The organism is Spirosoma aerophilum (assembly GCF_054782495.1).
Genome location: NZ_BAAGSJ010000009.1, coordinates 294,880 through 352,550, shown reverse-complemented (window position 1 = coordinate 352,550; position 57,671 = coordinate 294,880). Strand labels below are relative to the sequence as shown.

The following is a 57,671-nucleotide window of genomic DNA, read 5'->3' as shown; positions in this document are numbered from 1 at the left end:
CCTTTGTCGAGTACGACAACATCCCACCCCTGAGCACTCAATTCGCGGGCCGCGGTCAGACCGGCCATACCCGCGCCAATAATAAGAGAAGACGGCATTTGCTTAACGCTAATTTTCAGGATGCGATTTACGATTTAAACGGTTCAGTTTGGTGAAGTACCGGTTAACAAATCAGTTAGTAAGAGAAACCAGCTTTCGCATATATTACCTGATCAGGATTGGTAGAGTGGGTTCGACGGCACTCGCTTCGCATAATAAATTTCACGGGTAAGTTTATAGCCACTAATTACTTTGGTGCTAAGGAAAGAATTCATCCGAAGAGAGACGTCGTGAATCGGTTTGCAAGCACTATATTTCTGTTTTTTACAATGTTCTGTTTGTATTAAGTTTACATTTGCGTTTAATAGTTATACTTTCGCCAACCCCACCACCCACGTTATGTCCTTCAAGATCCCATTCATAGAAGACGAAATAATTGACCAGTATCTCTACGACGATAATCCGCGTCCCTGGATTATTGGCTTTAGCGGAGGTAAGGACTCAACCATGCTATTGCAGGTGGTTTGGCGGGCATTAGTTAAAATTCCAGATGGTACTCGTAATCGGCCAATTCATGTTGTTTGTAATGATACTTTAGTAGAGAATCCGAAGATTGTCAGCTTCATTAACAGAACGCTCGACCGCGTACAGAAAGCAGCCGCTGAACAGGGGATGCCTATTACCGTTCACCGCACTACGCCCCGACTTGAAGATACATTTTGGGTGAACTTGCTTGGTCGTGGCTATCCAGCTCCTAATAATAGCTTTCGTTGGTGTACTGAACGGTTGAAGATTAACCCAACAACGCGGTTTATTCAGGAGAAAATTAGTGAGAAAGGGGAAGCTATTATTCTGCTCGGTACGCGTTCGGATGAGAGCCAAACTCGTGCCCGATCTATGAAACGCCACTCTATAAAAAATCAGCGGCTTCGTAAGCACCTTTTACCCAATGCGTTTGTGTATGCTCCCTTGCAGGATATTACAACCAATGAAGTTTGGCAGTATTTGATGCAAGTTGACGCGCCTTGGGGTGGGAAGCATAAGGAACTTCAAACGTTGTATCGGAATGCGAATACAGATGGTGACTGCCCACTGGTGATTGACGAGACCACGCCCTCCTGTGGTCAAAGCCGGTTTGGGTGCTGGGTTTGTACGGTTGTGGCACGAGACAAATCCATGGAAGGGCTTGTGCTTAATGGCGACGACTGGATGGAACCGCTTATGGAGTTTCGGGATGTGCTTATTGCTACGCGCAACGACCGTACTTACCGTGAAATGCGCCGACGGACTGATAGCCCATTTAAAGAGGAGGACCCAACAACTTGGGGACCATATACGCCAACGGCCCGTGCTGAATTTCTGACTATGTTGCTACGGGCACAACGCGACATACAATTATCTCAGGGAGAAGACATGCAACTCATCTCGCATCAGGAGCTGGTTGCCATTCAGCTAACGTGGTATCGGGATGGTATTTTTAATGTTAAAGTAGCCGACATATACAATCAGATCAATGAACAGAAGATAGTCATTTCAGATAAGTATACAGATAAATATAGGCATGAAGAGCAATTGCTACGTGAAGTGTGCGCCGACCATCCCGAAGATTTTGATTTTATTCAAGAATGTTTGGTTCTACAACGAAACAAGTCGCTAATGATGCGTAAACGGGGGTTGAAAGATGAACTGGAATTGCACTTGGAGAGATATATCATGAAGCAACGTATAAAGGATAGCGTTCGTGGGCAATAAAATACTTGATTACTATATTTACGCTTTCTCTCACTTAAATCCGGGTGGAGGAAAAATAAAGGAAAAAGCTCCCCATAAACCCATCTTACTGCTCTCCATTATTCAGGCTTACGAGAGTAAACTGCTTACTACCAATCAAATACCTATATCTCCTGAACTTACCGGAATCTTTAAAACAAATTGGAATCTATTTGTAACGACAGATCATACCTTGGGATTTGCACTTCCCTTTTTCCATCTTAAAAACGAGAAAGGAGATTGGTGGGAGTTAGTGGCAAATCCGGGCTGTGAGACGTGGGTGCAGTACGGTAAATTAACGAGTTTTGGTAATCTAAGTGCCGCCGTTGCCTATGCTCAAATTGACACTAACTTAGCTGAATTACTAAAGGTTGAGCAAACACGTACTGTTCTTCGCCAAACATTACTAACGACCTACTTTCCAAATCAGACAATTATTGTTCCTGTTAGTCTAGATGCGCATCTTGATGATTTAACCCGCGAAATGCTTGAAGAAAGCCCGGTTGAGTACTGTGCTAAACTGAAAGCATTAAAGACGAAACTTGACCCAGAAACTTATCAGATTGAAGTATACGCCCGTGACACATTGTTTAGGCGTGAGATTGTTCGGCTCTACGACGATACGTGTTGTATCACAGGTATTCGGGTGTCGGCACCTTATACGTTTTCAATGGTCGATGCCTGTCATATTATACCCTTTTACAAGACGTTCAATAATCATCCAACAAACGGAATCGCACTTTGTCCAAACCTTCACCGGGCATTCGATAAAGGGGTTATTTCAATTGATGACGATTACAGAGTTATAGTTTCTCCTACGTTCGTGGAAAATGATGCCAGCATTTATTCGTTGAAAGCGTTAGCTGGAAAGCAAATTGAATTACCTAGAAGTAAGGTGCATTTTCCTGATTTAGAAGGACTTGAGTGGCATCGAAAGAATACGTTTAAGCCCTAAATTATATTAATCATTAATTCCTTCATTATGCTATCGGCACAGGAAATATATACTATCACAGAAGGATATATTGGAGTAGAAAACGGCTACTTGGGCAGTTTTACCTATAAAACACATACTGATTTCTATCCACAGTTCTGCGATTTAGAAATTAATCCTAATATTTATGAAGGAACCACAAGGGTTCGATTTATAAAAATTTTAAAAGAGTCAGATGGCCTGACTCAAGGGAAGATCTTAAAAGGAATTTTAAAAAAATTTCCGGTAAGCTATTTTGGGGTAGAACAAAAAGAATTCAAATCAAAAATAGCAAATCGTATAACTGAAATTATACAACGTTTAGAAAGCGGACAATCGATCGTTGCCGAGCAATTAGCTATCACTAATCAAACTGTTGAACGAGCTATTCAAGATGCAAAAGTTTTAATTGAGAATAACGGTGCAACAAGTGGTGTAGATAGAATACATACGGCGTTACATGGGTATTTGAAACAGGTATGTGTTCAATCTAGTATACCAATCAGTGAGGATGATTCATTAACGCAGTTATTTTCAAAATTACGAGTTACGCACCCTCTTCTGCAAAATCTTGGTGTAAGGGAGAATGAGATTGATAAAATAATCAAGGCATTCAGTAATGTTCTTGATAAACTTAATCCTATTCGTAATAAGTCCAGTTTATCCCATCCAAACGAGCAACTGCTTGAGGAAGATGAAGCAATGTTTGTAATAAATGCGGCCCAAACGGTCTTCAATTATCTTAATCGAAAATTTAAATAAACTATCCCCTTTTAACACTTTCCTTAAGATTTTATAATAGCACCTTTACGCGGTTTAGTGGAAGAGTTGCAGATTGAATTGTTGAGTTCCCGCTATTCATCGACTCGCCGATGGAGAACACGCCGAAAATATTATTAAATTCTTTTACCCAAACTTAGGTGTTTATGTGGTATTTAAATTGATTATTTTTGACTGTAAAAATCTGTTTATTCATTAAAGATTAAACTTTTCTAAGGTATACTTATCCATCTGTTGGTACTTTTCAAATAAATTAGGATATATAAATAGTTACAAATTATTAACTTGAGTAATCAGCATTTCTTAATACACCGCCAGAGCTACACACCCCTGATGCAACTGCGCCACAGGGAAAATTAAATCCTGTCACGGCTCCAAACGATGTTGCCCCGTTCGATCATCATGTACACGAAATGTACACGACATCTGTATCATGTACAAAAAAAGCGTATTATTGTACATGATAGATTTCCTGCCTGAGCAGCCATATAATCAGTTGCCTTTGTTGCCGCCTTTGCGCGAGCAGATAGAGAGTGTACTCATTCTTCGGCAGGAAAGCCGTGCCATGCGGGCGTTGGCTGAGTTGAAAGGAATGACCCGGCTTTTGCCAAACCCCGCCATATTGGTCGATGCGCTGGTGCTCAAGGAAGCGAAAGCCAGTTCTGAAATTGAAAATATTATTACAACCAGTGATCGACTCTATCAGGCTTTAGCCGCGAAAGAGCTGACTACAGACAATGCCACAAAAGAAGTCCTTCGGTATCGTCAGGCTTTATATACGGGCTATCGATTTATCCGGAGTCGCGGCTTTTTGAGTACAAACGGGATCGTTTCTATTCAACAGGAACTCGAAGCCAATCAGGCGGGTATCCGGCGGCTGCCGGGAACAGCTTTACGGAACGACCGAACGCAGGAAACTATTTATACCCCGCCCGACGACCCGGATACGCTTCAGGCATTGATGCACAATCTGGAACTCTATTTGAATACAAACACGGAGGATGACGTTTCGCCCCTGATCAAGTTGGCTGTTCAGCATTATCAGTTTGAAAGTATTCATCCCTTTTATGACGGTAATGGTCGAACAGGCCGAATTATCAATGTGTTGTATTTGATCTTACAGGAGTTGCTCACCGAGCCGGTTCTTTACCTGAGTGGATACATTATTCAAAATAAGGCTGACTATTATCGCTTATTACAGGAGGTTCGAACGCGGCAGAATTGGGCAGACTGGATTTTATTCATACTGAAGGCGGTTGAAGAAACAGCCCGGCAAACCATTGGACAAATTCTTCAGATTCAAACTCTTTTTGAGCAGACGGCAGAGCATATTCGGCGGGAAGCACCCAATGTGTACAGTAAGGAGTTGGTAGAAGTTTTGTTTCTTTATCCGTACAGTAAGATCGAATACGTTGTTGATCGGCTGGCCGTTGACCGACGAACCGCATCCAAATACTTACGCACGATTGAAAAACTAGGCTTGCTACGCTCTGAGCAGAAGTGGAAGGAAACCCTGTTTATCAATACACGTTTGTTTGACTTGTTGAAGGAATAGAAGTTGATGCCAGATTCTCAGGCTATGTTGTGGACAGGATGCGGTTTTGAAGAAGCCATCAATACACCGCTGGCCCCACATACCCCTGATGCAACTGCGCAACGGGGAAAATTAAATCCCAGTCACGGCCCCAAACGACGTTGCCCCGTTCTATCTTAAATCGTTTGAAATTTGCCAGTTTACGGTACTTATCATGCTGCGGGTCTGGGTGTGTCAAGAGAAAAGGACCAAAGTCAATAACTTGTGAGGTTGCGTCTGAAAACGTTACTCTCAACCGGTATTGATCTATATACTCTGCTTGGGTAACTGCGAGTGTTCTCATAGTCTCTTCGTAATCTTGCGAATTTTTGATTTTTTCTTCAAAACAAAGAAGTCAAACCATTTCCGGGCAATCGCATCAGCATACAACTCGACTACTTTGATCGCTTCTTTTTGATCTTTGGCTGGTAGCATTTCTACACCATCTGCCTTTCATAACTGAACATCGGTCAGCTTACCATCTTCAAAGAATAATTCAAAAATAGTCTCGTACTCAACATGGCTAACGTGTACATGAATGGGGAGATATTCATTACTACAGAAATAAAAAAGAAATAAAAAATCAGTCCAAAATATTCAATCAGCTTAGGCATACAAGTCCGGTTTTTGTTCAATTATACCGGCATTTTTCACTCATACCAGCGCTCGCAACTCTTCCACAACGCCTTTTATCGCGGTAACCGTCGCAGTCACATCGGCTTCGGTGTTGAATCGCCCCAAGCTGAAGCGCAGGCAGGAAAAGGCTTCGGTTTCGGTCAGACCCATTGCTAATAGCACGTGCGAGGGGTCGATGGAGGCCGCTGTACAGGCTGACCCGTTGGAAACGGCGATGCCTTCCAGACCCATAATGAGCGCGTCGCTGTCGCAGTTTTCGAAATAGATGTTTGTAGTGTTGTGTAATCGATGTTCCCGGTTCCCATTAACCCGCGTTCCCGGAATGGTTAATAGTGCTGTTTCGAGTTCCCCACGTAGAGACGTAATACGTTGCGTCTCAGATGCGTCAGCCCCTTGTTTAATCTCCAGCCGGGATAGTTCAGCGGCTTTACCAATGCCCACAATACCCGGCACATTGAGCGTACCACTGCGTAAGCCACGTTCATGGCCACCACCATGCAGGAGGGCTTCCAGCTTTACTTTATTCGGTCTACGCTGCCGCACAAATAGGCCACCAACGCCTTTAGGGCCGTAAAACTTGTGGCCCGAGAAGGCAAGCAAATCTATACCGGACTTATCCACATCCAGCGGTAGTTTACCCACAGCCTGGGTAGCGTCGGTCATGAACAGAGCCCCGACTTCGTGGGCGAGTTCGGCGATTTGCTCGATGGGCTGAATAACGCCCGTTTCGTTGTTCACCGCCATAACCGATACCAGAATCGTATCGGGGCGGAGGGCGGCTTTTACAACGTCCAGATCCAATAAGCCATCGGGTTGAACGGGCAGATAAGTTACCTCATAACCGCGTTTTTCCAGATATGCACACACATCGAGTACGGCTTTGTGCTCGGTTTGTACCGTTACAATGTGCTTGCCTTTGCTGGCATAGTTTTCGGCAACACCTCTAATGGCCAGATTGATGGCTTCCGTAGCGCCCGAAGTGAAAACCAGTTCGTGGGTTTCGCAGTGAAGTAACTCGGCGATCTGCTGGCGGGCCTGCTTTACGGCTTCACTGGCCGAAACGCCAAACGGGTGCGTACTGGCCGCATTAGCAAAGTTGTCGGTCAGGAACGGCATCATGGCGTCCAGCACGCGCGGGTCCAGCTTCGTCGTGGCGTTGTTGTCCAGGTAAATCATAGGGTGAAGATAGGCAGAAAGTAGGAAAGCACTAAACCTCTTCAGAAATCACCTGACCACGAAAAAGCGCGTCATTCGGGAGAGTGACGCGCTTTTTCGTGGCTGGTAGCCAAATAAAACTTATCGGCCCGGTAGGGGTATTTGGCGAAAATCAGGTTGACAGCCTCACGGATTTTGCCTTCCTGACGGTCCTGGCGATTCGTTGAGGTCAAGCCTGACGCCAGGCCCTGCCAAACAGTCTGATCGGTTTTCGTGTCGACTAGATTGACCAGAATCGTCCCGGCTTTAATGGCGATATCCTTTTCTTTACCCAGGCTTTGAATCTCGCCCGGTATGACCGAATCGGTACTGGAGCCTGTATAGCCTTTAATTGTTGTGGGCTCATCGAATACCCGAACATTCACAACCAAATCGGGCGACTGCCGGGTGCGTGTGTACCCCCGACCGTCCAGCGCGTACCCGACTGCATCCACCACCTGTTTTTTCACTCCCTGATCCGACTGGGAACCTTGACTAATGGCAGGTTGCCAGGCCCAGATATAACTTTTAAAATGACTGAAGTTCGTATTGGGCCTGAGTTCGCTATCTATGGTAACATTTTGCGCCTAGCTCAGGCGAGTCAGCAGCAGGAAAGCTGCGACGATGATTGACCGTTTCATAGGTATTGAGTTAACTGGTTGCCAGTTTACGACTGGTATGCATCCATAACGAACACCTGCTCAATCGGTTAATTAAAAGATAGTTAAATGGAAATGTACCCCGGTTTGCCAGAGAAGACGGCTTTAAACTCGTGTTGCCAGTTTGTCCATAATCTCCTGCGTTGTGGCCAGTTCGCCGATGCGCGGAAAAATATAGGCCAGGCTGTTGTTGTGGGCTGCGGCTACGTTGTCGGTCATGGCGTCGGTGGCGAAGGTGATGTTGTAGCCGCGCTCGTTGGCCGACCGGGCCGTACCTTCTACGCCGATGCTGGTCGAGATGCCCGCCAGCACAATACCCGTTATGTTTCGCTTCGTCAACTCATCATGCAGGGGCGTGTTGTAAAACGCATTCCAGGTTTCTTTCGTGATTTGCAGATCATCGGGTTCTGGTTGTACAGGATCCACAATATCAAAGAAACCGGTTTTTCGCATCTCTGCCAGCGCCTGCTGCTGCCCGGCATCATCTTTCGGAAAATTGCTTCTCTCAGAACGAACCCGCGAGGCCGGGGCACCAATCGGTTCGACGTGTACGACGACAACAGGTAGCTGTGCCGCCCGGAACGCAGCTTTTAGTCGGGCTGCATTGGCAATAACATCCGGCACAGGATGCGCTTTGTCGCCCGTGGCAATTCCCTTTTGTAAATCAATCAAAATCAGGGCCGTGTGCTTGTCGAGTGAAGTGAGCATGATGGATAAATAAGGCTAGTGTTGACAGATAAACTCCATGTCTGTATGAGTTGTTAGTGAGCCATTCTGGTAAATTATTTTAACCCTATAGATATAATATTCTTGTGCCGTTTTGGCTTTGTCCATACCTTGTACACATCTAGTTCTCAGATTTCGCGTTTGTCTAACTTTTCACGTTTTAACCATTATGTTCAACCATACCTTCAAAAAAGTGCTCTGGTCGGCTCTGCTTCCGGCCTTGCTGGTCGCCTGTCAGCCCAACGACGATTTTCGGCAGCAGCCCGATGCAGTCGTCCGTTACAGTCGTCAGGCACCATCTGCACGAACAGCCGCCGATGAGCAGAAATACATTATTACGTTCAAGGCTGATCCGGTTATCAGCCGGACGCTGCCCGAGCGGTCAGGGGCCTATGAAGCTCGTAGTCAGCGTATGAAGGGGTTGATCGCCCGGTTGGTGGGCTCCGACATTGCCGGGAAAACCCAGCAGGTATATACCACGGCAATCAAAGGCTTTGCCGCTGAACTAACAGCTGCCGAGTTGACGCGGTTGCAACGGATGCCGTTCATTGCCAGCATCGTTCCCGATCAGTTCGTTGCACTGGCTGTTCCGGCGGGTTCGGTCATAACCATTGGCGCACAAACAACACCCTGGGGTATTAGCCGGGTGGGCGGAATCCGTACCTATACGGGTGATCATAAAGCCTGGGTTATTGATACCGGTATTGATTTCGATCATCCCGATCTGAACGTCAATGTCGACCTCAGCCGGAATTTTGAAAATCCGCGTCGCACCGCCGACGATGACAATGGGCATGGGTCGCACGTGGCGGGTACGATTGGTGCCCGAGACAACAATTTTGGCGTAGTGGGCGTCGCACCAGGGGTTGAGGTGGTCGCCGTTAAAGTGTTATCAGCCGCTGGGAGTGGGGCTTACTCGGCGATTCTTGCCGGGGTTGACTATGTCGCCAGTCAGGCTGTGGCCGGCGATGTGGCGAACATGAGCCTGGGTGGCCCCGCTTACCCACTCATCGACGAGGCTGTGAAAGAGGCTGCCAGCCAGGGGATTCGATTTGCTCTAGCCGCCGGAAACGAATCGGAGAACGCCATTTATTCATCGCCGGGTCGTGTCGATGGCCCTAACATCTACACCGTTTCTGCGCATGATATAAACAACCGATTTGCGTCTTTTTCCAACTCCGGCAACCCACCCATCGACTGGTGCGCTCCCGGCGTCGATATCCTGTCGACCTGGCGTTCGGGCGGTTATCGGACCATCAGCGGCACGTCGATGGCCGCTCCACACGTGGCGGGCATCCTGCTGTACGGCACGCCCGTTTCGCGCGGTCCGGTAGTGGGTGACCCCGATGGTAATCCGGACCAGATGGCCAGGCTGCCGTAGGGGAGTTGGTAAGTTGGTAAGTTGGTAAGTCGGTAAGTCGGTAAGTTAGTAAGTTGGTAAGTTGGTAAGTTAGTAAGTTAGTAAGTTAGTAAGTTGGTAAGTCGGTAAGTCGGTAAGTTTACAAGTCAGAATCAGTGACGGAGTGCCTGTTTTTAGCCCCTCCCCTTTTTTCAAGGGGAGGGGTACCGTTTGGGGAGGGGTATTTTGACCCGTACTTACTTTGCATCAAGGCAATCCCGTTGGTGATGTTTGGTTGATCGTGCCTATGTTGCCGCTCCCGATTTGCTGAACCTGTGCCAGATTTCCCTGGCCCGTCTGGTTCACCGTCAGGACGTTATTAGTCCCCTGCTGAAGGGCAGCACCCGCCGACGTCAGGTTGAGAATGGAGTTGAAGGTACCCGTCTGCCGGAAATAAGACAGGTTGCCCGTGCCGAGCTGATTGATGCCTGCGGTGTTCAGAACCCCATCCTGCGTAATTTGAGCCGTGTTCGAGTAGCCCGTGCTTTGTCCCGGTAAGGCCCCTTGACCAACCGAGGCCAGGTTACTGCTGCCCAGTTGGGTAATGGTTGCTTTTCCGCTGGAACTACCAAACTGCTCAACAGAGGCTGTATTGAATGTGCCCGTCTGATTGATAGTGGCAACAGCGTTGCTGGTCATCGCGTCGGACTGGTCGATGTAGGCTTGGTTACTGTTTCCGGCCTGATTAACCGTAGCCAGGTTATTAACCCCGGCGCCCTGTTCCTGATACACTTCGCCGAGGTTCCGATCGCCTTTCTGGACAATCGTGGCCGTCTGGCCCGAAACGCTGCTCTGATTGATGTAGGCTTCGTTTCCACCGGAAGCCGTTGTCCCGAGTTGCAGAATAGTGGCCCGGTGTCCCTGACCATCCTGGCGTATTTCGGCGGCATCCTGGTAGCTAAAGTTCGTTTGGGTGATGGTAGCTGAATTACCGGTGCCGGTCTGCTCAACACCGGCCGTACTACCCACCGCACTCAGTTGATTGACGTTGGCTCTGTGGTTCACTCCCGTCTGACTGACTGATACTTCGCTGTCATACGTATTTATATCCGACTGATCGACCTGGGCATTGTTAGTCGTCCCGTCCTGAAAAATCTGAATGAAAGTACCCGGGCCGGAGCCTTTGTTTTGCCGCGCACCTGCCTGATTACCTGTCCCGGTTTGGCCAATAAAAATCTCCTGAGCGTAGGTGCTGGTTTGAGAGGTAGTAGCCTGGTTATTGGTCCCGTCCTGTAAAACGGTGACCACTTCGCCTGAGGCTGACTGAGTTAGGTTGGCTTTGTTGGATGAGCCGGTTTGACTGAGGGTAGATACGTTGGTTTGGGCATAGGCGGTTGCCATGATCTGTAGAGCAGACCAGGTAAGGATCAGTTTTTTCATGCGCTAAAAGAAAATTGATTTTGTTTAGAAGTTGGAAAGCTGCTTTGATAGCTGGATAAAAACAGTCATTGCCGAATCGCTAATAAAGCGCTCGACGTTTTTCGAACTTTCAATCCAGAAAAACTATATGATAAATGTAGAAGCCGAATGGGTAAAATTGTAGCCACTCGCTAAAATAAGTCTGTTATTTATTTAAACTTCCGGAAGTATAGTTGCGATGAGGTTACTGAATACCGCCGACCGATGTTGTTTAGACCGGCCTGTGGCGACTGTGGCGAGTGCGACAGAGCCGCTTCAATAACCGCCATTGCTGGCAGAGATGTCTATAAAAAAAGCGTTGGTCAACTTGCCTGGGGCAAGTTGACCAACGCTTTTTCTGCATCAGTTGTGTTCATCAATCAAGCTTAGTCAGTGGGGTCAGCCATCCCGATGTCTGATGCCTACCGGGGCTCGTCGCCGAATTTTTCGTTGCGACCCGTTTTGTCTGAATCACCGGTAATAGCTCCTTTGGCCATTTCGAAGAGCTTCACCATTTTACCCCCCGGCCGATCCCAGTATTCACCGGCATGAGTTGTCACTTTCAGCAGGGCAATGTCCGGGTCATCTTTCCCATTTGGAAACCAGGTTTTCAGGAAGTCGCTCCACAGTTCGTCTATCTTGGCTTTGTCTTTCACCACCTCGGCATAGCCCGATGTAGAGACATACACCTCCGATCCGGGGTCCGAAAAGCCCAGGGCGACACGCTGGTTCTGGCGAATCTCACTAACTTTATTGGAGTTGTCGTAAGTGAAGAACCACATCGCTCCATCGGCATCTATTTCGTGGGTCGCCATGGGACGGGTATGAAAATCACCGTCGGGTTCCTGGGTGGTGAGCATGGCAATGCGGATGTCCTTGATTTTATCTTTGAGCTTGTCGAGCTCCATGGCGTTCAATGTGTGTTGAGCTTGCATGAGGTATTTAGGTTTATTGCCCTGCGAAAAGCTTTTGTAAAAGAATAGGGTTTGGCTAAACGCGCAGAAATTTCCTAAAGTTGAGCAAATGGTATAGTATGTATATAGGATTGTATGTTATTGGTGATCTCGGACTAAATGATGTAGACCATATAGTCTATATAATTTAAATTAAAGTTTGGACCGTTTTCTCGATTTGTGTTGGCAGGCGTAGAGTTTTCGTTAAGTTTGAGACATATTTATTCATTATGTTCAGTCGTCAAACTCTATCTTTTGCTGCGGCCTTCGGCCTCTCTGTTTTACTTACGCATGGCTTATCGGGTTGTCAGTCAAAAGGCTCCGCAACGACCGAAAACACCGCTGATTCAGCATCCAGCGTAGCCGCTAACCCGTCGACGGCCGAAAAACCGGCTGACAAAAGCGCCGAAACCAGTACTGCGGCCGCTCCCGACCCTTCCAGTATCCCGGCAAACAAAATAGCCGATGCCGCTACCATCCTGGCCCGGCCGCAGGTGCCTATCTTGTGCTATCACCAGATTCGCGACTGGCGGGCCAGCGATTCCAAATCGGCCAAAGACTACATCATTCCCGTAGCGGCTTTCCGCGAACAGATGAAAATGCTGGCCGATAGTGGCTACCATACCATTCTGCCCGATCAGCTGTATGCCTATCTGACGACCGGTGCCTCGCTGCCTTCCAAACCCGTCATGCTCACCTTCGATGATGGCGACCTCGACCAATACACTGTGGCCGCTCCGGAGTTGGAAAAGCACGGGTTCAAAGGAGCGTTCTTTATCATGACCGTTGCCATTGGCCGACATGGTAAGCAGCCGTATATGGACAAGGCCCAGATTAAAGACCTCTCGGATCGGGGTCATGCCATTGGTGCCCATACCTGGGATCACCATAATGTGAAGAAATACCAGGGCGATGACTGGAAGATTCAGGTGGAAGAGCCCAAGGCGAAGCTGGAAACCATCATCGGTAAGCCCATTAAGTATTTTGCGTATCCGTTTGGCTTGTGGAACAAACAGGCGCTGCCCGAACTCCAGCAACGGGGCTATGCGGCTGCGTTCACGCTGGCTGACAAGCGGGACGACAGCATGCCGCTTTATACCGTTCGCCGGATCATTGCTGGGGGGCAGTGGAAAGCCACGACCATGTACCGGAATATGATTCAAAGTTTCGATTAAGCGAAAGCGTTCTTCAACTGTAACAAAAGCGGCCTGAGCCGCTTTTGTTGTTTACGCGATAAAAATCATCAGGAGATTCGTTTGAGATTGACTTTTGTACGTAACTCAAAGAAAGCCACGATACCCATGAAGTTCAGAACGCTACTTACCCTGCTAGGGCTTCTTACCGGTTTAAGCGTCGTTAATGCCCAATCGAAACCACCGCGCCTGCTTGTTCGGGGCGACGATATGGGCTATTCGCATGCGGGTAATGAAGCCCTCGTAAAATGCTACAAGGACGGAATCGAAAAGTCGATCGAAGTGCTGGTGCCCTCGCCCTGGTTTCCCGAAGCGGTTGAGCTGCTGAAGCAGATTCCAACGGCCGATGTTGGTATTCACTTAACCCTGACCAGCGAATGGGACAATGTCAAGTGGCGTCCTGTATCGGATTGTACCAGTCTTCGGGATGCTGATGGGTATTTCTTCCCGATGGTTCGCCCGAACAAAAATTATCCCAAACGCTCCGTCGTGGAAAACGATTGGAAACTCGCCGACATTGAGAAGGAGTTCCGCGCGCAGATCGAACTGGCCATGCGGAAGATTCCCCGCATAAGCCATATTTCCGGCCATATGGGCTGCACATCACTTAATGACGAGGTGAAGACACTCGTGACGAAACTGGCAAAGGAGTATCACCTGATCAACCCTGGTGAAACCGAGCTTGCCAGAGCTGGCTACATCGGCGAGCATACCACCTCAGCCGAAAAACTTCAGGGATTCCTGAAAATGCTCGAAAGCCTCGAAGCCGGAAAAACATATATGTTCGTCGACCACCCCGGCCTGGATACGCCTGAAGTGCAGGCCATTCATCACATTGGTTATGAGAACGTTGCCGCAGACCGGCAAGGGGTCACCGATGTCTGGACGGACCCACAGGTGAAGGCGCTGATCAAAAAGAAGGGTATTCAGTTGATTGGCTACAACGATTTGGGGCTTAGTAAATAGGAAATGGTCAATTGAGGTAATTAGAACTGTGTTAAAAGACCCGTGCCATGGTTTTGTACCATGGCACGGGTCTTTGGTGTGGTGTCAGGTTCTTCAACCTGACAGGGGAGGTTTCTTAAAACCTTCCCTAAGCTAGGGTCAATACGTGTGGTGTCGGGTTTAAGAACCCGACATCACACGTATTGACCATTTACCTGAATTAGTTACTGTTTGTCAGAACCGTCCGGCCCATTCAATACCGGCCACGATATGCGGCATGGCGTATTTGTCGGTGAAGGTTTCGTTGGTGTGCCCCATGCCCGTGTAGAACACGCGCCCTTTTCCGATGACGTTGGTCCAGGAAATCGGGTGGTCACCCCCCATCGCTTTGGGGAAGGTGGCTTTGTAGGTAGCTTCGTTCAGGGTCAGCAAAACCTGAATGCTGTCTTTGCCCCGAACGCTTTGCTTAAAATTATACCACTCATCGGCCTTGTGAAATGTAGCCGGTAAGTGCTGGGTTGTCGGGTGATTTCTGACATCCGTAATGATTTCGGCATCGGGCGTATGCTCGGGGTAGAGCGGGTGGTCGCGGAAGTGGGTACCGAGCATATGATCGTACCAGTCCCAGTCGTATTCGGTGTCGGATGCGGCATGGATACCCACGTAGCCACCGCCATTTTCAATAAATTTCTCGAATGCCTTTTCCTGCTCCGGTGTCAGCACATCGCCCGTGGTCGACAGGAAAACCACCGTTTTGAACCGTCGGAGGTAATCGTCGTTGAAGAAAGCCCCGTTTTCGGTCGCCCGAACGTCCCAGCCTTTTTGGGCGCCCGCTTTTTTGAGGGCCTCAATACCCGGCTCAATGGACTCGTGTCGGAAGCCGTTGGTCTTGGAGAATATCAGAACACCTTTTGGACCAACCTGACCGGGGTCGGCGGGGCGGGTAGTTTCAAAAACCGGCTTCTGCCAGGGCAGTTTGCGCGTTACATACATACCAAACGTAACAAAGGCGCCTATCAACAGCGCGAAAACAAGGACGACGCCTAACAGAATTTTTACAAGCTTACGGAGCATGTGAAAGGAGGGAGGAGGGGTAGAGATTTTGAATGTTTGGTGCTTAGTCAACTGAGACAAGTGAGTCAAACGCCATATCGTCAAGATATGGCGTTTGACTCACTTGTCTCAGTTGAAAACATCAGGCTAATTCCGTGCGAACCCGTTCGAGCAGGGTCTTGGTGGCCTGAATACCGGCGTTGGTGGGCAGATAGCCGCCCGTTGGGTTGTACATGCTCATGATGCCACCTTCGTATTCGACACCGACGTACCCGTTGAAACCCGCATCTTTGATGATTTTGAACATCTTCCGGAAATCGGTTTCGGTTTCGTTACCCTGTGCGTCGAACTTGTGGGTTTTGGCACTGATCCCTTTGGCATACGGCATCATTTTCTTTACGCCCTCATACCGGTCATATTCCTTCACGCAGGTGGTACCCATAATCCCCTTTATATCGTTCGTTTCGGGTTTGCTGCGTTGCCGGCAGAAGTTGCCGAAGTCGGGCAGCAGACCCGCGTTAGGCATGTTTACCTGTTTCAGAACGCCCACCAGCCAGTCAATATCCGTCGAGTTGCCGAAGTGGTTTTCCACAATCACGTTCATCTTCGATTGGGCGGCATACTCCAGCAGTTTGTGGTAGCCGTCGGCGGCTGTTTTGGCCGCTTCATCGGCGGGGTCGTCGGCTACGCCCGATATGGCCCGGGAGGTGTCGCCGAGGTTGACCCGAATGGCGCTGCAACCCAGAAACTTGGCCGCATCGACCCAGGCGTAGTGCGATTCGACCGCCTGTTTACGTTTGGCCGCGTCCAGATCGGCAATGTTGGCCCCATCGACCATGATGAGGTTGTTCTTCATCCCCAGGTCGTCGCAGCGTTGTTTAAGTTCCTTCAGATACGCCGGGTCGGTATGCTTGTTGTTGAAGAACATGGATACATATTCGAGCACATTAATGCCGAAATCATTTTTGGCCCGGGCTGGAAACTCCATGTTGGTCATCTTGCCCGACATAAGTTCGCCCGCAAAGGAAAACTCAGCCAGCGAAATGTCGAAACTGAACTTTTTGGCACTCATTTCTGCGAAAAGCTGATTTGGCAAAGCGGCTGACAGGCCTAGCCCGGCGGCCGTCAGACCGAGTTGGTTAAGGAAATCGCGACGTGATTGTATCATGGTTTGGTTTTACTGCGATTAGTTGGAAAATTGAACCGTGCTGGGTACAAAAAGAGGTGCTTTTCCGGCCTTCTCGTTTTTGAAAACGAAGTACAGGTCGTGCTGGCCCGTTGTTGGGATAATGGCCGCTTTGGCCATGGTGGGGGTAAACATGGCAGCCGGGTCTTTGCTTTCGTTGGGTGCAACGTCTTCCGTCTGCCCCAGCAATTGGCCCGTCGGGGAGTCAATACGAACCTCAATCCGACCACCCATGGCACTTAGCTGTGCCTTAGGGGCGGCTACCGCAAATTCCATCGTTCGGATACCGGTCAGGTCGAGCTGGTTGAATTTGACATAGGTATCGGAGCCCATCACGACCACGAGCGGGTAGGGCTGGGTGCCCATTTTGAACAGCGTGATGCCTTTCGACTGGCTGTTGGACTGACCCAGCGCAACCAGCGGGTTCCGCAAAACGATAGCCTGCTCAACCAGTTGGGCAGGTAAGCCGTTGGCTCCTTTATCTTTGTAAGACGCCTGTAGAACCAGATTTCCCTTTTCGTCTTTACCCGGCATATAGGTTCCCTTCGTTGGAAGTGAAGGAGTCGCCCCTTTCTTGTCGGAGAGGGTGAGAATATACTTGACAATTTCGCTCGCGTCGGGTTGGGTGATTTGCGGGTGGGCGGTCATGATGGCATCGCCCCAAACGCCACCACCGCCTTTTATGATCTTGTTCGACAGGCTCGCTACAGCGTTAGCGTCGCTTTTATATCGTTTCGCCACCTCGATGAAGGCGGGACCCACCGATTTTTTGTCGGTAAAATGACAGGCTTTACAGTCACTTTTTTCCATGAGCGTCTGCCCGGTACCCAGGTAAGCGGCCTCGGAGAATTTATGGCCAGCGCCGGTTGTAGCCGCTGCCTGTGCGTTGGCGTCATCCTGATACGTAGCCCGAACCATCACCTGTTTGGGCAGAATGCGCCCGCTGGCCAGGCTGCCATCTTCCTTGTCGGTCACGTTTACCTGATAAGCTATTGCCTGGCCGGGGAAATAGAAGCTCTTATTGCCGTTCACTACGTTCAAGGCCACCTGCGGGGGCTGGTTACCGGCCATAATATCCACCTCGCGCGTGTCTTTCAGCCCTTTTGCATCCGTCACGGTCAATAGGGCTTTGTACTGGCCCGGCTTCTGAAACGTAAATGTTGGGTTCGGTTCATTCAGAATGATTGGCTGTGCGCCCGTCCGGCTCACTATTTTCCATTGATACGTCAGTGCATCGCCATCAAAATCTTTGGTCCCTTCCGACGACAGGGCTACTTTCAGCGGCACCGCCCCGGCCTTTTCACTGGCCGCCACCTGCACACTGGGCTTGCGGTTACCCGCATTGAACTCAATGCGCACCAGGCGCGAATCGTCGTTTTTGAGGAACCAGCCCGTGCCATATTCTAACACGTATAAATCACCATTTGGTCCGAATGCCATGTCGATGGGATGACTGAACCCCATGTTGGGCAGAAAGCGCTCCATACTGGTCATGCCGCCCTTCCCATCAAAGTCAACGGCCAGAATCATATCGCGCATCCATTCGTACAGGAACACTTTCCCGTTATAATAGTCGGGGAAAGGGCGTTTGGCGTTTTTGAAATCGTCTTTGTAATAGGTGGGGCCAGCCATCGCACTACGGCCACCGGTTCCCATGATCGGAAACTTTTTGGACTCGGCAGCCGGATAGGAAATCAGCGCGGGCTGGGCAGGAGGGAGGTCGCGCAGGCCCGTGTTGTTGGGCGAATCGTTGACCGGGTGCGCCGGATCGAATTTGGCACCTCCTTTCCCGGTAATAAAATCCTTGTCGTAATAGGCTTTGTTGTCGCCCACAAAATAGGGCCAGCCGAAATTGCCCGCTTTTCGCGCCTGGTTGTATTCGTCTTCGGCTGTGGGGCCAACGCCTACCGAATCTTCACCCGCGTCCGGGCCTACGTCGCCCCAGTACACATAGCCCGTACGCTTATCTACCGAAATGCGGTAGGGGTTGCGGTGGCCCATGGTATAAATCTCGGGGCGGGTCTTTGTCGTTCCTTTTGGAAACAGGTTGCCTTCGGGAATGGTGTAAGTACCGTCGGCTTCGGGGTGGATACGAAGGATCTTGCCGCGCAGGTCGTTCGTATTGCCCGACGACTTTTGTGCATCCCACGGACCCCGACCGGGCCGTTCGTCGATGGGCGCATAGAGCGTGGCGCGGGGACTGGTGTTATCGCCGGTCGAGAGGTAGAGATTGCCATCGCGGTCCCAGTCAATGGAGCCGCCGGTATGGCAGCATTGTTCGCGCTGAACCGGCACGTCCAGCAGCACTTTTTTGGAGGAGAGCACCAGTTCATCGCCCCGCATGTCGTAACGGACCAGACTATTCTTAGATTCGCTGCCCGCTGGTGAGTAGTATAGGTATACCCAGTGGTTTTTCTCGAAGCCGGGGTCGATGTTAATACCCAGCAGACCATCTTCCGCTTCGGTTTCGCGTCCTTCAACATCTTTATATTTCGTGCTGACCGGAATCGAAGCAATCGTTTTTACCTGTTTCGTAATCGGTGAATACAGTTGAACCTGCCCGTGTCGTTCGATAAACAGTACGCGTTCATCGGGTAGAATAGCCATTTCGAGGGGCTCATTTAGTTTTTCGGCAAGTACTACCTTTGTGAACCGGTTTTCATCGGGTTTGTCGCCGGGTGCGGTGAACGGCCTCGTTGAGTAAGCCCATAAGCCAAGGGCGCCTATACTGAGTAGAGCCGCCGTTCGAAACGATTGACGAGTATACGGTTTATATGTCATTTTTGATGCGTATTTTCAACACAATGATAAGGATAAATCTTCCATTGTGTACTAAAAACACACTACAAATAATTGAAATTTTTCAGGATGGAGTACAAAAAGCAAATAGAGCAGCTAATCGTCGACTTTAGAGCCAATTACCTTTCTTCCGTATCCATCGACTTTGTCATATTCGGATTTCATGACGGGCAGTTAAAAGTGCTGTTGCTGCGCTGGAAAGAAACCGACAAGTGGTGCCTGCCGGGTGGGCGTGTTCGGCATGAAGAAAATCTGGAAGCTGCTGCCTATCGAAGCCTGCAGGAGCGGACGGGTTTGAGTGAAATTTTCCTGCAGCAATTTCACACCTTTGGCGATGTGATGCGGTATACCCATTTTAGTAAGGAAGAAACCATGGGCAAGCTGGGGTTACCGCAGGATGTGCTGGGGGATTTTCCGGCCCGGGATGTGTCGGTCGGCTACTATGCCCTGGTTGAATTTGCCCGCGTGACGCCCACCCCCGATCTGTTTACGGATGAATGTCAATGGTGGGATATCGACCAGATCCCCCTTCTGCTCTTCGACCATAACGCCATGATCACGCTGGCTCTGAAAACCCTGCGTCGGCAGTTGAGCTACCAGCCTATAGGCTATAATTTACTGCCGGAGAAGTTCACCATGCCCGATTTGCAGCAATTGTATGAAACCATTCTGGGACAAACGCTCGACCGGCGAAATTTTCAGAAGCGAATTTTGGGTTATGACATACTGGACCGGCTGAATGAACGCAAGACTGGCGGAGCACACAAAGCGCCCTACTTGTATCGTTTTAATAAGGAAAAATACGAGAAAGCACTGGAAGATGAGGCACTTTTTGTCGGATAGGAATATTTATTTGAACATTTCTCACTTGTTTGGTAGTCCCTTGCTTCTGCGAAAACCTTACCTGAACTGAATTGTTAATTAATGGCGCACAGATTAAGCGTGATGGTTTGTAGCCTGCTCCATTTTAGGCTTGTTGATGAATGTGTTTATTTTCAGTTAATTAGCGCACCGTTTTGGCGAACCTGAATTGATTTACGTTTTTGATCTGGCACATAGTGGCCATAATAGTATTGTATAGTATGAGCACTCGCATACGTTTAGCCCTCGATCGGACACCAAACACAAACCACACTGGATTTTATGTTGCCCTGGCCAAAGGAGCTTATGCCAAAGCCGGCCTTGATGTGGAGCTTATCTCTCCCGATCAGGACGATTACCGCACCATGCCCGCCCGACGCGTTTCGCAGGGGACGGCTGAGCTGGCCATCACACCCTCGGAAAGCGTCATCAGTTATCAAACCAATGGCGTTCCCCTGATTGCCGTGGCTACGGTTTTAGCCCGCGACATTAGTGCTATCGTGACCTTAAAGGAAAGCGGAATCAGCAGACCACGGGAGCTGGACGGGAAAGTGTACGGCTCCTACGGTGCTCGTTATGAAGATGATATGATCCGTCAACTGATCCAGAATGACGATGGTCGGGGTCAGTTTGTATCGCATAAAATGGGCTGGTCGGGTATCTGGCGGGCCTTACTAACCCGCGAGGTAGATGCCGCCTGGTGCTGGCTGACCTGGGAAGGGGTACAGGCCGATATTCAGGGTGTCGATCTCAATCAGTTCCTGTTCGACGAATACGAAATTCCGTACGGGTACAACCCTGTGCTCACGGCCCACAGCCAGTGGACGGAACAGAATGGCGATGCGCTGCGTCGGTTTCTGGAGGAGACAGCCGCTGGCTATCGGTTCGCTATCAAAAACCCGGACGAGTCGGTTCGTTTGTTGATGAAAACGGCCAATCATCCCACACTGACCAAACGTAATTTTCTGGAACAGAGCCAGCAGATGGTGTCCGGCTATTACCTGGACGGCGAAGGGCACTGGGGCTTCATGCACCGGAACGTCTGGGTATCGTTCACGAACTGGATGATCCGCAACCACCTGCTTACCGACAAAAACGGCGAGATAATCCAACGCATGGACGTTGAGACCCTCTTCACCAATAAGTACCTGGAAGGCGTTCCCGCCATGATGCGGTAGGAGGGACGTTGCTGGTGCGGATATATGCATAGCTGGCGCGGGCATTAGCCCGTGCCTTTTTATATAGCCAGCATTCGCTGACGCGGATAATTAGCTGAAACGTCAGTGAATACTGACGAAAGGCACGGGCCAATGCCCGCGCCAGCGTGCCCCGAATCAATCAATGGCTAAGCAGTTTGCTTACCTGATAATCAACGCTGTTCTCTCCTTCTCCCTGCCCCACAGAACGCGCCACCAGTTTGTGATCCGGGCTAAAGAGGAGCCAGACGGGGATTGCGTTTAAGTTGTACTTTTTATCCAGCTGCGCAAACGAAGTGGTTTTATCCGTAGTCAATTGAGACCACATCATTTGTTCTTTCTCCATGGCTTTTTGCCACTTATCTTTCTGTTGATCGGTTGAAATACTAACAATGCTCAGCTTGTCGCTATGTTTTGTGTAGAGCGCCTTAAGCTGGGGTATCTCCCGACGGCAGGGACCGCACCAACTGGCCCAGAAAACCACCAGTGTATGTTTATCAGATGATAGTACGGATGAGGTGAAACCGCCATCGGGTTTCATCAATGAGATCGAATCCGGGAAACCACTGCCTGGTTGATTCTGATAGGTAGTATAAGCGACCAGAGTTTTGTAAGTCTCAGTTTCTTGTAATGATGGATCGAAGAGGCTAAGTAACCGGCCAATCTCGGCTTCGCTCAGGAAGGTTCGATTACGGTACAATTCGCCTAGTAAATGGAATGAAGAAGGATATTTCCTGACCTGGCTTTCGTTATACTTCTGTTTGTCCGGTTGCTGTGCTCTATTTGGTAGAAAGGATACCTGTTTAAAAGCCAGCGTCGTTTGCGGTTTTACCTCGACAAAACGGCATAAAACCGATCGTTTGCTCAGCCTGGCTAAGCTGGCTATCATTTTCCGGGCATACGCTGTTGTGTCCGACTCCAGTTGAGTAAGACCCGGCTCCAGGTAAAAATTAGATTCAATGAAATTCTTTTTAAATGGATTTGGATAGCCTATCATCGAATAGGGCTGATTTGGATCACTGGATTTGTACACCAGAGCCACCTGAACGGGATGTTTTCTGGACTGGTCAGCCAGGGCAAGCCTGAACTTTCCGTTCGTGACTCTGGCCGAATCGTCAAAATCACGAGTGCCCGTATTCCCCAAATAAATCATTTTTCCTTCCAGAAAGGGGTACGCGTTTTTGAGATCGCCTTCAACCACATAGCCCGGCTCCTCTGAGCGACTCTGGCAGGCAGCTAAAGAAATGGCCGTTAACAGGATAATGGGAGTGAAATGGCTGAGTTTCATAAACGCGCTTTTTAGACCCTAATCGTGTAAACAATAAACCATCAAATGATTGGCTATTATTGTGTTGAGGAGGAAAGCGGTTTGGGTTTACTATCTACTAGCCGACTCTATGTGAGTGAGTTGACTGCTGGCGCGGGTCGGTCCGGCGTTCCGGTTGGCCCGCGCCAGCATGCGCTGAATCAACCGCCGATGGTCGACATGGATTCGGTGACTGTGTCGCGTTGCTGCTCGGCTTCGAACCCGTTGGCGGGGCGGTGAGAAAAGGCTTTCAGAAAAGCGGTTGTGAGTTCCTCGTCAGTGGCACCACTGCGGAGTAAGGCCCGTACATCCAGCACGCCGTTATCGTACAGGCAGGTTTTTAGCGTACCCTGCGCGGTCATACGGATGCGGTTGCAGGTGCCGCAGAACGTCCGGCTGAAAGCCGCAATAACACCAATAGTACCCTGATGGCCCGGAATCTGGTAGTTGGCCGACGTTGAGAACGGAGGGTCGGGCAGTTTATGCAGATCGGGGAAGTGCGCCCGGATTTCGTCGATGATGCGCCGGTGGGTCCAGTTCAGAACAGGGTAGTGGCTGCCTTCGCCGTTAAACGGCATCTCTTCGATAAACCGAACATCCACGGGCATCGTCCGGGTCATTTCGGTGAGCGGCACCAAGTCCTGGGTATTCTGCCCATCCATGACCACGGCATTGATCTTGGTTTGAATACCTGCTTCCAGCAGCGCGTCGAGGGTTTTCAGCACGGCGGGTAACTCATCGCGACGGGTAATTTTATGGAATCGCTCGCGGTCGAGTGTATCCAGACTCAAATTGACCGACTTAACGCCCAATGCCGCTAAGGCCGGTATGTGAGGGGCTGTCAATACGCCGTTTGTCGTCAGCGAAATATCGTTAAGGCCGTCAATCTCGGCCAATCGATGCAGGAAGTCCATCAGCCCCGCCCGAACGAACGGCTCCCCGCCCGTGATGCGAACTTTCTGAACCCCCAACCGGGCCAATACGCGCACCAGTCGCTCCATCTCTTCATACGTTAGCACCTGATGTTTGGGCAGGTACTTAATTCCTTCTTCGGGCATGCAGTAGAAGCACCGCAGGTTGCAGCGGTCCGTAACGGCCAGCCGAAGGTAGGAAATAGGGCGATTGTGGTTGTCGTAGATCATGCAGTATGCTATTAACACAAATCTACAGATTTTGATTGCAAGCACCAATGCGATTCTCGGTTACAACTCTTCCTGAATAAAGGATGTGCCACAGGCTTTGACATCCAGGGGTAGCTACTTTTTTAAAATCGCTTGATCTGGTTGAAGGATATTGCGTTTTTTTTGGGAAAACGCAGCCTGAATGATAAGTAAAAATACTGGCTAACTAGGGAATGTTGTTTTTGTTAAAGAATTAGTATTATTTTTGAGAAAAGTTTCACTGATCACACTTGTGAAGAAAGCAGTTTCCATCGGTCTCTTTGGCTTGTTCCTCTACCACACGCTGGCGTATGTGCTGGTGTTTGTGGGTATGTGGTGGCAGGCAGAGCACGACCTGTCGGAACGGCTTATAGTGTATCGGTCGGTGGATAGTCTTGTTGAGTTTCAGATTCCCCTGAAAGACACCCCCGATGCCAGTGCCATTACACGCACCACATCGGACGGCTTCACCTACCGGGGGCAGTATTATAGCGTGGTCAGCCTGGAAATCAAAGGTGACACCCTGAACATTTCCGGTTTGCAGTCGGAAAGCCGTTCGTTCTGGCAGAGTGATCTATTGTCGTTTTTAAATGACCACATCAGCGGGGCTACTGATTCACATAAGAAGGCGAATCAACTGCTGAAATTTTTATTAAAAGAGTACTCGCCCAATCCACGGGCTGTGTTTGATTTTCTCTCGCCCAGCTGGCGCGAATCTGTCTGTATGCCAAACGTTCTGTTTGTGATTGCAGCCCGCGCTCTGCCCGTTCATTCGCCCCCTCCCGAAGTCTGAGGTAAATTCCCGATCGCGTTTCCGGATCTAAATTGACGTAGCTTTTTGCTGGTCGTTTGCCTATGCGTTTTTGTATAGACAACGGTATTCATTCGATACCTGATGGCATCGTTAGCACGAATACGTAAGTGATTGGCATCAATTGACCATTCCATAGCCTGAAGCTCCGGCGTTTTGGCTCCGCGATCATACGGATTTTAGTCATGCTGATAGATAGATCAGACCTGTTGGTTTGTGTTTACACAACTCACGGGCTTAATCGACTCCTGTCATCGTGCGTCATTCCGGCTCTATTCATTCTTCCATTTCAGACATTTCTTATCAATGAAATCGATTTATACAATCGTTCTGGCTTTTGCCTATATCGTACTTTTTAACATCTCCGCGTCGGCGCAGGGTTGTGTGGCCGTTCGACACATGAGCTGCGCAGCTCCGGCGGGTTCTGCCGATTATTTTAAACAACGCAATGGACACTGGCAGGTATCGGCAGGGTACCGCTTTTTCCGCTCCTATAAGCACTTTGTGGGCGATGAAGAGCAGAAACAGCGTGTTGAGCAGGGAACCAACGTTATCAACGTGTCGCACGCGCTTGATCTGGGGCTTACTTATCTGGTTAATCAGCGGCTTTCGTTCTCAGCCAATTTGCCGATTCAGTACAACGACCGGTCATCGCTCTATGAGCATTATGGCAATGCTATCGCGCAAAATCCACAGCAGAAACGCTTTCATACTGGCTCACAAGGTATTGGCGATCTGCGCCTTTCGGGTAGCTACTGGCTGGTGAACCCCGTTAAACTGCCCAAAGCCAATCTGGCGGCAGGCCTGGGCGTGAAACTGCCGACCGGCAACTACGCAGCCACCGATAACTTCCATAAACTGACCAAAGAAGGAGTCGACTATACCATTAATAAACCGGTTGATCAGTCCATTCAACTCGGTGATGGCGGGGTGGGTGTCAGCGTTGAACTGCAGGGGTATGCAGCCATCACCAAAACATTGACGGCTTATGCCAACGGATTTTACCTGTTCAACCCCCGCGAAACCAACGGCGTTGTCCGTAGTCCGGAATCGGCCACCATCGACCTCGTAACGGGCTCGTTTTCTGTTGCCGATCAGTTTGCCGCTCGTGTTGGCCTGAGCCAGTCGATTAAGGCCGTTCCGGGGCTGGCCGTTATGCTGGGTGGTCGGGTAGAAGGCGTTCCGGCTATCGACGCTTTCGGCGGCAGCAGCGGTTTCCGTCGTCCGGGCTACATCGTATCGGTAGAGCCGGGGCTGTCGTACATGCGTCACAAAACCTCCATTGCGGCTACTGTTCCGGTGGCCGTTTACCGCAACCGCATCACCAGCTATGCCGACCGGCTCGACCCGCTGGGCCTGAAACACGGTGATGCCGCCTTCGCCGATTATCTGGTTTCCATTAACGTATCGCGCTGGTTTTAAGCAGTTGATCGGGTAAATAGTCGATTGGTTAATGGGCTGAAGAACAGTACTTTGCCCGAAAAACTAGTCGACTAGTTGCCTGGTTACAAGCCAACCTAAAAATCCATCGTACGATAAATTCTGACGGACCAATGAAAACGAGTTTACTCTATATTTTTCTGGCTGTATGGCTCATGCCTATTGCTGCTCAGGCGCAGATGCCGCATGATGCCATATACATGAACAAGCGGCAAATCTGCGTAGCGGGTATGTATGGTTCCAGCTCCTGGAATCAGTACTGGGAGGGTAGCCTGAAGCGCGAAAACCTGAACATTGGCACGCACACCACCCAGAGCTTTATGCTGATGCCCGTTATTGGCATCACGAAACGGGTCAATGTCATTCTGAGTCTGCCGTATGTCTGGACCAGCACGAGTGCGGGCAACCTGATGGGGCAACGGGGTATTCAGGACCTGTCGGCCTGGCTAAAGGTGAAAGCAGTGAAAGTGGGCGGGTTCTCGCTCAATGCCGTGGTGGGCGGTTCCATTCCGATGGGAAATTACGTGCCGAGTTTTCTGCCGATGTCCATTGGCCTGCAATGCCGAACGTTTACGGGACGCCTGCTGGCTAACTACAAGGAGCCTAAGACCGGCCTTTACCTGACCGCTCATGGCAGTTACGGCTGGCGGAGTAACACCCGGATCGACCAGGATGCCTATCAGGCTAATGAGCGGGTGTACAACACCAACGAAGTGCAGGTACCGAATACCTATGATGCGGCCGTTCGGCTGGGTGTTCAGCGGAAGGGCTGGCAAACGGAGTTCTGGGCCGAGCGTACGGCCTGTCTCAACGGCGACAACATTCGCCGGAATGACATGCCGTTTCCGACCAACAACATGCAGGCTACTTCCGTGGGTTGGTATGCCAAAGTGCAGCCCCGTAACATCGGGGTCAACGCCCGCGTCGGCTACGTGGTCGATGGGCTGAACGTGGGCCAAAGCACCAGCTACATGGTGGGGTTATTATACCAGATCAATTTTAAGAAATAAGTAAGCGTTCGAAGCGTCTGTACGCCATGAAAAAATATAGTCAATTACTGACACTCTGTTGCCTGCTGGCTGGTTTATCAACAGCCATCATCTCCTGCGACAAAAGCATAACCGAGCCGCTGCGGGTGGGATACACACCCGCCAGTGTCGACGAAAAGGCCGGTACCTGGAAAACGTATGTGCTTACATCGCCCACCGCCGTAACGGTAGCGGCTCCATCGGCAGTCACCTCGGCGGAGTATCTGGCGGAGGTGGCCGATCTTAAAACCAAATCAGCAAGTTTAACGCAGGAACAACAGGAAGCCGTTGTCTATTGGGGAGCCGGAGCTGTGTATCGCTGGAATGAAATAGCCCGCGAGCTGGCCGCCAAATACAACGTGCCGCCAGCCTCTACGCCCGATGGTAAATACCCGGTGCCGGATGCCGCCAACCCGCTGGCCGATCCCCGCTTTCCGTTTGCCAACCCACCCTATACGGCTCGTGCGTTTGCCTATCTGAGCGTGGCCCAATACGACGCGCTGGTGGCTGCCTGGACAATCAAATATACTTTCAAACGGTCGGCACCCGCCAAAGCGGATGCGTCTCTTCGGGTAGCCTTACCAGCCTCGGCACTACCCTCATATCCGTCGGAAGATGCGGTTGTGGCAGCGGCATCTTACACAGTGCTCAAAGCGATGTTTCCGGGCGAAGTGCCCTTTCTGGATGCCAAGCTGGCCGAGCACCGCAACAGCCGGCTGTGGGCCGGAATGAATGTGATGAGTGACCTCAACGCCGGGGCTGATGTGGGGAGTCAGGTGGCGGCTAAAGTGATGGCGCGTGCCAAAACGGATGGCATGAGTGCGGCCAACAACCAGACCCTCACCGCAGCCATGATTACCGATGCCAAAGCGCGCGGATTGAGTGAGATCTGGGTAAGTCAGGAGACGCCGGCCCGGCCGCCGATGTTACCCAACTACGGAGCCGTGCAGAACTGGAATTTCGATGCGGCTACCAAAGTGAAGCTGCGCCCCGGTCCTCCCCCCGCCATCAACAGCCCGGAGTTTAACACGGCGCTGGATGAACTGAAAGCAATCAATAAAAACCAGACCCGGGAGCAGGCACGTATTGCCAACTACTGGGCCGATGGCGCGGGAACGTACACGCCCCCCGGCCACTGGATGCGGGCGGCTGCCAATGCGGCCCATGATGCGAAGTATAGCGAAATACGCATGGCCAGAACGCTGGCCCTGGTGGCTACGGCGCTGATGGATGCGGGCGTTTGCTGCTGGGATACCAAGATGTTTTATTACTATCCCCGTCCGCAGCAGTTTGGGATGAAAACCTCGGTTGGCTTGCCCAACTTTCCGTCCTACACATCGGGCCATTCCACATTCTCGGCGGCAGCGGCTACGGTGCTAGGCAGTATCTTCCCCGAGCAGGCCGACGACTTCTGGGCAAAAGCGCAGGAAGCTTCCGATTCGCGGGTGTATGGCCTGATTCACTACCGGTTCGACTGCACGGCGGGTTTAGCCTGTGGGAAAAGTATTGGCGCCTATGCCGTAGCAAGGGGTAAGGCAGACGGATCAGGATTATAAAACGATGTCGGCTCGTAGTCTGGCATATACATGAAAGCTAATGAATATAGGTTTATCATAGGTTAGGTCTAGTCCCCGGCTTCTCTGTGGCCGGGATACTTTTCCTGATGATACAGGCATTGATTCCGTTTTGAGAAAACAGATAAGAGATCATCCATAATAGTGTTTCCTATTCTCCACCTGTTTTGCGGGTGGAGAATTTTTTTGCCCATGTAGTAATAATATCTATCAGGCGATTGACCACTTACAAGGAAAACCATCGTTGATAGGATATGGCTCCTTTCGAACGAGTACTTTTGTTCAATCTAAATTGGATGTATGCGATTAAAATTCTTTGCGTCCCTTCTGCTCGTACTTCCGATCGTCACCTCGCAGGGACAGGGGCTGATTGATGGGTTTATGCGCGGTCAGCGAAAAGCGAGTCTGGCCGTTTTCGGCTCCCAATCCACCTACGACACGTATTACGTCAACAAGACCGAAACGAAAAATCCCAATCTGGGTACCGTCACGACCGAAGCCCTGACCGTTGTGGGTACCTATGGGTTAGGGTACGACCTCGACCTGATCGTGGCGGCCCCTTACGTTCGAACCCAGGCCAGCGCCGGTTATTTTCCAAAGCAGGAAGGTTTTCAGGATGTGTCGGCTACCCTTCGCTGTGAGGCCTACGATTATAAATTCGGGCGTTCGCGGCTCTCCTGGCAGTTTGCCGTTGGCTACGCGGTGCCCATCCAGAACTACGTGAACGATGCGCTGGTGGCTATTGGGCGGGGATCAAAGAATCTGGATGCGCGGACCATTCTGCATTTTAAAGCCCGTTCGTTTTTTCTGACGGGTCAGTTCGGCTACATTCGGAACGGGCAGGTAACCCTCGATCATCCAGTCAATTACTACGATCCCAGTCAACTGAATCCCAATAGCGGCTCGAAAGTCAACGTGCCCGATGTTACCGAGATCATTGTACGCGGGGGGCTTGTGACAAAATTCTGCAACCTGGATGTGTGGGGGCAGCAGCAAACACCCCATAACGAAGGTACCAATATTGGCCCCGGCATCCCATTTCCCACGAACGCCATCGGCTTCACGCGGGTGGGTGCCACTGCCTACATTCGACTGCTCAAGCAATTTGGCCTGACAGCGGGCTACGCCACCACCCTCAACGGACGAAACACGGGCAAAAGCACTCAAATCAGCGGAGGTTTAGTAATTGGTCACTGGACTGCGAATAATTAGTGGCGCCATACGCGCGCTAGCGATACCGTCATTTATGAAAAGAAGAACGTCATTTATACTTCTGGGTACAATGCTGGTTTGGATAACGGCTTGTAAAGAGCCTATTATCGACGAGGGCATTTTCCCTACGCTCACCCCCACCTCGACCGATCCTGATGGGGGAAGCTGGCGGACTATCGTGCTGAAATCAACCGCCGATGTTTCCGTTCCTCAACCCACAGCCATTACCTCGGCGGCTTACCAGAGTGAGTTGACAGATGTTAAAAATGGGGTGCTCAGCTCAACCCCCGAACAGAATACGGCGGTCAATTTCTGGGCGGCCGGGGGCGTTCTGCGCTGGAATCAGATTGCGCGTCAGCTGGTCGCCAAGTACAATAATCCGCCTGGATACGATAATTTGACGGGTCAGGTCAATACATCGGCTACGGCGAACCCCTTTGCCGGCCCACCTTTTGCCGCTCGTGTATATGCGCTGCTAAGTGTGGCCCAATACGATGCGCTGGTGGTAGCCTGGCGGGCCAAGTACCAGTACAACCGCCCCTCGCTGGAGCAACAGGGCGTTATTGCCCGGGTGCCCATTCTGGATGTGCCTTCGTATCCGTCGGAGGATGCGGCCATTGCGGAGGCTTCGTGCCAGACGCTGGCGTATTTCTTTCCCAACGAAGTGGCCTGGCTCAAAGCCAGAGCCGCCGAACATAAGCAAAGCCGCATCTGGGCGGGAGCCAACGTGCCTTCCGATGTAAAAGCGGGTGAAGAACTGGCGGCTGTAGTAACGGCTACTGTGCTCAACCGCGCCAGAACGGACCGGTTCAGCACAGCCATAGACCAGACAAACACCTGGCAAACGAAACTCGTGGCGGCTCCTTACGATGTTAAATGGACTAGCCTGGAGTTGCCCGCCCGTGGGCCTGTTTTGCCGCTGGCAGGGAAGGTAAAAACCTGGTTCGACTCAACGGCTGTTGCGCAGGCTATGCCGACTGCGCCCCCGGCTACCACATCAGGCGAATACCAGACCGCTTTGGCCGAGGTGCGGACCCTCGCCAACACCCGTACACGCGACCAATCGCGTATAGCCAGTTACTGGGATAACGGGACCAATACGTTTTCGCTGTCGGGCCTCTGGAATTTTCTGGCCGAAGACCTCATTCGCCAGAATGGGCAGAATGAACTCCGGTCGGCACGTACCTATGCCCTTCTGAACCGAGCCCTGCAGGACGCCACCACCGCGGCCTGGCAAACGAAATACACCTATTTCACGCCCCGCCCTTCGCAACTGGATGCCACAATTAAAACCGCAACCCTCATTCCCAACACCCCCGGTTACCTATCTGATCAGGCCGCCGTTTCGGCTGCTGCTGCTGCGGTGCTGGGCTATCTGTTCCCCGACGAGACCACGAACCTGACGGCGCAAGCTACCGAAGCGGCCCTATCGGGGGTATACAGCGGCACACAGCTTCGATTTGATGCCGAAGCCGGAACTAAACTGGGTACGGCTATCGGGCAAATGGCCGTTGCCGGAGCAAAAGCAGATGGGGCAAAGTAAGTTGGTCGTTCGTATGTGATTTTCATTAAAAAGTGGTTTGCCGGGCCGAACAACTGCTTCTGAACTATACCGCTCTAAATCAATCGGCTTACCGGGTAAATGCGTATATTTGCTAAACAGCAAAACTTGTACGCATGACCGATTCGATCGTCGAAGTACTTCGGCAAAAGAAAACGCAGATTTTAACGACCTGGATGCGACTTCAACTGGCCGACGATAGCCTCCGTGAAGATCTGATGTCTAACGAAGAACTTCGAAACCAGTCAAGTGATCTTCTCAATACCTTATTTTCCGTATTGCGGGAGGATAGTCTCTCCCAGTTCAAAACGCAGGAATTAGACCCGCTTATCAGTATGTTAACAGGGATTTCGATGTCCCGCGCCCGCCAGGGGTATACGCCCCGCGAAACGGGCGTGTATATTTTCAGCCTGAAAGAAGCCTTGCTGGAAACCGTACAGGCTGAACTGGGAAATGACCCAAAACGGCTTTTTCAGGAGACGATCAAAATCAGCAAATTCCTCGATAACCTGGGCATCATTACGTTTGAGACGTTCATTCAGGGGCGTGAAGAGGTAATCCTGCGCCAGACCGATGAAATGACCAATATCCTGACGCCGGTTGTAAAGGTGTGGGACGGGATTCTGGCCATGCCGATTATTGGTACGCTGGATAGCTCCCGTACCCTGGTCGTGATGGAGAACCTCTTGCAGGAAATCGTTAACACCGGCAGCGACATTGCGATTCTGGATATTTCGGGCGTGCCCATGGTCGACTCGATGGTGGCCCAGCACCTGATAAAAACCGTCAACGCCACGCGTCTGATGGGGGCGGAGTGTATCATCAGTGGTATTCGTCCCGAAATTGCACAGACGATCGTTCATCTGGGCATCGACCTATCGAATGTAGTGACCAAAGCAACGCTCGCCAGTGCCCTCAAACATGCGTTTCGGACATTGCGGCTTGAGGTTCGGAAAGCACCCTCAGGTCTTACACCGTCTGAAAAATCCGCTTCTTTTTAAGGTAAATCGGTCATGGAGCGAATTCCTATTTTGAAAATGGGCCGGTTTCTGCTGGTAACCATTCAAGTTGATCTATACGACCGGCTGGCGCTTGATCTGGAAGCCAACATCATCAGCGCGATTCAGAAAAACAAGTCGCAGGGTGTCATGATCGACATCTCGGCAGTTTCTATTGTCGACTCGTTCATGGGGCGAATCCTGAGCAACATTGCCAGCATGGCCCGTATTCTGGATGCCGAAACCGTTGTGGTGGGTATGCAGCCCGCCGTGGCCATTACGCTGGTGGAACTGGGGTTGCCGCTCAAAGGCGTTCATACCGCTTTAAACGTGGAGAAAGGTATGGGACTTCTACATAGCAAGACAGTATCCGATGACGATGCCGATGCCGACCTAGACGACTAACGTGACGGATACCATAGCCATCGCTAATGAGAAAGACGTTGGACAACTGATTGGCCGGGTTCGTTTACAGGCCGGGCTTATTGGCATGACCTTGCTGAATCAAACCAAACTCATTACGGCTGCCAGCGAGTTGGCGCGTAACATGCTGACCTACGCGGGTGGTGGCGAAGTTGGTATCGACATCGTGAGCCGGGATAAAAAAAGTGGTATCCAGCTAATATTTACCGACAAAGGACCTGGCATTACTGACCTGCCACTGGCTATGAAAGATGGCTATACAACAGGCTCGGGGCTGGGCATGGGCTTGCCGGGTGCCAAACGCCTGGCCAGTGAATTTTCGATCAACACAGTAGTAGGGCAGGGCACAACGGTAAGCATTATCAAGTGGACAAATGGATAATACACCGCATCGCTCATTTGCCGTGCCGGACCGAAGTTACGGAGCCATGATCAAACGGGAGATCCGTATGATGGGAGCCCGGCTCAGGTTCAGTGAAAAAAAATTGAGTGAACTGGACATCATCCTGGCTGAACTGATCTCCAACCTGGTGAAGTATGCCAGCGAAGGAGAACTGCTGGCAAAATTAACAACCGGACCTGATAAGGCTATTCTCGAATTGATTAGCGTCGACAAAGGGCCTGGCATGGAAGATCCCAGCCGAATGATGCTCGATGGGGTATCCACGGGTGGCTCACTGGGTCAGGGGCTGGGGGCCATCAAACGGTTGTCCAATGAGTTTCAGCTGTATTCACAGCCCGGCCACGGAACCGTTGTGCTGGTGCGGCTTTACGAAAAGGCTCCCCAGCCAACCAGCACGCCCCTTCTCGCCGACGTTCGCTGTATCAGTGTGCCGAAATTGGGCGAAACCGTTTGTGGCGATGCGTGTTATACTAAGCTGAACAGTACATCGCTCACCGTTTTTCTGGGCGATGGGCTGGGACATGGTTTACTGGCCCATTCGGCGGTGGAGCAGGCCATCCGAAGAATGAAGCTGGAAATGGAAGCCAGTCCGGCCAAACTACTGGAGATAGTCCATGAAGCTTCTGCCGGAACGAGAGGCCTGGTGGCAACCTGTGCTATTTTCGATTTTACCAGCCGCAAATGGAAGCTTTGCGGAGTCGGAAATATCATTGCCCGGCTTGTTGGTTCGATGGGTACAAAAGGATACATGGCTCAGAATGGTATCCTGGGATATAATATTCCTCGAACATTAATTGACCAGGAGATGTCTTATGAACGGGGTCAGACGCTGGTCATGACCTCCGACGGACTGCATACGCGCTGGAATCCGGCGCGTTATCCGGGTAGTGGAAATTATGATCCGTCTATATTGGCGGCAATAATTTATAAAGAATGCGCCCGCCATACCGACGATATGTCGGTCATAGTGAGCAAGCTTTACTAACGTTATGCATGAGTTAACGAAATTAATGCTGGACAATGAGATGGACCTCATTCTGGTTCATAAACGCAGCATGAAACTGGCCGAGCTGGTGGGACTTTCGCTGGCCTCTCAAACAACCTTTGCAACGGCTGTTTCGGAAGTGGCGCGCCTGGCTGTAGCCACGGGCAATCATGCATCGCTGCGCCTGGGCGTGAGTGCAAATGATACCAAAGGCTGGCGAATTCTGGCCCGCCTGCACGACCGGCGGAAATATGAAACGGGGGCCTTCGAATCGGCCATGAACCACGCCCGACGGCTGGTCGATGAACTGAAGATCGACGTGACCGCACAGGGTACCGATATTTACTTGTATTGTACGGTCTCCGATCTGAAAGCGGTCAACTCCGATCGCATCGAGGTCTGGAGAAATCAGTTCATGCGCGAACCACCGGCTTCGCCCTACGACGATATCAAACGCAAGAACAGTCAGTTGCAGGAGCTGGCTGAGCGGCTTAGCCAGAGTGAACAGCAGTACAAACAGGTGACGAACTCACTGCCGCTGCTCATCTTTTCAATGACCCCCGATGGGCAGTTAACCTACGCCAATCAGGGATTTACCAATTTTCTAGGCAAGGAAATTGCCGACCTGAATAAAGAAAACTGGCTCAGCTATTTTCATGATGACGACTACCCGGCCGTGCGAACGATCTGGGACGATAGTGTGGCTTCCAGCCTGCCCTTTCGGGGAGAGTGGCGCCTGCGGAATGACCTCACCGGCGATTACATCTGGCATATGGTGTCGGTAACGCCCCTGCGGGACGCCGATCAGCACGTGATTCACTGGACCGGCTTTCTGGCCGATATTCACGCCCAGAAGGTTATTGAACAGACGCTGCGCGACAATGAGGAGTTGCGACAGAACAAAAGCATTCTGGAAACAAGTCAGCAGCAACTGACCAACGACATTGGCGAGCTGAACCGGAGTAACACCGAACTGTCGCAGTTTGCCTATGTAGCCAGCCATGATCTACAGGAGCCGTTGCGCAAAATTCAGGCATTCAGCAGCCTGCTGACCGAGCAGTATGGCCCGGCGCTCGACGCCAACGCGCAGGATATTATTCAGCGGATGCAGTCGGCCACCAACCGGATGCAGGAATTGATTCGGGGTTTACTGGCCTACTCCCGGCTCAACACCGAAAAACCCTCGTTTCATGCCGTGTCCCTGTCAGCACTGGTTGCCGAAGTGCAGGGTGATCTGGAAACAGCCATACGGGGTCGGGAGGCTAAAATTCAGATTGGGGTGCTGCCGGTTGTACAGGGAAACATGCTGCAGCTGAGGCAGTTGTTCCAGAACCTGCTGAGCAATGCGCTGAAGTTCACCCCGTCGGGACGCGTTCCCATTGTGCAGGTCAGTACCCGGATGGTCCCGGCTGATCAGCTGCCCATGTCGGCCCTGGGCAAGGTGGAGCACTACCTCGAAGTAAGCGTAGCCGATAACGGTATTGGGTTCGACATAAAGTACATCGACCGGATCTTTAACTTGTTTCAGCGGCTGCACGGCCGTAGTGAATATGCCGGCACCGGTATTGGCCTGGCCATCTGCAAGAAAGTGGCCGACAACCACGGCGGTTACCTGACGGCGCGAAGCCAGCCCGGCCAGGGGGCTACTTTCCTGGTCTATCTGCCCATGAACCATCCTGAGGCCCTCCAGCAAATAATGCAGTAGAACCAGCTTTTTTGTAACATTGCTCAACCGTTTACGATTAACTAAGCAAACGATTAAGTGATGAGTATGCTCAATTCTCTTTCTGACCAATCTGATTTCGGCCAGTCTCGTGTCGTTATCGCACGCGTTAGTCCTGAACTCGATGGGGGGCGGTATCCCATAAAAGCAATTCCCGGTGATGTGGTGGCCGTTGAAGCCGACATCTTCGCCGACGGACACGATTACCTGACGGCCGTTCTCCTCTATAAACACATAGACGACCCTGCCTGGACAGAAGCCGCTATGACGCTGCTGACAAATGACCGCTGGGGTGCATCGTTCGTTGTCGAGAAACAGGGGCGATACCTGTACACCTTCGAAGGGTGGATTGACCATCCCGGCTCCTGGCAGCACGAAGTTCACTTAAAAGTGGCCGACGGCCAGCGTATTACCAGCGAGCTACTGGCAGGCGCTTCATACATAGACGGCATGATCGAACGGGCGGGCGGCCGCTCAGAAGTCGTGGCCACGGCTAAAGGGAAAGGGAAAAAGAAAGCGGAACCCGTAGAGGAGTCTGCCGATGTCAAAATACTGCGCGACATGGCAGCCATGTTCCGCGATGAAGCGCGTTACGACGAAGCCGTCTCCATTGCCGAAAGTGACCAGTTTACGTTTTATGCCAACCGCTATCCCGAGCGCAAACACGTTACGCGCTATGGCCACGAGCTGGGCGTTGAGGTAGACCGGGCGCGTGCCGGATTCAGCACCTGGTATTGCCTGTTTCCCCGCTCGGCCTCGCGCGAAGAAGTCGGTGGCGAACCTGCACACGGTACCTTTCGGGATGTAGAGGCCCTGCTGCCACGCATATCGGGAATGGGGTTCGATGTGCTCTATCTGCCGCCTATCCACCCCATCGGTACGGCCCACCGAAAGGGCAAAAATAATTCGGTTGTCTGCCAGCCCGGCGACCCCGGCGTTCCTTACGGCATTGGTTCGGAAGAAGGAGGGCATGATGCCATTCATCCGCAGCTTGGTACGGTCGATGACTTCAAACACCTGATCGCCATTGCCAGGAATTACGATATGGAGGTCGCGATGGACCTCGCTATTCAGTGCTCGCCCGATCACCCCTGGGCCAAAGAACACCCGGACTGGTTCAAGAAGCGTCCTGACGGCAGCATTCAATACGCCGAAAATCCGCCTAAAAAATACCAGGACATCTACCCCGTTTATTTCGAAACCGACGACTGGCAGAACCTCTGGGAAGAGCTGAAGCGGGTACTGCTGTTGTGGGGATCATGGGGCGTACGCATTATCCGGGTCGATAATCCGCACACGAAACCGTTTGCGTTCTGGGAGTGGATCATTGCCGAAGTGAAGAAGGTGTACCCGGATATGATTCTGCTGGCCGAAGCGTTCACCAAGCCGAAGGTGATGCAGGAGTTAGCCAAACGGGGATTTGCCCATTCATATACCTACTACACGTGGCGTACGACCAAAGCGGAGTTGCAGACGTATATGACTGAGCTGACGCAGGAGGAAATGAAATATTACTTCCGCCCGAACTTCTGGCCAACTACGCACGATATTAACCCCGCAAGTTTGCACTCGGGGCACGAGCCACAGTTTCTGATTCGTTATTTTCTGGCAGCTACGTTGTCCAGCAACTACGGGATTTATGGCCCATCCTTCGAGTTGATGGAGCATATTCCGTTTCCTAACAAAGAAGAATACCTGAACTCGGAGAAGTACGAAATCCGCCACTGGGACTGGGACAAAACCAATAAGATGACCTATCTGATTACCCTGGTCAACCGGATTCGGCGCGAAAACATAGCTCTGCAAAAGACCAATAATATTTCGTTCTGTACAGTCAGCGACGACTTCATCATGGCGTATCTGAAAACTACCGGCAACAACCGGTTGCTGATCATTGTCAATACCGATGCCTATCAGCGCCGGGCAGGCATGGTACAGGTACCCATCTGGGAGCTGGGCATCGGACACGACCAGACCTACAAAGTACATGATCTGCTCACCCAGGCGTACTATACCTGGACCGGTGAATACAACTACGTCGAGCTGGACCCGTATGTGCTGCCCATGCACCTGTTTCGGATTGAAGTCTAGTCTATAAAGTAGTAAGTGGTAAGTTGCCAAGTAGTAAGTGGTTGATGCGAAAGCAATACTCGCGCGTCAGCCACTTACTACTTGGCAACTTACCACTTACTACTTAACTCAAATAACCTCCAGCGTATTCGTGTATGACAGCGTTGTTTCGTTGACGTCGGTGGTGCCGGTTACGGGGGCGGCTCCGGTGGGTTCGGACGTGCAGGCAAGGGGGATGTGACCCTCGGTGGCTAACATGCCGGACGTTGGGTCAAATCCGATCCAGCCAGCCCCGGGAATGAACACTTCGGCCCAGGCGTGCAGGGCCAGCGAATTTTCCTTTAATTCAGACGGCCCCTGTGGTACCACCTGCGCCAGATAACCCGACACAAAACGGGCGGCCAGGCCAAAATGCCGCAGCGTTTGCACGAGCAGCCAACCCGAATCGCGGCAGGAGCCAATGGCCAGATCAAGCGTTTCTTCCGGGGTTTGTACACCTGGCTCCATGCGGGTTGTGTAGGCGATATCCTGAAAAATCCGGCGGTTAAGCATGATCAGGAAGTCGATGGTACTCTGTTCCGTCTGGTCGATGGTCTGAAGCCACTGCTCCCAATGGTGCCCCTGCTCGGTAACATCCAGATAAGGGGCCAGATCTTTCTTTAGCTGGGGTTCATAGGCGAACGGAAACGAGATCGCATAGGAATCCAGCAGGAAATCGAACGGGTTCACGGGCTCCAGGCGGGCAATAATGTCGACGTCGATAGACAGGAAGGACATGGGTTCCCAGAAATCGACCCGGGCAATGAAGTTCCCAAACGGGTCCTGCTGCCAGTGAATGACGTGGTTGGCCGGTTGGATGGTCAATGAATAGGACTCGATCGACGCCGGGCTATGCGCCACGGGCCGGAGCCGAATCAAATGGGGCGAGAGCGAAACCAGCCGATCATAATCATAACGAGTGTGGTGATGAATGGCGACGCGGACAGACATAATTGACGATGAAGAAGTAAACCCGTGCCACAGATGTAGACTGTGGCACGGGTTTAAGGTTTCTGGATTATACTTTTTCGAAAACCAGTCGGTAGTGTTCCATGGTTTCCCGCTGAAAGCACACCCGGTTCGGACTCTTGCGGAAAACGGCAATCAGGTCCTGAAACGGCTTGTTCGTCAGTAATTTTGGCAGCAGCGACGCATACAGGGCGTATTTGGTCAGGTTAAAGGCCCGGAACCGCTTCCGCCATTGACCAATCGTTTCGATGTAATCGAGCCGTCCGCTGCTTTGTGAGATGAGTTTGAAAAGCGGCTGGGCATTCCGTATCACCTGCTCCGGTCCGTAAGGAAGCCAGGAGCCCGGAAATTGGGCAATCATCAGCGCCAGCATATAGGAGTCGGAGTCTTTTGGGGCATCCAGACTGATTTCTTCGTAGGGAATCATGTTCTTGCCAAACACCATGGTCTGCATGTAAAACCGGCCGCCTACGGGTAATAATTCATACAGGTTTTTGAAGAAATCGGCGTACACCTTATCCTGATCGCCCGCCAGATACTGCTCAATGGAACAGAAGTGCTCCATGCCACCAATGCAGCTGACAGCATCGAAGGTGCCATAATCGGCGGGTGTGATCTGGCGGCAATCTTTAATGTCGACATCCAGCCCATTAGCCCGGCAGGCTTCGGCCTGACCTTTGGAGAGTGTAACCCCTTTACCGATAGCGCCCCGTTTTTTGGTTGCATAGGTCAGGTATGGACCCCATCCACAGCCCATGTCCAGGATTTTAGACCCTTTCTGGACGTTCAGGCTATCGGCAATAAACTTATGCTTTTGTTCCTGTGCCTGTTCGAGGGTAAGGGAAAAATCGCCGTTGTACATGGCACCGCTGTAGTCGCCGGTTTGCCCCATACTCAGGCGAAAAACTTTGTCAATGGTGGTGTACGTGAAATCGAGGTCTTGCTGCGAGGCCATAGGATAAGAGAGGGGAAAGATTAGGTTAAGTACTACAGGCCTGCTGCCCACCCGTCAAAGGTAAGGCACTGGCTCTTTTTCTGTTACGGGCAATGGGGCTGCTTTCACAGCAACAAGGGGAGCGGGTTGTCCCAGCGTCCGCAGAAGTCGGAAGTGAGACATCAGCGCTGAACCAAAACTACGATTTTCCAAATAAGGCAGGCCAAATTCCTGCGCTGTATCTTTCACAATGGCACTGATGGCCGGATAGTGAATGTGGCAGACCCTCGGGAAAAGATGGTGCTCGATCTGGCGATTCAATCCACCGCATAAAAAGGCCGCCATCGCCGAATTGGGGGCAAAGTTGGCAGTGGTGTGCATCTGGTGAACGGCCCAGGCCGCCTTGATATCGCCCTGTTCATCGGGTAGGGGAAAGTCGGTGCCTTCAACTACGTGGGCCAGTTGAAACACCAGACCCAGCACGAGTCCTTCGGCTACGTGCATCAGGAAAAAGCCAAGAGCCAGTTGCCACCAGGTCAGATCGAGGACTATGTACGGAACAATCAGAAAGAAAACATAATAGAGGGCTTTGGAAGCGAATAGCTTGATGTACTCGGCCCGGGGATGCACTGAATTGTCGTGGTGGCCAATCTCGTTTTTAAAGAATTTTACGTAGTCCTTCCGAAATACCCAGGATAACGAGGCCAGTGCGTAGAGGGGAAACGTGTACCAGTGCTGATACCGGTGCCAGGGACGAAGCTCGTCCTGCGAATCCAGGCGAACCAGGCCGGGCGCCAGTTCAATATCTTCATCGTGGCCCGGAATATTGGTATAGGTATGGTGAACGATATTATGGGTCACTTTCCAGATATAGGGATTGGCGCCCAGCAGGTAAAAGGTATTGCCCGTAAATTGATTGATCCAGCTGTTGGCCGAAAAAGCACCGTGCAAACCATCGTGCGACACGTTGAAGCCAATAAAGGCGGCAAACATACCCAGCACGATCGCCATGCCCAGCATGGGCCACAACCCAAACTGGTTGGACAGAATCAGGCCGTAAAGGGTCACGTAGCCGACCAGAAAAAAGCTGGCTTTTGTCCACATGGCACCATTGGCGTGCGACGAAATGCCCCTTTCGGTAAAATAAGCATCGACTCGTTTTCGGACTGTAGGAAAAAATTGTGATTTACTTTTGTCTCTAAATTTTAATGGATTTGACATTAATGTTTCAGTTAAAGATTTGACCGATCTGCTGCACCTGTCTTAACATAGGCAGGGCTAGTCGGCCGCGTTCAGTGAGCGTATATTCAACCCTCGACGGAATTTCTGCGAATACTTCCCGGTGCATAATGCCCAGCGCCACAAGAGCCTTCAGCTCACTGGCGAGCACTTTCTCGCTAACACCGGGCAGTTTACCACTAAGCTGGCTGTACCGAAGAGTCTGCTCGCCCAATACCAGAATGATATAAAGTCTCCATTTGCCGGAAACAATCACCAGGGCATTGTTGATCAAAAGCAGGTCTGGCTCGAAAGATAGCTCGTTTCGGTTACTGTTTGTCATTATGTAAATGTTAACCGAACCGAATAGGGTGTAACCCAGGCCGAGGCAGTCATAAGTGAGTTCCGGGCGCAAGTGCCTGATTAGTAGGCTAGGTTTGCCACGTATCGTTGAGTCTGCCAACGCTTCCGGCAAGCAGGTTTGCCAAAGATAACGAACTCGGTTAAAGCTTAAAGATTCTTTATAAAATTATGAATTAAAAAGATGGAGGTACGCTAACGTCGATAGAGGAAATAGTAACTACTGACAAATGAAAACCTGATTAAGCAGCTGATGAATTGAGAAGCTGAAGCATCTTTTCAAAACAAGACACTTGGAAATTGAGCTGAAAGAGGACGGAGACAAAAGACTTGTTACTATCGCTCTGGTAACCTTGTAACGTATAAGTAAGTTCCTTACGTATCAGGGAAGAGAAATATAAAATTGGGCCAAAAGACCATACAGCTATATACGAATAAAGCCAACAGGCAGATTTCTTATTAATAGTTCTGATTATATATGCTTTTACCCAAATAGTGATGCTTATAACTTGTTGCATTGGGCACTCATATGTCGTCGTTACTCATTGTGTCGTTTATACATTTAATTTTCCTTAGTGAGTCTGTGCAATATAGTGTTTAACGAACCATAAACAAAAATAGCTGACCCTGTGTGGATCAGCTATTTTCACTAAAGCGGATAACGGTGTGTCCGACTGTTATTTTTTAGCCGATGCAATCAGGTCTGTGGCCATTTTTACATAATCTGCGTTTTTGGCTTCGGTTGCCAGAGCCACCGTTTTCTCGGCACTGGCAATAGCACTGGCTTTCTGGTTCATTTTTAATTCAATCCGGGATTTCAGCAACATCATCCAGAATGCTTTCGGATTTTGCTCCGTGGCTTTCGTTACCCAGCCGAGGGCCTGTTTCAGATCCCGGTTCGTATCGTAATAATAACTGGCGGCTTCAAAATAAGCGGGCTTATCAGATGCCATTGAAGCCTCAATATTCTTGACAATCGTTTGGTCGATGTCGGCGGTGATGGCAACGGGAACCCGGGTTTTATCCCACATAATTTCCAGCACGGCTGAGTTCGGCAGGATATCGGCGATGTTGATGGTAAAGGTCTCTACTTTATTGGCCAGTGTAGTCGGTTTCACCTGAACCCGTACCACTTCGCTCTCTTTTTTATAATCGCCCACGTTAGCGCCCAGCGTAAGGTCTTTGGTGAGCATAACTTCCCAGCTGTTCTTGCCCGGAATGGTCAACAGGCCGTAAGTACCTGCTTTTACTTCTTTGCCTTCCAGCTTCACATCCGACGAAAACGTAATCTTCGAGGTTGCATTGGCACCGGTGCGCCAGATTTTGTCGTATGGAACCAGATCACCGAAGATGGTGCGTCCTTTGATCGCAGGTCTCGAATACTCAAGCGTGATCTCCCCTAACGCAAAGCTCTGTTTGGTGGTTTGGGAAGGGCTGGCGGCCGGTACTTTAAGCTGAGCCTGCGCCATGTTGAGTGAACCAAGTGTGAGTAGAATCGCTACGGCAAGTGATGAGAAACGTAAACTCTTCATAATGAAGGAACAATGAAATTAGTAGTTGTGAGTTTGTTTTTAATCCTCAAAGGTACAGATTATTATGCCTGATATGATTCTTCCGAAATGAAGTAAATGTGTCCGAGGCTTATTGGTTGAAGGAAAGGTAAAAATAGTCTTATTCCCTCTACAGGTTACCCATACGGGAAGCCAGAATACCGGTCGGGTTGTGGAGTAGATCGTTCCGACTGATTTACCTCATGTTTTACTGTAAAATCATTTATTTATACCGCTTTGGACAGCTTTATACGTGGTAGGTTTGTTACTGATCTGTGGCCTGAACGGGTCAGCTACGTAGCGTAAACCGGAATGCATCCACTCGAAACAGTTCTGTTACTGTTAATTTTTGTCATCGTTCTGGCGGTCCTGGCCCGTAAGCTTAAGTTGGCCTTCCCGATATTGTTGACGGTGGGAGGCCTTGTTATCAGCTTTTTCCCCGGATTGCCAAACGTAGACCTCGACTCGTCGGTGGTGCTGGTGGTTTTTTTACCCCCGTTGCTGTATAGTGCTGCCTGGTACACCAACTGGAGCGATTTTCGCCGAAATCTGGAACCCGTTGTGGTGCTTGCTCTGGGGCTGGTACTCGTTACCAGTGTGGGTATAGCGTATGTCGCCAATCTGTTTATTCCGGGCTTTACGCTGGCAACGGGGCTGCTGCTGGGGGCCGTTGTCTCACCTTCCGATGCGGTGGCTGCAACGGCTGTGATGAAGACGCTGTCGGTGCCCCGAAAAATTGAGATCATCCTGGAAGGGGAAAGTCTGGTCAATGATGCGACGGCGCTGGTGATCTTTCAGCTGGCATTGGTTGCCGTTGGTACGGGAAATTTCTCGCTGGCCGACTCGCTACTCGATTTCGTTCGGCTGGCCGTGGGCGGCATTGTCGTTGGTTTGGTGACAGGCTACCTGTCGGCCTGGCTGCATAAATATGCCCATCTGGAACCGGCTCTGGAAACGGTACTAACATTCGTAACGGCCTATTCGGCTTATTTAGCGGCCGAACATCTAGCGTTAAGTGGTGTCCTGAGCGTGGTTTCGGCAGGGTTGGTGGTTGGGCACAAGCAATCGAGGGTGCACAGCCCCATCACGCGGATGCAGGCGGTGGCCGTCTGGAATTTTGTGGTGGTACTCCTGAACGGACTGATCTTTATTCTGATTGGTCTCCAATTGCCCGATATGGTGGCCGACATCAACGGTCAGTCGCTGGGGCAGCTGATCGGGATTGGGCTGCTCATCAGCGTAACGGCCGTAGCGATCCGATTTCTGTACATCTTTCTCACCGATTCGATATCCAATCAGATCCATAAGCTGATGCATCACCCCCCGCTTTTTCCGTCCCGCAAGCACACCACCTTGCTGGCCTATATCAGCATGCGCGGCATTGTGTCGCTGGCCGCAGCCCTGTCGATTCCGGTACAACTGCCCGGCGGCACCCCCTTCCCTGAGCGCAATCTGATTGTATTCATTACCTTTTGTGTCATCCTGTTTACGCTGGTAGGGCAGGGGATTTTTCTGCCTGCCTTCATTCGATGGCTGCACTTTGGTCAGCTAACCACCGACTATCTGTCTAAAAAAGAGGTACGTCAACGACTATCGAAGCAGGCACTCACGGCTGTTCAGGGGCTGGTCGATAGAGAGGGGCTTACCGGCGAAACCGTCCGGCGAATCATTGCCCGGCATCAGGCTCGTGTTGATGAGCTTGAGCAGGGCGATCGGCCGTCGGTTGTGTCGCAGCATCAGCTCCGGCAGAAATTGATGCTTTCTGCTATTCAGGTGCAACGGAGGGTATTGCTGGAGCTACGGGATGCCCAGCAGATCGATGTCGACCTGTTTCATGAGCTGGAAAATGAACTGGACCGCGAAGAGGTACAACTCCAAAAAATGGATGATTAAATGCATTCCCGGAAAGGCCATTTATCTCTTGTCAACTAGACGACTTACTGAATCGTTTTCACCAGCACCCGAACCCGCTGATTCAGGTGAATGGTGTCGCCGGTTACCGTTATTTTATCACCTACCTTTACGAGTCGATACGCCTGCTGCATGCGTACCCGGCTCATCAGGGCGTCAAAATCACGACCACCGGCCTCACGCAGGCTGGCCGTATAGCCGTCTTTACCCGGCTCGATTTGCTGAACGATCCCCGTTTTTGAAAAGGGTTTGGCACGGGTACAGGCGGTGAAAAATAAGATGATCAGGGCGGTCAAGCCTGATAACACAACGGCTGAAAACGCTTTATAACGCATAAGAAGATATATTTTTCCCGGGAAGGGCATTAGAGTTGTTTGAATACGTTGAGCTGCAGACTTTGTAAATCCACGTAAAAAAGGCGGACCTCCGCCTGAAGCTGGTTCAGCATGTCGGCCCGCGCCAGCAGGTTGCCCGCCCCATAATCGCCTTCGGTACCAAAGTAGAGTTGTTTTTCTAACGGAGAGGTGTCCGATAACGTATAGGCTACCCAGCGCTGTCGCGTCGCAAAACTGATCGAATGCTGACCGCTATAGCTGAATGAAGGTCCGGTCAGCATTTGCCAGACGAACGGCGGGTAAAACGCTGACTGTTGGCGCTGATCCCATATGTCGGTCAGCAAATTGCGATCATCCACCAGGTGAACGGTACGTTTTGAGGCTACCGCGGCCTTACCGGCCAGAAAAGCGCTTGCCACCCCACCGCCAATGCTTACCGTTTTATTGGGCGTATCGGCCCGGATAAAGGCGGTGGCAACGGTGGTCAGGGCGCCCACAATCACCGAAAGGATGGTTAACTGCTGAATACGTTTACCATCCATCTGCTGCAGATAGGCTGCCAGTCGATTCGCTCGCTCGGCCTCACAGTCAAGCTCGGCGGCTATGCCCGACACTTGCATGGAAGCCAGCCAAAGCCGGTCAGTGATTTGTTGCCGCTGCGCAGAGCGTTCCCGTTCCGTACCGGTCGGATTGGTCGTTTTGAGCCCGATGGATCTCCGGAGTAAAGGCAGAATACCGGCGGCATTGGCCACAAGCAGATCATGGGTCGAAAATCGATTTGTCAGGCTGGTGTCTGTTTTCAGGATCGTCTGCATATCGGGCAAGGGGAGATAGCTCGAATCGTACGCCAGCCTGACGGTTGGCTGGCAATATTTTTTCTGCTGGCTCGAAGCGATCAAGCTGGGTTTGAGCGACTGACATGAGAACAGAACCAGGCCGATGAGCAGGAGTAAGGGTGCTGTTGGACGCATGTTGTGTGGCGGACCAGCTCGTACTGGCCGCTACAAACCTACTACAGGACGCAGTGCCCCCTCTGGTACAAATCAACGGTATTGCAGTAAAACGAGAGGTTTTTACGCTGGCCATGAAACCGCAACCGTAAGCCACTTTCCGTTCGTTTATAAAACGTTTTCTGTCAAACGTGAAGACGTTTTTCGTCAACTATAAAGCTGAGTAGTTTGCTGACATCTTCATAAACAAGTTATTGCTGTTTTCAGGCAAATTGCTGCTTTAAAGTCCATTATCTGTACAGGTACTAACCTGCCGAACAGCTTATAAATACTTATAAGGTAGGCTTGCACTGACTTATAGATTTTATCGATAAGTATATAAAAACAATTAATAACAACTATCTGTGTGATTCATGTAAATTTGGTCCCACAAACGCTAAATCTATAAAACATGTCAGATCATATATTTCCACAGGAGTCCCCGGCTTCTGTCAGTTACACCACAAATGGGGAGGCTAAGTGCCCGTTCACCGGCGCATCGTCGATGCCGAATGGTAAAAGTGCCGGAGCCGGTACCAGAAACCGTGACTGGTGGCCCAATCAATTGAAGTTGAACGTGCTCCGCCAGCATTCGTCGCTGTCCAATCCAATGGGTGAGGACTTCAACTACGCCGAGGCTTTCAAGTCGCTTGATCTGGCGGCTGTAAAAAAAGATATCTTCGACCTGATGACGACCTCGCAGGATTGGTGGCCGGCCGACTACGGTCATTACGGGCCGTTCTTTATCCGGATGGCGTGGCACAGTGCCGGTACGTACCGCATCGCCGACGGGCGGGGTGGTGCCGGAGCGGGTACGCAGCGTTTTGCACCCCTCAACAGCTGGCCCGATAACGCCAACCTCGACAAGGCCCGCCTGTTGCTGTGGCCGGTTAAACAGAAATACGGCAAGAAACTTTCGTGGGCCGATCTCATGATCCTCGCCGGTAACTGCGCGCTGGAGTCGATGGGCTTCAAGACGTTTGGTTTCGCGGGTGGCCGGGAAGACGTTTGGGAACCACAGGAGGACATCTACTGGGGTTCTGAAGGCGAGTGGCTGGGCGACAAACGCTATACCGGCGATCGCGAACTCGAAAATCCGCTGGCGGCTGTTCAGATGGGACTCATCTACGTGAATCCGGAAGGCCCTAACGGCAAACCGGATCCCCTGGCCTCGGCCCGTGACATTCGGGATACGTTTGGCCGCATGGCGATGAATGACGAAGAGACGGTGGCACTGATTGCCGGTGGACACACCTTCGGTAAAACACACGGAGCTGCTGATCCGGGCGAGTACGTAGGGGCCGAACCGGCCGGTGCGGGCATTGAGGAGCAAAGCCTCGGCTGGAAAAATACCTTCGGTTCGGGCAATGCCGGCGACACCATCACCAGCGGTCTGGAAGGTGCTTGGACCACAACGCCAACGCAGTGGGACAATAACTACTTCGACAACCTGTTCGGTTTTGAGTGGGAGCTGACGAAGAGCCCGGCCGGTGCACAGCAATGGCGGCCGAAAGATGGCGCAGGGGTGGGTACCGTACCCGACGCGCACGATCCGGCCAAGCGCCACGCGCCCATGATGTTTACGACGGACCTCGCCTTGCGAATGGACCCCGTCTATGAGCCAATTTCACGGCGTTTTCATCAGAATCCGGACCAGTTCGCCGATGCGTTTGCACGGGCGTGGTTCAAACTGACCCACCGCGATATGGGCCCGATTGCCCGTTATCTCGGTCCAGAGGTGCCTACCGAAGAGTTGATCTGGCAGGACCCGATTCCAGCTGTTACGCACGAACTGATCGACGATCAGGATATTGCCGCCCTGAAAGCAACGATACTGGCTTCCGGCCTGTCGGTGTCTCAACTGGTATCGACTGCCTGGGCATCGGCATCGACCTTCCGGGGTTCCGATAAGCGCGGTGGTGCCAATGGAGCCCGTATTCGGCTGGCACCGCAGAAAGACTGGGACGTGAATCACCCCGGTCTGCTGGGGAATGTGCTGGCGAAATTTGAGGAAATCCAAACGGCCTTCAACAGGGCTCAGTCGGGTGGAAAGCAGGTTTCGATTGCCGATCTGATCGTGCTGGGGGGCTGTGTCGGTGTTGAACAGGCTGCTGCAAAAGCTGGACAAACGGTAACGGTTCCCTTCACGCCGGGCCGCACCGATGCGTCGCAGGCGCAAACCGATGTCGAGTCATTCGCCGTCCTGCAGCCCGAAGCCGATGGTTTCCGGAACTACGCCAAAACGAAATACACGGTATCGGCCGAAGAAATGCTGATTGACAAAGCGCAGCTGCTCACGCTGACCGCGCCCGAAATGACGGCTCTGCTGGGAGGTATGCGGGTGCTGAACACCAACTACGGTTTCTCGAAACACGGCGTATTCACCAGCCGTCCGGAAGCACTTACCAATGATTTCTTCGTGAACCTGCTCGATTTCGGTACTACCTGGAAAGCCGTTTCGCACGCTCAGGATGTGTTTGAAGGTCGCGATCGGGTAACCGGTGAGCTCAAGTGGACGGGTACGCGGGTCGATCTGATCTTCGGTTCCAACTCAGAGCTGCGGGCGCTGGCCGAAGTCTACGCCTGCGAAGATGGCCAGGAGCGGTTCGTGAAGGATTTTGTAGCTACCTGGACTAAAGTGATGAATCTGGACCGGTTCGATCTGGCCTGATTTGAATAGCTAATAAGTAACGAGTAGGTAAACGGGGGATTAGTTGAGAGACTGCATGTCAGTTTTTAACTAATTCTCCGTTTGGCTTTTACGGGTGTCTATCCAGCCTGATCGTTGGGTAGTCCTGAATCCTGCTGTTCTCTCGATTCAAAAATACCCGGTCAGGCGTGCCTGTAAACAGCATGTGGCTGGTTTATGTCGTAAACAACAACGAACTCATACCGGCTCGGCACTCTTTTTAGCTAAAAAATACAATGAATACCAGCCCATTTTTATTCGTTGGCATAACCGATGACAGCGCTCTTTGTCACGACCTGCCGACACTAACGACCCTCTTGACCAACAGGCTTGACTTCCTCTACTGGCGCTCCACAGTCGGGGAAAGCCGGGCGGAACAGTTGCCGATAGACAGACAGGCATCTGTTTTGCTCCCGGCAATCGAACCCGATCAGGTACCCGCCCCCTTTCGATGGCACTTAAAAGAGGCCGACCGACGCAGATTGCCACCCACTCAGGGAAGCCCGTTTTCCACCAGCATTCACCACCTCACAGCATGGGCCGAACTGGCCGGGAAAGCCGAACTGGTTTTTTACAGTCCGGTCTTTGCCAGTATAAGCAAGCCAGGCTATGGCCCGTCAGTCAGCCTGGAAACCGTTAGTCAGCAAATAGCCGCGATTCGCCAGCAGCACGACCGGCTACCCCGGCTAATAGGGCTGGGGGGGATACAGGCCGATAATATAAGGCTGGTCAGGCAGGCCGGTTTCGATGGAGCTGCGCTGATGGGAGCACTATGGCAATCCCCTAACCCGATTGACGCGTTTGATCGGTTAAAAGAAGCCAGTCATCGTTGAGTCATCCCGAACAGCACGGAGCCCACCCTTCAGGCTGAATACATTCGAATAGCCCTGTGCCAGCAGAAACGCAGCCGCCTGCTTACTACGTCCGCCCGACTGGCAGTGCACAACGACCGGCTGGTCGGTGGGTATCAGCGTTGGCTGGTTTAGCAACTCGCCAAGGGGCACCGAACGGCCACCGAGGTTATCCCCGGCGTATTCGTGCGGATCACGAACATCCACTAGTAGTGGCCTGTCGGTCTGGGCCATCCAGTTCAGTAAGGCCTGAGCCGTGATTTCCGGAACAACGCTTTCGCAGCCAGGTGCCGAATCAGGTAAGTCCCGTATCGCTTTATTGGCCGGATTGGCCACCAGTGAAAACGTGTTGAACGAGCAGGACAGTGCGTTAAAAACCAGCAGCGTACCACTCAGCAGGTCGCCGGTGCGGGTAATCAGTTTGATAACTTCATTGGCCATCAGGCAACCCGTTATTCCCGGCAACACACCCAGTACACCCACCTCGCCACAGGCTTCCAAATCACTGGGTTCGGGATACAGGCATCGGTAGGTAGGTCCGCCATTGTGATTGAATACGCTCACCTGCCCGTCGAATTTGTAAATCGAACCGAACACCAGGGGTTTATTCAGCAACACACAGGCATCATTCACCAGATAGCGGGTAGCGAAATTATCGGACCCGTCTACCACGATGTCATAATCAGCCAGCAGTGACAGGGCGTTCGTGCGATCCAGAAAGACGGGGTGCGCCACTACCGAAATATAAGGATTTTGCCGGGCCAGCAGACTGGCGGCTACACTAGCCTTAGCCCGGCCAACGTGCTCGGGTGAAAACAGGATCTGTCGTTGCAGATTGCTTTCTTCTACCGTATCGCCATCAATGATGCCCAGTACGCCAACGCCCGCAGCCATCAGGTACTGACCGACGGGGCAACCCAGACCACCCGCCCCGATCAGCGCTACGCGGGCCTGTTTGAGTCGCTGCTGACCGGCCAGCCCAATCTCGGGCAGCCGGATGTGGCGGCTGTAGCGGTTTAGTTCTTCGTCGGTCATTGGTGTGTGAGCGTTTTGTCCCAGTCTTTCCAAACCGGATCGTAGCCCTGACGGCGGATGACCTCAACCATCTCGGCGGGGGTGCGTTCGTCTGAAATGGTGAACTGCTCCAGTGACTGTGGAGCCACCGCGTAGCCCCCCGGGTTGGTTTTCGACCCTGCGCTCAGGCTGGTAACCCCAACTTTCAGCACGTGATCGCGGAAGCGCGGGGTTTCGCGGGTCGACAGCGATAAGTCGACCTCTTCGTTGAAAAGCCGGTAGGCACAGATCAGTTGCACCAGATCGCGGTCGGTCATACAGCGTTCGAACGACTTTGAGGTGATGGCGTCATTTTCCAGCAGGTCAATCGGCCGCAAACGCGGGAAGGAGATGCTGTATTTGGTTTGCCAGTAAGTCCGTTCGAGGTAATGCAGATGAGCCGCCGTAAAAAAACTGTCCGTCCGCCAGTCTTCCAGGCCCAGCAACGCCCCCAACCCCATTTTATGGATACCCGACCGGCCCAGTCGGTCGGGTGTGTCGAGCCGGTAGGCGAAGTTCGATTTCTTGCCTTTAGGGTGGTGGTTCCTGTACGTTTCCCGGTGATAGGTTTCCTGATAGACCAGCACGGTGTTCAGTCCTTCGGCTATTAGTTCTTCGTATTCCGGCTGGTCCAGCGGCTGCACCTCCATCGAAATATGGGCGAAATGGGGACGCAACAGTCGGATAGCGTTTTTCAGGTAGGGTACCCCCACGGTCTGGTTCGCTTCGCCGGTCACCAGCAGCACGTGGTCATAGCCCATTCGTTTAAGTGCCTGCGCTTCACGCTCTATCTCATTGTCGGTCAGCGTTTTTCGCAGGATTTTATTGTCCAGGCTGAAGGCGCAATAGGTGCAGATGTTCTGGCACTCGTTGGAGAGGTAGAGCGGTGCATAGAGTTGAATCGTTTTCCCAAACCGTTTCTGGGTCAGCTGGTGGCTAAGCCGGGCCATTGTCTCCAGATACGGCTGAGCCGCCGGTGAAATCAGGGCTTTGAAGTCATCGAGTGTCCGTCGGGAACGGTCCAGCGCCTGTTCCACCTGCCGGGGCTTCGTGGCATAAATAGCCTGCTGCACGGTGTCCCAGTCGTGCGCATCAAACCAGGTATCTGTACTCATAGCTCGTCGAGGAAAGCGGTTAAGGGACTGCTGGCCTGGGCCGCTACCGACGGACGGGCCAGCCGGGCTTCATAAGCTATTCGGCCAGCGTCAACGGCCATTCTGAAAGCCATCGCCATCCGCACCGGGTCGTCGGAAACGGCAATGGCGGTGTTTACCAGAACGGCATCGGCTCCGAGTTCCATGGCAGCCGCTGCGTGCGAAGGGGCTCCCAGTCCCGCATCAACCACCACCGGAACCCGGCTCTGCTCGATGATAATTTCCAGAAAGTCGATGGTTCGCAGTCCTTTATTGGTGCCAATAGGCGCACCCAGCGGCATAACGGCGGCCACGCCAACCTCTTCCAGCCGTTTGCACAACACCGGATCGGCGTGAATATAAGGCAGGACCACGAAGCCCAGTCGGACTAACTCCTCGGCAGCTTTCAGAGTTTCGATGGGATCGGGCAGCAGGTATTTGGGGTCGGGGTGGATTTCCAGCTTCAGCCAATTTGTTTCCAGGGCTTCCCGCGCCATCTGGGCCGCAAATACGGCCTCTCTGGCTGTCCGGACACCGGATGTATTTGGCAATAAATTAAAGGAAGAATGGGCCAGATGCGCCAGCATGTCATCCTGGCTGTTGTGGACGTCTACCCGCCTGAGGGCAACGGTTACCAGCTCCGTTCCCGACGCCCGCAGGGCCTCTTCCATGAGCCGGGTGGAGCCGAATTTACCCGTGCCCGTAAACAGCCGCGAGCCAAATGATTTTCCGGCAATAACGACAGGTTGCGTATTCATATCAATTACGTTGGTAGGGTGAAGTCATCAGTTGAGATAAAAACAGGCGCGTTTGGGCCGCCGGATCAGCCGCATTTGTGATAGCCGCCGACACCGCAATACCGTGTAGGCCCACGCCCAACAGCGCGGTTACATCGGCCATCGTAATGCCCCCGATGCCGATAATGGGTAAGGTGATCAACTCGCTTCGGCAAGCCGATAAAATACGCTCGTAGCCATCCAGACCCAGAATTGGGCTCAGTTTTTCTTTGGTCGTTGTGAACCGAAAAGGGCCCAGCCCAACGTAATCGGCCCCGTCGCGCTGGTGGGCCCGGACCGTATCCAGCGTGTTGGCCGTTCCACCGATCAGAAACCCATTACCCAGCCGGGCGCGGGCTTCCGCAACGGGCATGTCGTCCTGCCCCAGATGGACACCATCGGCACCAATCTCACCGGCCAGGTAGGCATTGTCATTGATGATCAATAGGGCGTTGTGCGCATGGCAGGCGGCCAGCGTTTCCTGCGCCACTGCTTTCCAGTCGGCATAGGGCTGATTTTTTAGGCGTAACTGCACCCAGTCGGCTCCGGCCCGGCAGGCCGTTTCGGCTTGCTCCGGTCTGGTTACGATGTAGTGTAAAGGGCTGATAATGCCCTTTCGGGCGGCTTTCTGACTCATAATTATCCTCCCTGAGTGGCTTGTAGAACCGTGATTTTTTCGTTCCCGGATAAGGAAAACTCGTTCCAGGCTGCGCGGGGAACGATGGCGTTGTTAACGGCGACGGCGATGCCCTTTTTGTCGGCAAGGGCTAGCTGGACGAGAAGCTGTCCAAGCAACGTGGTCGAGGTCTCAACGGGTTGGTTATTAACAGATAAGGTCATAGTTGTCCGTAGTAGCACTAAAAGCGTCAGCTACTGGCATGAACCGGGACAATGCAACGAAAGGAGAAGAAACGATGATGAGCGCCGACTCTTTGTGCGGATATACCGGTACAAATCTCTGGTCGAACGCCTGTCTTTTCGCTTTTCCCTCCGCAGGTATTATCCTGTTCAGGTTCAAAGGGTGAACTCTCAGCCCGGTTGGGCACCCCTAAAGCTTCGCTTTTCAGCTAAACAAATGTATGAAAGGTTTTCAGAAAATGGGATTCGATACCCGATTATTTCCGGCAATGCACAGCACGAAGCGAGCGCACACCATCTGGTGTACTCCGCTTAAAATGCGCGTATTGAGTGACGGTTGTCGGGCACCGGCGTTCGTCATGGAAAGACGGTCGATACGTCTCTGAACCGCTTGCCCCGAACGTCCCCGCTTTTACTTGGCCCGAATCGCAATAACAGGATCGAGACGGGCTGCGGAGAAGGCCGGAATAATCCCCGACAGAATGCCGATCACGCTGGAAACCCCTAAGCCTAAGATGATATTGCCCGATGTCAGCTGAAGATCGAGGCTGCCCAGATCCATGAACGACAGCAGGTACACCAGCAGAATACCCACCAGGCCACCCACCAGACTCAACAGGATCGCTTCGAATAGAAATTGAAAGAGAATTACGTAGTTTTTAGCCCCCAGCGATTTCTGAATACCAATGATGTTCGTTCGTTCTTTTACGCTGACGAACATAATATTGGCAATGCCGAAGCCGCCAATCAGGATCGAAAAGCCGCCGATGACCCAACCCGCCACCGTGAGTACGGCAAAAATTCCGCTAATGGCCTTGGCTGCGGCTTCGGGTCGGTTGATGGCAAAATTATCGTCCTGGGTAGGGCGTAATCCCCGTCGGGTACGCATAAGTCCCCGAATTTCGCTTTCGAGTTCCAGCAGCCCCTCGTCTGTATCGTACCCTTTCACGGCAATCGTCATGTTGGGGTTCAGCGAATAGAACATCTTGGAGAAAGCGCCGTAGGGAATCAGGCATTTTACATCAGGATTGCCGCCCACATTGACGATGCTTTCTCCTTTTCGGCGCTGCACACCAATCACCGTGAAGTTGAGACCATTGATTTTAAATCGCTTGCCAACCGGGTCCAGGCCGGGAAAAATGTTTTCGGCGACGTCGGAGCCGATAATGGCGACGTTACGGGCTACGTCGATCTCCTGCTGGGTGAAGTACCGTCCGTTTTCAATCGGAATGTCCGTTACGATGTTCAGATCGAGTGTCGTGCCCTGAATAATGGAAGCCATGCTGTTGTTGCCCTGCTTGACCGTTACCCGACCTTTTGAACTCATGGCTACAATAGCCTTGGCGTTTTCCAGTCGTTCACTCATAAATTTGAACTCCCCGTATTTTGGGATGGGCCGCTGAAAAAATTTCCACCACTGAAAATTTCCGTCGAATACCCAGGGCCATTTATCGACATAGATCACCTTGTCGCCAACAAATGATAGACTCTCTTTAATGTTTCGTTCCAGTGAATCGACCAGCGTGAAGACGCCAATAATGGCAAAGATACCAATGGTCACGCCCAGCAGCGAAAGCATGGTACGCAAAAGGTTCGAACGAAGCGCCTGCCACGCGAACCGAAAACTTTCAAAAGCCTGACGAATGAACTTCACCTGATGTAAAGAGCGAAAGAGTGAAAGAGTAAGGAGTGAAAGCGGATCGCCGGAGCGGACCGTTTCACCTGGCTGCTGTTCTGCCATGATAACTCCAATCATTGAATGTACGACATTGGAATTTCATCGCCAAAGCATTTTGGACAAGTACAACGTTCGGGCGGATAAGTGGCGGATTTGGGTATGAGCGGTATAACGCTATTTTTGTAAATTAACGGAATACAACCGCAACCTGAACACCCTATGCACAAACGTACCACGCCTTATTTCCTTCTATTCCTTTTTGCGCTGGCGGTCGCTTCCTGCAAAACCCAATCGCCCACCACCTCGACCGCCGATACGAAGGTTAGCCAGAGTCAGGGCGTTTATCAATACCGCGATGAAGACCCGACCGTCAAGCCTTTTTTCTCGGATCGGGTAGGCGTTACGGGCCGAAACGGTATGGTGGCATCGGCTCACCCGGAGGCTTCGCAGGTTGGCCTGAACATTCTGAAGGCCGGTGGTAACGCCGTCGATGCGGCCGTGGCGGTACAGTTTACGCTGGCAGTGGTGTATCCGGGCGCGGGCAACATTGGCGGAGGGGGCTTTATGGTGTATCGAGAGAACGCCGGTACATCCTACTCGCTCGATTACCGCGAAAAAGCACCCGGACGCGCTACGCCAAACATGTACCTCGATTCGGTGGGCAATGTCCGGCCGGGGTTGAGCATCAGTGGGCATCTGGCCAGTGGCGTTCCGGGTTCGGTCGATGGGATGGTCGAAGCGCATAAACGTTTTGGCAAGCTGAGCTGGGCGCAGGTGCTGCAACCCGCCATCGACCTGGCCGAAAAAGGATTTGCGCTCACCGAACGTGATGCTGTAGGGCTAAACCGGATCAAGACGGACCTCCTTCAGATCAATCCGGGTAAGGCTTATTTTATGAAAAGTGCTGCCCCGTCAGATACCGTTACGTGGCACAAGGGGGATCTGCTGGTCCAGACCGATCTGGCCAAAACGCTGCAGCGTATTCAGGCGCAGGGCCGGGCTGGTTTTTACGAAGGCGAAACTGCTCGTTTGCTGGCGCAGGAAATGGTGAAGGGCAAGGGTATGATTACGGAAGAAGACCTGAAGAATTATCACTCCGTTTGGCGCGACCCCATTCAGGCTACCTACAAAAACTATAACGTGATCACGATGCCACCCACCTCAAGCGGGGGTATTGCGCTGGTGCAGATGATGCGCTTTACGGAGCCATTCCCCCTGCGCCGGTGGGGCTGGAACCGCGACAGTACGGTACAGGTCATGATTGAAGCCGAACGCCGGGTGTATGCCGACCGGGCCAAATTTTTGGGTGATCCCGATTTTGTAAAAGTGCCCACCGCCCAGTTGATGAGCCCCGACTACCTTCGCACTCGCTGGACCGATTTCTCGTGGGCTAAAGCTACCGATAGCCGCAACGTGAAAGGCGGCATGATTCCCGGCTACGAAAGTCTGGAAACGACGCACTTTTCAGTTGTCGACAAGGCGGGCAATGCCGTGAGCATTACCACCACACTGAACGGCGGTTACGGCAGTCGGGTAGTGGTTGGCGGTGCCGGATTCTTTATGAATAACGAGATGGACGACTTCAGCGTGAAACCGGGTGCCCCCAATATGTACGGGTTGATTGGCAACCAGGCCAACGCCATTGCACCCAACAAACGCATGCTGTCGTCCATGACACCCACCATTCTGGAAAAAGACGGCAAACTGTTCATGGTGGTTGGCACGCCGGGTGGCTCGACCATTATGACGTCCGTTTACCAGACCATTCTGAACGTCATCGAGCACGGCATGACCATGCAGCAGTCGGTTAACGCCCTTAAATTCCACCACCAGTGGCTACCCGATAAAACGATTTTCGAGAACGGCGCTTTTTCCGATGCCACCATCGACGCCCTGAAGAACCGGGGCTATATTCTGGAAAAACTATCCAATACCCTTGGCCGCATGGACTGTGTGCTGGTGCGGCCCGACGGTTCCTACGAAGGGGCATCGGACCCACGGGCCGACAACACCGCCCGGGGGTACTAGGCCCCAATGGGTGTTTGAGTACTGAATGCATCCTGCCTGTAGCTTCGGCTCAGGCAGGATGCATTTTTTGTTTTGTCAGAGACTGTTTTTTCTATGGAATCGAAAAGGATTACGGATAGCACAGATGGAGCGGATTTATTTTATACGGATGAAATGATTAGGTAAAGGTTGTCTGTGTATAATCCGTTCAACCTGTTTAGTTCACAATTCAACGTTGTTCCTCATGAGGCAAATCTATTTGTATAATAAAGTTCTATTTTCGGAGAAATAAAT

52 protein-coding genes and 1 riboswitch (1 of these 53 running past the window's edge) are annotated in these 57,671 nt (G+C 51.7%); of the genes, 25 read left to right on the top strand and 27 right to left on the bottom strand.

What is annotated here, in order from left to right; all coding sequences use genetic code 11:
* On the bottom strand, positions 1–98 hold the start of the coding sequence (locus ACYVK4_RS09190; RefSeq protein ID WP_461127196.1) for an NAD(P)/FAD-dependent oxidoreductase. 865 nt of this gene lie to the left of the window's left edge; only the first 98 of its 963 coding nucleotides appear in the window; it begins with the start codon at positions 96–98; its stop codon lies beyond the left edge, outside the window.
* Between the two features lie 340 nt (positions 99–438).
* Here ACYVK4_RS09190 and dndC point away from each other — a divergent pair, with 340 nt between their 5' ends.
* The 4 genes from dndC (at position 439) to ACYVK4_RS09170 (ending at position 5,117) form a co-directional block, all read left to right on the top strand.
* On the top strand, positions 439–1,791 hold the full coding sequence (gene dndC / locus ACYVK4_RS09185) for a DNA phosphorothioation system sulfurtransferase DndC (protein ID WP_461127195.1): 1,353 nt from the start codon (positions 439–441) through the stop codon (positions 1,789–1,791).
* Positions 1,781–2,764 (top strand): HNH endonuclease, encoded by a 984-nt coding sequence (locus ACYVK4_RS09180; protein WP_461127194.1) that lies wholly within the window; start codon positions 1,781–1,783, stop codon positions 2,762–2,764. Before dndC ends, ACYVK4_RS09180 begins: the two co-directional genes overlap by 11 nt.
* Before the next feature lie 27 nt (positions 2,765–2,791).
* Positions 2,792–3,544, top strand: coding sequence for an abortive infection family protein (locus ACYVK4_RS09175; protein ID WP_461127193.1), 753 nt, complete (start codon positions 2,792–2,794; stop codon positions 3,542–3,544).
* Positions 3,545–4,022: 478 nt separating this feature from the next.
* Positions 4,023–5,117: a Fic family protein gene (locus tag ACYVK4_RS09170; protein WP_461127192.1), complete on the top strand. Its 1,095-nt coding sequence runs from the start codon at positions 4,023–4,025 to the stop codon at positions 5,115–5,117.
* A gap of 58 nt (positions 5,118–5,175) precedes the next feature.
* On the opposite strand, the gene ACYVK4_RS09165 is transcribed toward ACYVK4_RS09170, so the two are convergent.
* The 5 genes from ACYVK4_RS09165 to ACYVK4_RS09145 form a co-directional block, all read right to left on the bottom strand.
* Positions 5,176–5,439, bottom strand: coding sequence for a DUF2442 domain-containing protein (locus tag ACYVK4_RS09165; RefSeq protein WP_461127191.1), 264 nt, complete (start codon positions 5,437–5,439; stop codon positions 5,176–5,178).
* Positions 5,440–5,588: 149 nt separating this feature from the next.
* Complete coding sequence (locus ACYVK4_RS09160; RefSeq protein ID WP_461127509.1) at positions 5,589–5,732, bottom strand: DUF4160 domain-containing protein; 144 nt, start codon at positions 5,730–5,732, stop codon at positions 5,589–5,591.
* 57 nt (positions 5,733–5,789) lie between these two features.
* Entirely contained in the window at positions 5,790–6,947 is a 1,158-nt protein-coding gene (locus tag ACYVK4_RS09155) for a cysteine desulfurase family protein (protein ID WP_461127190.1), read from the bottom strand.
* A 71-nt stretch (positions 6,948–7,018) separates the two neighbouring features.
* Positions 7,019–7,537 (bottom strand): DUF4136 domain-containing protein, encoded by a 519-nt coding sequence (locus ACYVK4_RS09150; RefSeq protein ID WP_461127508.1) that lies wholly within the window; start codon positions 7,535–7,537, stop codon positions 7,019–7,021.
* Positions 7,538–7,729: 192 nt separating this feature from the next.
* Positions 7,730–8,332, bottom strand: a complete 603-nt coding sequence (locus ACYVK4_RS09145; RefSeq protein ID WP_461127189.1) for an isochorismatase family protein — start codon at positions 8,330–8,332, stop codon at positions 7,730–7,732.
* A 187-nt stretch (positions 8,333–8,519) separates the two neighbouring features.
* On the opposite strand from ACYVK4_RS09145, the gene ACYVK4_RS09140 reads away from it, so the two are divergent.
* Positions 8,520–9,731 (top strand): S8 family peptidase, encoded by a 1,212-nt coding sequence (locus ACYVK4_RS09140; protein ID WP_461127188.1) that lies wholly within the window; start codon positions 8,520–8,522, stop codon positions 9,729–9,731.
* A 225-nt stretch (positions 9,732–9,956) separates the two neighbouring features.
* Here the strand turns inward: ACYVK4_RS09140 and ACYVK4_RS09135 are convergent, their stop codons facing one another.
* Together ACYVK4_RS09135 and ACYVK4_RS09130 are read right to left on the bottom strand one after the other, a co-directional pair.
* Positions 9,957–11,129 carry a hypothetical protein gene (locus ACYVK4_RS09135; RefSeq protein WP_461127187.1) on the bottom strand — a complete coding sequence of 391 codons (1,173 nt, stop codon included), beginning with the start codon at positions 11,127–11,129 and terminating at the stop codon, positions 9,957–9,959.
* Positions 11,130–11,569: 440 nt separating this feature from the next.
* Positions 11,570–12,082, bottom strand: a complete 513-nt coding sequence (locus ACYVK4_RS09130; RefSeq protein ID WP_461127186.1) for a pyridoxamine 5'-phosphate oxidase family protein — start codon at positions 12,080–12,082, stop codon at positions 11,570–11,572.
* Positions 12,083–12,330: 248 nt separating this feature from the next.
* Here ACYVK4_RS09130 and ACYVK4_RS09125 point away from each other — a divergent pair, with 248 nt between their 5' ends.
* Positions 12,331–13,275, top strand: a complete 945-nt coding sequence (locus tag ACYVK4_RS09125) for a polysaccharide deacetylase family protein (RefSeq protein ID WP_461127185.1) — start codon at positions 12,331–12,333, stop codon at positions 13,273–13,275.
* 126 nt (positions 13,276–13,401) lie between these two features.
* Entirely contained in the window at positions 13,402–14,259 is an 858-nt protein-coding gene (locus ACYVK4_RS09120; protein ID WP_461127184.1) for a polysaccharide deacetylase family protein, read from the top strand.
* A 213-nt stretch (positions 14,260–14,472) separates the two neighbouring features.
* Here the strand turns inward: ACYVK4_RS09120 and ACYVK4_RS09115 are convergent, their stop codons facing one another.
* The 3 genes from ACYVK4_RS09115 to ACYVK4_RS09105 form a co-directional block, all read right to left on the bottom strand.
* Positions 14,473–15,312, bottom strand: coding sequence for a ThuA domain-containing protein (locus ACYVK4_RS09115; protein WP_461127183.1), 840 nt, complete (start codon positions 15,310–15,312; stop codon positions 14,473–14,475).
* Between the two features lie 121 nt (positions 15,313–15,433).
* The gene (locus tag ACYVK4_RS09110) at positions 15,434–16,459 is read right to left on the bottom strand and encodes a TIM barrel protein (RefSeq protein ID WP_461127182.1); all 1,026 of its coding nucleotides are present in this window, start codon (positions 16,457–16,459) and stop codon (positions 15,434–15,436) included.
* A gap of 18 nt (positions 16,460–16,477) precedes the next feature.
* Positions 16,478–19,258, bottom strand: a complete 2,781-nt coding sequence (locus tag ACYVK4_RS09105; RefSeq protein WP_461127181.1) for a PQQ-dependent sugar dehydrogenase — start codon at positions 19,256–19,258, stop codon at positions 16,478–16,480.
* 87 nt (positions 19,259–19,345) lie between these two features.
* On the opposite strand from ACYVK4_RS09105, the gene ACYVK4_RS09100 reads away from it, so the two are divergent.
* Positions 19,346–20,119 (top strand): NUDIX hydrolase, encoded by a 774-nt coding sequence (locus ACYVK4_RS09100; protein ID WP_461127180.1) that lies wholly within the window; start codon positions 19,346–19,348, stop codon positions 20,117–20,119.
* A 239-nt stretch (positions 20,120–20,358) separates the two neighbouring features.
* On the top strand, positions 20,359–21,315 hold the full coding sequence (locus tag ACYVK4_RS09095) for an ABC transporter substrate-binding protein (RefSeq protein ID WP_461127179.1): 957 nt from the start codon (positions 20,359–20,361) through the stop codon (positions 21,313–21,315).
* A 160-nt stretch (positions 21,316–21,475) separates the two neighbouring features.
* Here the strand turns inward: ACYVK4_RS09095 and ACYVK4_RS09090 are convergent, their stop codons facing one another.
* Together ACYVK4_RS09090 and moaA are read right to left on the bottom strand one after the other, a co-directional pair.
* Positions 21,476–22,621 (bottom strand): thioredoxin-like domain-containing protein, encoded by a 1,146-nt coding sequence (locus tag ACYVK4_RS09090; RefSeq protein ID WP_461127178.1) that lies wholly within the window; start codon positions 22,619–22,621, stop codon positions 21,476–21,478.
* A 179-nt stretch (positions 22,622–22,800) separates the two neighbouring features.
* Positions 22,801–23,781: a GTP 3',8-cyclase MoaA gene (gene moaA / locus ACYVK4_RS09085; protein WP_461127177.1), complete on the bottom strand. Its 981-nt coding sequence runs from the start codon at positions 23,779–23,781 to the stop codon at positions 22,801–22,803.
* Between the two features lie 271 nt (positions 23,782–24,052).
* On the opposite strand from moaA, the gene ACYVK4_RS09080 reads away from it, so the two are divergent.
* From ACYVK4_RS09080 to ACYVK4_RS09025, 12 genes are all read left to right on the top strand, one after another.
* Positions 24,053–24,592 carry a hypothetical protein gene (locus ACYVK4_RS09080; protein WP_461127176.1) on the top strand — a complete coding sequence of 180 codons (540 nt, stop codon included), beginning with the start codon at positions 24,053–24,055 and terminating at the stop codon, positions 24,590–24,592.
* 324 nt (positions 24,593–24,916) lie between these two features.
* Complete coding sequence (locus ACYVK4_RS09075; RefSeq protein WP_461127175.1) at positions 24,917–26,032, top strand: hypothetical protein; 1,116 nt, start codon at positions 24,917–24,919, stop codon at positions 26,030–26,032.
* Positions 26,033–26,163: 131 nt separating this feature from the next.
* The gene (locus ACYVK4_RS09070) at positions 26,164–27,060 is read left to right on the top strand and encodes a hypothetical protein (protein WP_461127174.1); all 897 of its coding nucleotides are present in this window, start codon (positions 26,164–26,166) and stop codon (positions 27,058–27,060) included.
* 26 nt (positions 27,061–27,086) lie between these two features.
* Positions 27,087–28,634 carry a vanadium-dependent haloperoxidase gene (locus tag ACYVK4_RS09065; protein ID WP_461127173.1) on the top strand — a complete coding sequence of 516 codons (1,548 nt, stop codon included), beginning with the start codon at positions 27,087–27,089 and terminating at the stop codon, positions 28,632–28,634.
* A 318-nt stretch (positions 28,635–28,952) separates the two neighbouring features.
* Complete coding sequence (locus ACYVK4_RS09060) at positions 28,953–29,864, top strand: hypothetical protein (protein ID WP_461127172.1); 912 nt, start codon at positions 28,953–28,955, stop codon at positions 29,862–29,864.
* A 34-nt stretch (positions 29,865–29,898) separates the two neighbouring features.
* Positions 29,899–31,407 carry a PA-phosphatase gene (locus ACYVK4_RS09055; protein WP_461127171.1) on the top strand — a complete coding sequence of 503 codons (1,509 nt, stop codon included), beginning with the start codon at positions 29,899–29,901 and terminating at the stop codon, positions 31,405–31,407.
* Positions 31,408–31,541: 134 nt separating this feature from the next.
* Entirely contained in the window at positions 31,542–32,426 is an 885-nt protein-coding gene (locus ACYVK4_RS09050) for an STAS domain-containing protein (protein ID WP_461127170.1), read from the top strand.
* Positions 32,427–32,438: 12 nt separating this feature from the next.
* Positions 32,439–32,828, top strand: coding sequence for an STAS domain-containing protein (locus ACYVK4_RS09045; protein WP_461127169.1), 390 nt, complete (start codon positions 32,439–32,441; stop codon positions 32,826–32,828).
* Between the two features lies 1 nt (position 32,829).
* Positions 32,830–33,228 (top strand): anti-sigma regulatory factor, encoded by a 399-nt coding sequence (locus ACYVK4_RS09040; RefSeq protein ID WP_461127168.1) that lies wholly within the window; start codon positions 32,830–32,832, stop codon positions 33,226–33,228.
* Positions 33,221–34,234 carry an anti-sigma regulatory factor gene (locus ACYVK4_RS09035; protein ID WP_461127167.1) on the top strand — a complete coding sequence of 338 codons (1,014 nt, stop codon included), beginning with the start codon at positions 33,221–33,223 and terminating at the stop codon, positions 34,232–34,234. Before ACYVK4_RS09040 ends, ACYVK4_RS09035 begins: the two co-directional genes overlap by 8 nt.
* A gap of 4 nt (positions 34,235–34,238) precedes the next feature.
* Positions 34,239–35,939, top strand: a complete 1,701-nt coding sequence (locus ACYVK4_RS09030) for an ATP-binding protein (protein ID WP_461127166.1) — start codon at positions 34,239–34,241, stop codon at positions 35,937–35,939.
* 60 nt (positions 35,940–35,999) lie between these two features.
* Complete coding sequence (locus ACYVK4_RS09025; RefSeq protein ID WP_461127165.1) at positions 36,000–38,048, top strand: alpha-1,4-glucan--maltose-1-phosphate maltosyltransferase; 2,049 nt, start codon at positions 36,000–36,002, stop codon at positions 38,046–38,048.
* A 108-nt stretch (positions 38,049–38,156) separates the two neighbouring features.
* Here the strand turns inward: ACYVK4_RS09025 and ACYVK4_RS09020 are convergent, their stop codons facing one another.
* From ACYVK4_RS09020 to ACYVK4_RS09000, 5 genes are all read right to left on the bottom strand, one after another.
* The gene (locus ACYVK4_RS09020; RefSeq protein ID WP_461127164.1) at positions 38,157–39,017 is read right to left on the bottom strand and encodes a transglutaminase family protein; all 861 of its coding nucleotides are present in this window, start codon (positions 39,015–39,017) and stop codon (positions 38,157–38,159) included.
* Between the two features lie 67 nt (positions 39,018–39,084).
* Positions 39,085–39,990 (bottom strand): SAM-dependent methyltransferase, encoded by a 906-nt coding sequence (locus ACYVK4_RS09015; RefSeq protein WP_461127163.1) that lies wholly within the window; start codon positions 39,988–39,990, stop codon positions 39,085–39,087.
* A 54-nt stretch (positions 39,991–40,044) separates the two neighbouring features.
* Positions 40,045–41,190: a fatty acid desaturase family protein gene (locus tag ACYVK4_RS09010; RefSeq protein ID WP_461127162.1), complete on the bottom strand. Its 1,146-nt coding sequence runs from the start codon at positions 41,188–41,190 to the stop codon at positions 40,045–40,047.
* 7 nt (positions 41,191–41,197) lie between these two features.
* Positions 41,198–41,530, bottom strand: a complete 333-nt coding sequence (locus ACYVK4_RS09005) for a winged helix-turn-helix transcriptional regulator (RefSeq protein WP_461127161.1) — start codon at positions 41,528–41,530, stop codon at positions 41,198–41,200.
* Positions 41,531–42,224: 694 nt separating this feature from the next.
* The gene (locus ACYVK4_RS09000; protein WP_461127160.1) at positions 42,225–43,079 is read right to left on the bottom strand and encodes a DUF2911 domain-containing protein; all 855 of its coding nucleotides are present in this window, start codon (positions 43,077–43,079) and stop codon (positions 42,225–42,227) included.
* Positions 43,080–43,409: 330 nt separating this feature from the next.
* On the opposite strand from ACYVK4_RS09000, the gene ACYVK4_RS08995 reads away from it, so the two are divergent.
* The gene (locus tag ACYVK4_RS08995) at positions 43,410–44,990 is read left to right on the top strand and encodes a Na+/H+ antiporter (RefSeq protein ID WP_461127159.1); all 1,581 of its coding nucleotides are present in this window, start codon (positions 43,410–43,412) and stop codon (positions 44,988–44,990) included.
* A gap of 44 nt (positions 44,991–45,034) precedes the next feature.
* Here the strand turns inward: ACYVK4_RS08995 and ACYVK4_RS08990 are convergent, their stop codons facing one another.
* Positions 45,035–45,343 (bottom strand): hypothetical protein, encoded by a 309-nt coding sequence (locus ACYVK4_RS08990; RefSeq protein WP_461127158.1) that lies wholly within the window; start codon positions 45,341–45,343, stop codon positions 45,035–45,037.
* A gap of 29 nt (positions 45,344–45,372) precedes the next feature.
* A complete protein-coding gene (locus tag ACYVK4_RS08985; protein ID WP_461127157.1) occupies positions 45,373–46,314 on the bottom strand; it encodes a hypothetical protein in 942 nt (313 codons plus the stop codon).
* A gap of 430 nt (positions 46,315–46,744) precedes the next feature.
* Here ACYVK4_RS08985 and katG point away from each other — a divergent pair, with 430 nt between their 5' ends.
* Together katG and ACYVK4_RS08975 are read left to right on the top strand one after the other, a co-directional pair.
* Positions 46,745–49,003: a catalase/peroxidase HPI gene (gene katG / locus ACYVK4_RS08980; RefSeq protein ID WP_461127156.1), complete on the top strand. Its 2,259-nt coding sequence runs from the start codon at positions 46,745–46,747 to the stop codon at positions 49,001–49,003.
* A 254-nt stretch (positions 49,004–49,257) separates the two neighbouring features.
* Positions 49,258–49,854: a thiamine phosphate synthase gene (locus ACYVK4_RS08975; RefSeq protein ID WP_461127155.1), complete on the top strand. Its 597-nt coding sequence runs from the start codon at positions 49,258–49,260 to the stop codon at positions 49,852–49,854.
* Here the strand turns inward: ACYVK4_RS08975 and moeB are convergent.
* From moeB to ACYVK4_RS08940, 7 genes are all read right to left on the bottom strand, one after another.
* Positions 49,831–50,907, bottom strand: coding sequence for a molybdopterin-synthase adenylyltransferase MoeB (gene moeB / locus ACYVK4_RS08970; RefSeq protein WP_461127154.1), 1,077 nt, complete (start codon positions 50,905–50,907; stop codon positions 49,831–49,833). The genes ACYVK4_RS08975 and moeB overlap by 24 nt on opposite strands.
* The gene (thiH, locus tag ACYVK4_RS08965; RefSeq protein WP_461127153.1) at positions 50,904–52,040 is read right to left on the bottom strand and encodes a 2-iminoacetate synthase ThiH; all 1,137 of its coding nucleotides are present in this window, start codon (positions 52,038–52,040) and stop codon (positions 50,904–50,906) included. The genes moeB and thiH overlap by 4 nt, the downstream gene beginning before the upstream one ends.
* Complete coding sequence (locus ACYVK4_RS08960) at positions 52,037–52,816, bottom strand: thiazole synthase (RefSeq protein ID WP_461127152.1); 780 nt, start codon at positions 52,814–52,816, stop codon at positions 52,037–52,039. Before ACYVK4_RS08960 ends, thiH begins: the two co-directional genes overlap by 4 nt.
* A gap of 1 nt (position 52,817) precedes the next feature.
* Positions 52,818–53,471: a thiamine phosphate synthase gene (locus ACYVK4_RS08955; RefSeq protein WP_461127151.1), complete on the bottom strand. Its 654-nt coding sequence runs from the start codon at positions 53,469–53,471 to the stop codon at positions 52,818–52,820.
* A gap of 2 nt (positions 53,472–53,473) precedes the next feature.
* Positions 53,474–53,674, bottom strand: coding sequence for a sulfur carrier protein ThiS (gene thiS / locus ACYVK4_RS08950; protein WP_461127150.1), 201 nt, complete (start codon positions 53,672–53,674; stop codon positions 53,474–53,476).
* A 128-nt stretch (positions 53,675–53,802) separates the two neighbouring features.
* Positions 53,803–53,894: riboswitch (TPP riboswitch) on the bottom strand.
* Between the two features lie 30 nt (positions 53,895–53,924).
* Positions 53,925–54,053, bottom strand: coding sequence for a hypothetical protein (locus ACYVK4_RS08945; RefSeq protein WP_461127149.1), 129 nt, complete (start codon positions 54,051–54,053; stop codon positions 53,925–53,927).
* Between the two features lie 51 nt (positions 54,054–54,104).
* Positions 54,105–55,346: an ABC transporter permease gene (locus ACYVK4_RS08940; protein ID WP_461127507.1), complete on the bottom strand. Its 1,242-nt coding sequence runs from the start codon at positions 55,344–55,346 to the stop codon at positions 54,105–54,107.
* 243 nt (positions 55,347–55,589) lie between these two features.
* Between ACYVK4_RS08940 and ggt the strand changes: the two genes are divergently transcribed.
* Positions 55,590–57,398: a gamma-glutamyltransferase gene (gene ggt, locus ACYVK4_RS08935; RefSeq protein WP_461127148.1), complete on the top strand. Its 1,809-nt coding sequence runs from the start codon at positions 55,590–55,592 to the stop codon at positions 57,396–57,398.
* Positions 57,399–57,671 lie beyond the last annotated feature (273 nt).

Coding starts and splice junctions, on each gene's coding strand:
- ACYVK4_RS09095 (WP_461127179.1), top strand. CDS start 20,359: ATGAGCACTCGCATACGTTTAGCCCTCGATCGGACACCAAACACAAAC.
- ACYVK4_RS09070 (WP_461127174.1), top strand. CDS start 26,164: ATGAAAACGAGTTTACTCTATATTTTTCTGGCTGTATGGCTCATGCCT.
- ACYVK4_RS09115 (WP_461127183.1), bottom strand. CDS start 15,312: ATGCTCCGTAAGCTTGTAAAAATTCTGTTAGGCGTCGTCCTTGTTTTC.
- ACYVK4_RS08990 (WP_461127158.1), bottom strand. CDS start 45,343: ATGCGTTATAAAGCGTTTTCAGCCGTTGTGTTATCAGGCTTGACCGCC.
- ACYVK4_RS09000 (WP_461127160.1), bottom strand. CDS start 43,079: ATGAAGAGTTTACGTTTCTCATCACTTGCCGTAGCGATTCTACTCACA.
- ACYVK4_RS09155 (WP_461127190.1), bottom strand. CDS start 6,947: ATGATTTACCTGGACAACAACGCCACGACGAAGCTGGACCCGCGCGTG.
- moeB (WP_461127154.1), bottom strand. CDS start 50,907: ATGACCGACGAAGAACTAAACCGCTACAGCCGCCACATCCGGCTGCCC.
- ACYVK4_RS08995 (WP_461127159.1), top strand. CDS start 43,410: ATGCATCCACTCGAAACAGTTCTGTTACTGTTAATTTTTGTCATCGTT.
- ACYVK4_RS08985 (WP_461127157.1), bottom strand. CDS start 46,314: ATGCGTCCAACAGCACCCTTACTCCTGCTCATCGGCCTGGTTCTGTTC.
- ACYVK4_RS09010 (WP_461127162.1), bottom strand. CDS start 41,190: ATGTCAAATCCATTAAAATTTAGAGACAAAAGTAAATCACAATTTTTT.
- ACYVK4_RS09045 (WP_461127169.1), top strand. CDS start 32,439: ATGGAGCGAATTCCTATTTTGAAAATGGGCCGGTTTCTGCTGGTAACC.
- ACYVK4_RS09055 (WP_461127171.1), top strand. CDS start 29,899: ATGAAAAGAAGAACGTCATTTATACTTCTGGGTACAATGCTGGTTTGG.
- ACYVK4_RS09135 (WP_461127187.1), bottom strand. CDS start 11,129: ATGAAAAAACTGATCCTTACCTGGTCTGCTCTACAGATCATGGCAACC.
- ggt (WP_461127148.1), top strand. CDS start 55,590: ATGCACAAACGTACCACGCCTTATTTCCTTCTATTCCTTTTTGCGCTG.
- ACYVK4_RS09050 (WP_461127170.1), top strand. CDS start 31,542: ATGACCGATTCGATCGTCGAAGTACTTCGGCAAAAGAAAACGCAGATT.
- ACYVK4_RS09025 (WP_461127165.1), top strand. CDS start 36,000: ATGAGTATGCTCAATTCTCTTTCTGACCAATCTGATTTCGGCCAGTCT.
- ACYVK4_RS09060 (WP_461127172.1), top strand. CDS start 28,953: ATGCGATTAAAATTCTTTGCGTCCCTTCTGCTCGTACTTCCGATCGTC.
- ACYVK4_RS08975 (WP_461127155.1), top strand. CDS start 49,258: ATGAATACCAGCCCATTTTTATTCGTTGGCATAACCGATGACAGCGCT.
- ACYVK4_RS09130 (WP_461127186.1), bottom strand. CDS start 12,082: ATGCAAGCTCAACACACATTGAACGCCATGGAGCTCGACAAGCTCAAA.
- ACYVK4_RS08960 (WP_461127152.1), bottom strand. CDS start 52,816: ATGAATACGCAACCTGTCGTTATTGCCGGAAAATCATTTGGCTCGCGG.
- ACYVK4_RS09170 (WP_461127192.1), top strand. CDS start 4,023: ATGATAGATTTCCTGCCTGAGCAGCCATATAATCAGTTGCCTTTGTTG.
- ACYVK4_RS09005 (WP_461127161.1), bottom strand. CDS start 41,530: ATGACAAACAGTAACCGAAACGAGCTATCTTTCGAGCCAGACCTGCTT.
- ACYVK4_RS09015 (WP_461127163.1), bottom strand. CDS start 39,990: ATGGCCTCGCAGCAAGACCTCGATTTCACGTACACCACCATTGACAAA.
- ACYVK4_RS09110 (WP_461127182.1), bottom strand. CDS start 16,459: ATGATACAATCACGTCGCGATTTCCTTAACCAACTCGGTCTGACGGCC.
- ACYVK4_RS09065 (WP_461127173.1), top strand. CDS start 27,087: ATGAAAAAATATAGTCAATTACTGACACTCTGTTGCCTGCTGGCTGGT.
- ACYVK4_RS09020 (WP_461127164.1), bottom strand. CDS start 39,017: ATGTCTGTCCGCGTCGCCATTCATCACCACACTCGTTATGATTATGAT.
- ACYVK4_RS09120 (WP_461127184.1), top strand. CDS start 13,402: ATGAAGTTCAGAACGCTACTTACCCTGCTAGGGCTTCTTACCGGTTTA.
- dndC (WP_461127195.1), top strand. CDS start 439: ATGTCCTTCAAGATCCCATTCATAGAAGACGAAATAATTGACCAGTAT.
- ACYVK4_RS09030 (WP_461127166.1), top strand. CDS start 34,239: ATGCATGAGTTAACGAAATTAATGCTGGACAATGAGATGGACCTCATT.
- ACYVK4_RS08955 (WP_461127151.1), bottom strand. CDS start 53,471: ATGAGTCAGAAAGCCGCCCGAAAGGGCATTATCAGCCCTTTACACTAC.
- ACYVK4_RS09105 (WP_461127181.1), bottom strand. CDS start 19,258: ATGACATATAAACCGTATACTCGTCAATCGTTTCGAACGGCGGCTCTA.
- thiH (WP_461127153.1), bottom strand. CDS start 52,040: ATGAGTACAGATACCTGGTTTGATGCGCACGACTGGGACACCGTGCAG.
- ACYVK4_RS09100 (WP_461127180.1), top strand. CDS start 19,346: ATGGAGTACAAAAAGCAAATAGAGCAGCTAATCGTCGACTTTAGAGCC.
- katG (WP_461127156.1), top strand. CDS start 46,745: ATGTCAGATCATATATTTCCACAGGAGTCCCCGGCTTCTGTCAGTTAC.
- ACYVK4_RS09145 (WP_461127189.1), bottom strand. CDS start 8,332: ATGCTCACTTCACTCGACAAGCACACGGCCCTGATTTTGATTGATTTA.
- ACYVK4_RS09165 (WP_461127191.1), bottom strand. CDS start 5,439: ATGAGAACACTCGCAGTTACCCAAGCAGAGTATATAGATCAATACCGG.
- thiS (WP_461127150.1), bottom strand. CDS start 53,674: ATGACCTTATCTGTTAATAACCAACCCGTTGAGACCTCGACCACGTTG.
- ACYVK4_RS09125 (WP_461127185.1), top strand. CDS start 12,331: ATGTTCAGTCGTCAAACTCTATCTTTTGCTGCGGCCTTCGGCCTCTCT.
- ACYVK4_RS09175 (WP_461127193.1), top strand. CDS start 2,792: ATGCTATCGGCACAGGAAATATATACTATCACAGAAGGATATATTGGA.
- ACYVK4_RS09140 (WP_461127188.1), top strand. CDS start 8,520: ATGTTCAACCATACCTTCAAAAAAGTGCTCTGGTCGGCTCTGCTTCCG.
- ACYVK4_RS08945 (WP_461127149.1), bottom strand. CDS start 54,053: ATGACGAACGCCGGTGCCCGACAACCGTCACTCAATACGCGCATTTTA.
- ACYVK4_RS09090 (WP_461127178.1), bottom strand. CDS start 22,621: ATGAAACTCAGCCATTTCACTCCCATTATCCTGTTAACGGCCATTTCT.
- moaA (WP_461127177.1), bottom strand. CDS start 23,781: ATGATCTACGACAACCACAATCGCCCTATTTCCTACCTTCGGCTGGCC.
- ACYVK4_RS09035 (WP_461127167.1), top strand. CDS start 33,221: ATGGATAATACACCGCATCGCTCATTTGCCGTGCCGGACCGAAGTTAC.
- ACYVK4_RS09075 (WP_461127175.1), top strand. CDS start 24,917: ATGAAATCGATTTATACAATCGTTCTGGCTTTTGCCTATATCGTACTT.